General features: G+C 40.4%; 44 protein-coding genes, 1 tRNA gene and 1 pseudogene (2 of these 46 only partly in view). 23 read left to right on the forward strand and 23 right to left on the reverse strand.

The window, feature by feature from the left end:
* Positions 1–2,198, reverse strand: the 5' portion of a protein-coding gene (locus ACKWB9_RS04405) for a PorP/SprF family type IX secretion system membrane protein (protein ID WP_414001781.1). Its footprint begins 67 nt before the window's first position; only the first 2,198 of its 2,265 coding nucleotides appear in the window; it begins with the start codon at positions 2,196–2,198; its stop codon lies beyond the left edge, outside the window.
* A gap of 7 nt (positions 2,199–2,205) precedes the next feature.
* Complete coding sequence (locus ACKWB9_RS04410; protein WP_414001782.1) at positions 2,206–4,452, reverse strand: T9SS type B sorting domain-containing protein; 2,247 nt, start codon at positions 4,450–4,452, stop codon at positions 2,206–2,208.
* 225 nt (positions 4,453–4,677) lie between these two features.
* On the opposite strand from ACKWB9_RS04410, the gene ACKWB9_RS04415 reads away from it, so the two are divergent.
* Positions 4,678–6,363, forward strand: a complete 1,686-nt coding sequence (locus ACKWB9_RS04415) for a glutamine--tRNA ligase/YqeY domain fusion protein (RefSeq protein ID WP_414001783.1) — start codon at positions 4,678–4,680, stop codon at positions 6,361–6,363.
* Positions 6,364–6,658: 295 nt separating this feature from the next.
* Positions 6,659–7,936, forward strand: a complete 1,278-nt coding sequence (locus tag ACKWB9_RS04420; protein ID WP_414001784.1) for a POTRA domain-containing protein — start codon at positions 6,659–6,661, stop codon at positions 7,934–7,936.
* Between the two features lie 100 nt (positions 7,937–8,036).
* Here the strand turns inward: ACKWB9_RS04420 and ACKWB9_RS04425 are convergent, their stop codons facing one another.
* Positions 8,037–8,969, reverse strand: a complete 933-nt coding sequence (locus ACKWB9_RS04425; protein ID WP_414001785.1) for an SPFH domain-containing protein — start codon at positions 8,967–8,969, stop codon at positions 8,037–8,039.
* Between the two features lie 135 nt (positions 8,970–9,104).
* On the opposite strand from ACKWB9_RS04425, the gene ACKWB9_RS04430 reads away from it, so the two are divergent.
* The 3 genes from ACKWB9_RS04430 to ACKWB9_RS04440 all read left to right on the forward strand — a co-directional run bounded on the left by ACKWB9_RS04430 (position 9,105) and on the right by ACKWB9_RS04440 (position 10,122).
* A complete protein-coding gene (locus ACKWB9_RS04430) occupies positions 9,105–9,302 on the forward strand; it encodes a hypothetical protein (RefSeq protein ID WP_414001786.1) in 198 nt (65 codons plus the stop codon).
* A gap of 187 nt (positions 9,303–9,489) precedes the next feature.
* Positions 9,490–9,789, forward strand: a complete 300-nt coding sequence (locus tag ACKWB9_RS04435; RefSeq protein ID WP_414001787.1) for a type II toxin-antitoxin system RelE/ParE family toxin — start codon at positions 9,490–9,492, stop codon at positions 9,787–9,789.
* A gap of 9 nt (positions 9,790–9,798) precedes the next feature.
* Positions 9,799–10,122, forward strand: coding sequence for a helix-turn-helix domain-containing protein (locus tag ACKWB9_RS04440; protein WP_414001788.1), 324 nt, complete (start codon positions 9,799–9,801; stop codon positions 10,120–10,122).
* Between the two features lie 160 nt (positions 10,123–10,282).
* Here ACKWB9_RS04440 and gltX read toward each other — a convergent pair whose 3' ends face one another.
* Complete coding sequence (gltX, locus tag ACKWB9_RS04445) at positions 10,283–11,791, reverse strand: glutamate--tRNA ligase (protein ID WP_414001789.1); 1,509 nt, start codon at positions 11,789–11,791, stop codon at positions 10,283–10,285.
* 184 nt (positions 11,792–11,975) lie between these two features.
* Between gltX and ACKWB9_RS04450 the strand changes: the two genes are divergently transcribed.
* The 5 genes from ACKWB9_RS04450 (at position 11,976) to ACKWB9_RS04470 (ending at position 19,488) form a co-directional block, all read left to right on the forward strand.
* On the forward strand, positions 11,976–15,446 hold the full coding sequence (locus ACKWB9_RS04450) for a hypothetical protein (RefSeq protein ID WP_414001790.1): 3,471 nt from the start codon (positions 11,976–11,978) through the stop codon (positions 15,444–15,446).
* A complete protein-coding gene (gene ybeY, locus ACKWB9_RS04455) occupies positions 15,439–15,858 on the forward strand; it encodes an rRNA maturation RNase YbeY (protein WP_414001791.1) in 420 nt (139 codons plus the stop codon). Before ACKWB9_RS04450 ends, ybeY begins: the two co-directional genes overlap by 8 nt.
* A 2-nt stretch (positions 15,859–15,860) precedes the next feature.
* Positions 15,861–17,729 (forward strand): tRNA uridine-5-carboxymethylaminomethyl(34) synthesis enzyme MnmG, encoded by a 1,869-nt coding sequence (gene mnmG / locus ACKWB9_RS04460; RefSeq protein WP_414001792.1) that lies wholly within the window; start codon positions 15,861–15,863, stop codon positions 17,727–17,729.
* 194 nt (positions 17,730–17,923) lie between these two features.
* Positions 17,924–18,739: a class I SAM-dependent methyltransferase gene (locus tag ACKWB9_RS04465; RefSeq protein WP_414001793.1), complete on the forward strand. Its 816-nt coding sequence runs from the start codon at positions 17,924–17,926 to the stop codon at positions 18,737–18,739.
* 242 nt (positions 18,740–18,981) lie between these two features.
* Positions 18,982–19,488, forward strand: a complete 507-nt coding sequence (locus tag ACKWB9_RS04470; RefSeq protein WP_414001794.1) for an OmpH/Skp family outer membrane protein — start codon at positions 18,982–18,984, stop codon at positions 19,486–19,488.
* Positions 19,489–19,544: 56 nt separating this feature from the next.
* Here ACKWB9_RS04470 and ACKWB9_RS04475 read toward each other — a convergent pair whose 3' ends face one another.
* From ACKWB9_RS04475 to rnr, 3 genes are read right to left on the reverse strand one after another with little or no spacing between them, the layout of a single operon-like run.
* On the reverse strand, positions 19,545–20,213 hold the full coding sequence (locus ACKWB9_RS04475; RefSeq protein ID WP_414001795.1) for a LysE family translocator: 669 nt from the start codon (positions 20,211–20,213) through the stop codon (positions 19,545–19,547).
* A 9-nt stretch (positions 20,214–20,222) separates the two neighbouring features.
* Positions 20,223–20,903 carry a head GIN domain-containing protein gene (locus ACKWB9_RS04480; protein ID WP_414001796.1) on the reverse strand — a complete coding sequence of 227 codons (681 nt, stop codon included), beginning with the start codon at positions 20,901–20,903 and terminating at the stop codon, positions 20,223–20,225.
* Between the two features lie 57 nt (positions 20,904–20,960).
* Positions 20,961–23,150, reverse strand: coding sequence for a ribonuclease R (rnr, locus tag ACKWB9_RS04485; protein ID WP_414001797.1), 2,190 nt, complete (start codon positions 23,148–23,150; stop codon positions 20,961–20,963).
* 652 nt (positions 23,151–23,802) lie between these two features.
* On the opposite strand from rnr, the gene ACKWB9_RS04490 reads away from it, so the two are divergent.
* Together ACKWB9_RS04490 and ACKWB9_RS04495 are read left to right on the forward strand one after the other, a co-directional pair.
* The gene (locus ACKWB9_RS04490) at positions 23,803–24,234 is read left to right on the forward strand and encodes an RpiB/LacA/LacB family sugar-phosphate isomerase (protein ID WP_414001798.1); all 432 of its coding nucleotides are present in this window, start codon (positions 23,803–23,805) and stop codon (positions 24,232–24,234) included.
* Between the two features lie 125 nt (positions 24,235–24,359).
* Positions 24,360–24,803, forward strand: a complete 444-nt coding sequence (locus ACKWB9_RS04495) for a GNAT family N-acetyltransferase (RefSeq protein WP_414001799.1) — start codon at positions 24,360–24,362, stop codon at positions 24,801–24,803.
* 60 nt (positions 24,804–24,863) lie between these two features.
* Here the strand turns inward: ACKWB9_RS04495 and ACKWB9_RS04500 are convergent, their stop codons facing one another.
* From ACKWB9_RS04500 to ACKWB9_RS04510, 3 genes are all read right to left on the reverse strand, one after another.
* Positions 24,864–25,877 (reverse strand): DUF3500 domain-containing protein, encoded by a 1,014-nt coding sequence (locus ACKWB9_RS04500; RefSeq protein ID WP_414001800.1) that lies wholly within the window; start codon positions 25,875–25,877, stop codon positions 24,864–24,866.
* 177 nt (positions 25,878–26,054) lie between these two features.
* Positions 26,055–27,176, reverse strand: coding sequence for a chromate efflux transporter (chrA, locus tag ACKWB9_RS04505; protein WP_414001801.1), 1,122 nt, complete (start codon positions 27,174–27,176; stop codon positions 26,055–26,057).
* A 93-nt stretch (positions 27,177–27,269) separates the two neighbouring features.
* Positions 27,270–27,884: a hypothetical protein gene (locus ACKWB9_RS04510; protein WP_414001802.1), complete on the reverse strand. Its 615-nt coding sequence runs from the start codon at positions 27,882–27,884 to the stop codon at positions 27,270–27,272.
* Positions 27,885–27,921: 37 nt separating this feature from the next.
* Here ACKWB9_RS04510 and ACKWB9_RS04515 point away from each other — a divergent pair, with 37 nt between their 5' ends.
* Positions 27,922–28,548 (forward strand): BglII/BstYI family type II restriction endonuclease, encoded by a 627-nt coding sequence (locus tag ACKWB9_RS04515; RefSeq protein WP_414001803.1) that lies wholly within the window; start codon positions 27,922–27,924, stop codon positions 28,546–28,548.
* Between the two features lie 20 nt (positions 28,549–28,568).
* Here the strand turns inward: ACKWB9_RS04515 and ACKWB9_RS04520 are convergent, their stop codons facing one another.
* Complete coding sequence (locus tag ACKWB9_RS04520; RefSeq protein WP_414001804.1) at positions 28,569–29,846, reverse strand: DNA cytosine methyltransferase; 1,278 nt, start codon at positions 29,844–29,846, stop codon at positions 28,569–28,571.
* A gap of 256 nt (positions 29,847–30,102) precedes the next feature.
* Here ACKWB9_RS04520 and ACKWB9_RS04525 point away from each other — a divergent pair, with 256 nt between their 5' ends.
* Positions 30,103–31,215 carry a C40 family peptidase gene (locus tag ACKWB9_RS04525; RefSeq protein ID WP_414001805.1) on the forward strand — a complete coding sequence of 371 codons (1,113 nt, stop codon included), beginning with the start codon at positions 30,103–30,105 and terminating at the stop codon, positions 31,213–31,215.
* A gap of 56 nt (positions 31,216–31,271) precedes the next feature.
* Positions 31,272–32,147, forward strand: coding sequence for a 3-keto-disaccharide hydrolase (locus tag ACKWB9_RS04530; protein ID WP_414001806.1), 876 nt, complete (start codon positions 31,272–31,274; stop codon positions 32,145–32,147).
* A 331-nt stretch (positions 32,148–32,478) separates the two neighbouring features.
* Here the strand turns inward: ACKWB9_RS04530 and ACKWB9_RS04535 are convergent, their stop codons facing one another.
* The 7 genes from ACKWB9_RS04535 to ACKWB9_RS04565 all read right to left on the reverse strand — a co-directional run bounded on the left by ACKWB9_RS04535 (position 32,479) and on the right by ACKWB9_RS04565 (position 42,197).
* The gene (locus tag ACKWB9_RS04535; protein WP_414001807.1) at positions 32,479–34,107 is read right to left on the reverse strand and encodes a S41 family peptidase; all 1,629 of its coding nucleotides are present in this window, start codon (positions 34,105–34,107) and stop codon (positions 32,479–32,481) included.
* On the reverse strand, positions 34,100–34,474 hold the full coding sequence (rnpA, locus tag ACKWB9_RS04540; protein ID WP_414001808.1) for a ribonuclease P protein component: 375 nt from the start codon (positions 34,472–34,474) through the stop codon (positions 34,100–34,102). Before rnpA ends, ACKWB9_RS04535 begins: the two co-directional genes overlap by 8 nt.
* A 117-nt stretch (positions 34,475–34,591) precedes the next feature.
* A complete protein-coding gene (locus tag ACKWB9_RS04545) occupies positions 34,592–36,457 on the reverse strand; it encodes a M1 family metallopeptidase (RefSeq protein ID WP_414001809.1) in 1,866 nt (621 codons plus the stop codon).
* An 11-nt stretch (positions 36,458–36,468) separates the two neighbouring features.
* Complete coding sequence (locus tag ACKWB9_RS04550) at positions 36,469–38,112, reverse strand: S8 family serine peptidase (protein ID WP_414001810.1); 1,644 nt, start codon at positions 38,110–38,112, stop codon at positions 36,469–36,471.
* 67 nt (positions 38,113–38,179) lie between these two features.
* Positions 38,180–39,040, reverse strand: coding sequence for an MBL fold metallo-hydrolase (locus tag ACKWB9_RS04555; RefSeq protein WP_414001811.1), 861 nt, complete (start codon positions 39,038–39,040; stop codon positions 38,180–38,182).
* Between the two features lie 89 nt (positions 39,041–39,129).
* Positions 39,130–41,337: a SulP family inorganic anion transporter gene (locus ACKWB9_RS04560; protein ID WP_414001812.1), complete on the reverse strand. Its 2,208-nt coding sequence runs from the start codon at positions 41,335–41,337 to the stop codon at positions 39,130–39,132.
* Entirely contained in the window at positions 41,334–42,197 is an 864-nt protein-coding gene (locus ACKWB9_RS04565) for a universal stress protein (RefSeq protein WP_414001813.1), read from the reverse strand. The genes ACKWB9_RS04560 and ACKWB9_RS04565 overlap by 4 nt, the downstream gene beginning before the upstream one ends.
* A gap of 123 nt (positions 42,198–42,320) precedes the next feature.
* On the opposite strand from ACKWB9_RS04565, the gene ACKWB9_RS04570 reads away from it, so the two are divergent.
* Entirely contained in the window at positions 42,321–44,162 is a 1,842-nt protein-coding gene (locus ACKWB9_RS04570; RefSeq protein ID WP_414001814.1) for a cation:proton antiporter, read from the forward strand.
* An 8-nt stretch (positions 44,163–44,170) separates the two neighbouring features.
* Here ACKWB9_RS04570 and ACKWB9_RS04575 read toward each other — a convergent pair whose 3' ends face one another.
* On the reverse strand, positions 44,171–44,404 hold the full coding sequence (locus ACKWB9_RS04575; protein WP_414001815.1) for a GTP-binding protein LepA: 234 nt from the start codon (positions 44,402–44,404) through the stop codon (positions 44,171–44,173).
* Between the two features lie 32 nt (positions 44,405–44,436).
* Positions 44,437–46,233: a translation elongation factor 4 gene (gene lepA / locus ACKWB9_RS04580; RefSeq protein WP_414001816.1), complete on the reverse strand. Its 1,797-nt coding sequence runs from the start codon at positions 46,231–46,233 to the stop codon at positions 44,437–44,439.
* Positions 46,234–46,444: 211 nt separating this feature from the next.
* Between lepA and ACKWB9_RS04585 the strand changes: the two genes are divergently transcribed.
* The 3 genes from ACKWB9_RS04585 to dusB all read left to right on the forward strand — a co-directional run bounded on the left by ACKWB9_RS04585 (position 46,445) and on the right by dusB (position 52,554).
* The gene (locus ACKWB9_RS04585; RefSeq protein ID WP_414001817.1) at positions 46,445–48,856 is read left to right on the forward strand and encodes an outer membrane beta-barrel family protein; all 2,412 of its coding nucleotides are present in this window, start codon (positions 46,445–46,447) and stop codon (positions 48,854–48,856) included.
* 100 nt (positions 48,857–48,956) lie between these two features.
* Positions 48,957–51,362, forward strand: coding sequence for a TonB-dependent receptor domain-containing protein (locus ACKWB9_RS04590; RefSeq protein WP_414001818.1), 2,406 nt, complete (start codon positions 48,957–48,959; stop codon positions 51,360–51,362).
* 196 nt (positions 51,363–51,558) lie between these two features.
* Complete coding sequence (gene dusB / locus ACKWB9_RS04595; protein WP_414001819.1) at positions 51,559–52,554, forward strand: tRNA dihydrouridine synthase DusB; 996 nt, start codon at positions 51,559–51,561, stop codon at positions 52,552–52,554.
* 83 nt (positions 52,555–52,637) lie between these two features.
* Here the strand turns inward: dusB and ACKWB9_RS04600 are convergent, their stop codons facing one another.
* Positions 52,638–53,849, reverse strand: a complete 1,212-nt coding sequence (locus ACKWB9_RS04600) for an ABC transporter permease (RefSeq protein ID WP_414001820.1) — start codon at positions 53,847–53,849, stop codon at positions 52,638–52,640.
* A 3-nt stretch (positions 53,850–53,852) separates the two neighbouring features.
* Positions 53,853–54,245, reverse strand: coding sequence for a 30S ribosome-binding factor RbfA (gene rbfA / locus ACKWB9_RS04605; protein WP_414001821.1), 393 nt, complete (start codon positions 54,243–54,245; stop codon positions 53,853–53,855).
* A 66-nt stretch (positions 54,246–54,311) separates the two neighbouring features.
* Between rbfA and mce the strand changes: the two genes are divergently transcribed.
* The 3 genes and pseudogenes from mce to ACKWB9_RS04620 all read left to right on the forward strand — a co-directional run.
* On the forward strand, positions 54,312–54,725 hold the full coding sequence (gene mce, locus ACKWB9_RS04610) for a methylmalonyl-CoA epimerase (RefSeq protein WP_414001822.1): 414 nt from the start codon (positions 54,312–54,314) through the stop codon (positions 54,723–54,725).
* 105 nt (positions 54,726–54,830) lie between these two features.
* A tRNA-Ile gene (locus tag ACKWB9_RS04615) sits at positions 54,831–54,904 on the forward strand.
* Between the two features lie 290 nt (positions 54,905–55,194).
* Positions 55,195–55,245 (forward strand): annotated as a pseudogene (locus ACKWB9_RS04620) (hypothetical protein); the annotation flags it as partial.
* 3 nt (positions 55,246–55,248) lie between these two features.
* Here ACKWB9_RS04620 and ACKWB9_RS04625 read toward each other — a convergent pair.
* A complete protein-coding gene (locus ACKWB9_RS04625) occupies positions 55,249–55,704 on the reverse strand; it encodes an IS110 family transposase (protein WP_414001823.1) in 456 nt (151 codons plus the stop codon).
* A 760-nt stretch (positions 55,705–56,464) separates the two neighbouring features.
* Here ACKWB9_RS04625 and ACKWB9_RS04630 point away from each other — a divergent pair.
* Positions 56,465–57,671, forward strand: the 5' portion of a protein-coding gene (locus ACKWB9_RS04630; protein ID WP_414001824.1) for a DUF5018 domain-containing protein. Its footprint extends 308 nt past the window's final position; only the first 1,207 of its 1,515 coding nucleotides appear in the window; the start codon lies at positions 56,465–56,467; its stop codon lies off the right edge, out of view.

A 57,671-nucleotide genomic window follows, 5' to 3' on the forward strand; every position in this document is an offset into this window, starting at 1 on the left:
GAATAATATGATATTAACGCATTGTTCCATGATTCATGGCGTTTTAAATAAACATACCTATAGTTATTTTCTGGATTAATAAAATAACTGGCATTGAGTCCAAATGAGTTTAAAAGCTTTACAAACCGGTTTGCATTCCTAGGGTTGGCAAACACATTGGCTATAATATAATATCCAGATCCAATACCATTGATCTTATACGTTTTGGGGTCCGTTTCATTTGCAGCCACTTTGTCCCGTACTACAACGTTGGTCCTAAGCGCATCCGTATTGTATTTGGAGGATTTTTCCTTGAGCTTGTTTACGTTTGTGGCATAGGCCTCGTTCGTATATCTATTCTCAACGTTCATGATCCACATGGCCCCATCATAGGTTCCATTAAGTTTATTGTCATGTGCGGCAACAGCCTCTTGCCACGTATTAAAACGTTGCAGATACACATATTTTAAACCATTATTGGGATTGTCTATATAATCGGCACCAATGCCTTTATCGTTCAGGTCATTCAAAAACTTATTCAGGTATTGGCCCCCTTTGTATACGTTCGCAACAACGTAGTAACCATCCGTAACGCCAGGCAAATCCTTGAATTTTCTGCTTTTTACCTTATCCTGAACCTGCCTTTGTTGCGTTCCCGATGTTGTGCGTCTGACCGTACTGTTAACGGCAACCGCATCTTTTTCCTTTGTTACCGATGCTATTGTAGAGGCCACAGCCCTTTTTTCTTCCTTGATAACCCCTTTGTCTCGTCCGTGGGCCGTATCTGTAACATTGTTTGCCAGGGCATCCTTAGCCGTTTCATTGGATTTTAATATCGGTTTATTGTTCACTTCGTTATCGGTAACGTTCGATTTTCTATCCATCTTTATTTTAGGCTCAATAACGGCTATAGCATCTTTTGATATTTCTTCCCGGTTCGTGTTTTGAGGTTTAAACCTATCATTATTACCGTTATTTTTTGCAGAAGCGATACCCGTTAATGTATCGTTCCCTCTAAAGATGCCTTCGGCCCTGCGTTCCAAATCGGGCCTATTGCCCTTGGTTTCATTACGGACCATGCGCATGACCATCTCGAAACGGCGTTCCAAATCTTTTTGTCTGTTGGACTCCAAAGAATCCTGACGGAACATGAGTTCTTCAATAATGGCATCGTTTTCGGCCAGTTTGCGTTTTAATTCGGCTACCTCTTCATTGGTCGCAATATCATTCTCCGGCAACAAGGCGTTTTCCACAAAGTCATTGGTATCATCCTCGAACAATACCCGGTCTTCCGTAAGATTGGGCGTAAACGAATAGGCAAAGGATATTTCATGGGTTGGCCCAAAGTTGTTAAAATTATTGGACAGTCCTTTTTCCATCGTGTATCCCAAGGAAATTCTTCTGTTCAGGTTAAAACCGACTCCTGCGGCGGCCCCGTAAAAACTATCATAACCCCCTTGTATCCATCCCAGTTTTGGTAAGTCCAAGATTAAACTACCCCCCAAGGTAATTTCCTCCTCACCTACCTTTCTAACCCGGGCCAATGGCATAAGCCTGCCTTCTTCCAAAATACCCGTTTTGTTTTTAAACTGATGGGTATATTGCAGGTGGCCGGAAAAGGTCTTGTCACCAAACTCCGTAATGGATTCACTGGTCTTTAAGTTATAATCAAATAAATCTTCTGCAAACAGACCAAAATCAAATTGGCCATACGATAGATTGAAGCCCGGTTGAAACAATAGTAGGTTCTGGTCTTGGAGTCCGGCTAAGAACGGATCGTCCTCCACCGTAGTGGCCCTGCCCTGATCAAAGCCACTGTTGTAATAGGAAACATTGGCCCCAAATGTAAAATTACTTTTGTCGCTCAGTTTAATACCGTAGGCATAATTGGCAAGTACCCCAAAATTACTCAGAGGTCCCAAACGTTGTGCGTATAAACTAAGGCCCAATCCCGTACGGTCACTGATACGTCCACTATAGCTCAAGAAGTATTTTTGGTCATTATCGTCAAACTGTACCGATTGGTTTCTATGCAATAGATTCACATAAGACTTATCTTCCCTGACCGTTGAAAAGGTAGGGTTAATAAGAAAACGGTTGTATCTCAAAAGGTTTTGTGCCGGTACATCATAGGATATAATAGGATTCTCCTCCTGCGCACTTACCTTAAGTCCTACAAGCATGAACAACAACAAGTAAAAAACACTCTTCTTTAGCATGGTAATCTTAACGTATTACGGTAATCGTACCCTGTTTGAGTACTTCACTGGCATCCCTTATCTTATAGTAGAATACCATATTCTGTTTGGTAAAGGCGGTTGACGATTGTGGCCAGTTATTTTTATAATCAAATTCGTTTAACACTTCTTCGCCCTGATCATTATATATAATAACGTTTACATCTGCCTTGTTGGAATAGGAATTTGGAATAATCCATTGGTCATTGATGCCATCCCCATTAACAGTAATTACATTAGGCACCTTAAAAGTATCCATATAGGTAACGACTATCTGCCGAACAATTTCACAATTATCGATATTCGCAATTAGGGTATAGGTGCCTTCTTCCGTAAAGGATACATTGTCCGTTGTGCTCATTTCCACATTAGATGGGTCCAACCATCTGTAGGCCGTACCTCCCCGTGCGGTAACCGTACGTGAAGTACCCTCGGGAACGACTATATCACCGGTAGGATCCAACGTTATCAGGTTTTCGTCCAAAGGAGAAACGGTCACTTCATTGGAAATCAACGAACAGCCATCCCGGTCTAAAACCAATCGGTATGTTCCTGCGTCGCTTACCTCCAAAGACCGGTCGGTCGTACTAACCGGGCTACCATCTCTTTGCCATTCAAAACTTTCACCCGACAAGTCTATCAAAGATGAAATAGTAACCATATCGCCAGCACTACAATAGACCGTGCTTGTACTATTTATGGCCAGGGTCTCACTTGTTAGCAACTGTACGGGCAAGATATTTGAAGTTTCATTATAGCTGTCAATATTGGCAATAAGCCGATAATCGCCGTTTTCTGCATTAGAAGCCAAACTTATGGCCTTGGCCGTTTCTCCAGATACATCGGTACCGTCTTTTTGCCACTGGTAAGAGAAAGCATCGATCAAATCTGCGGTCACCTCCGTTTTAGTACCGTCGGATGCCACTGCATTAATTGCACTTACTTCTATAACGATACTTGTAGACACACAAGCTGTATAGGTATCCTGATAATCGGCTATAATTTCAAATGATGCCGGAGAAACCGCAATGGTGGTTTCAGAGTTCTTTTGGGTAACGGCACAACTGCCTCCCGTTTGCGATACTTCCGCATAATAATCCCCATCCTGTGAAATGGTCAATGTATTATTTGTCTCACCAGAAATTTCCACCCCATTTCTAAACCATTTGTAGGTAGGTGTATTTGCCGTTGTGCTTACGGAAAGTGTCTGTGTCTGTGATGGAAGGACAACTACATTGGCAGCGTTGTCCCGAGTTACCGTATAGGCATCCGCATTGGTAATGGTCAAAACCTCAGATCGTTCGGTACAAATACTATTTCCTGAAATTTCTACGGCATAATCACCTTCAAATCCAACAGAACCGGCATCTACCGTATAGGAACTGCCAACGGCACCCGTAATGGCATTACCGTCCTTATACCATCTGTAATTCCAACTCGGATCGGTAAGGTTAATGGACAGCGTTTCCGTATCCGTGCTGCATAGTGCTGTTTTAGAAGGGGTATTAATGGCAATCCCTGTTCCGGAAGCACCAATGGTAACATCAACAATATTGGAATCTGTATTCCCCGAACCTGTACAAATGGGGCCATAATCTACAAAGGCATTGTACATACCACTCTGGGTAACACTGAGCGTATGTCCGGTTTCTCCCGCGAGGGGCGTTCCGCTCCTGAACCAAATATACTGATAGGTTTCCGGGTTGGCTATATTGTCCACCCTTAAGGTAGTAGGGCCCGTACTGCAAACATTGCCCGGAGGCACACCATCGCCTGCCTCACTAATATTTAAACTGGAAGTAACATCCATATAATACATATTGTATGCTTCGGATTCCGCCCCTATTTTAACGGGATCCGTACTGCGTACCCGCATTTTATAACCTTGCCCCCTGGTCGTTGTCGGTATGGCAAAATCAATATCAAAATCGGTATTCGAATTTTGGTCGGTAATCGTTGCCAAGGTCGATGGGCTGTCAAAATTTCCACTGGCATCCGACAGTTCCAAAATAAACTCATTGGCCTCATTGGCCGTACCTGCCCATGTAATGTTCACAAAATATTCATTAAAGCCTCCGTTTCCGGCACAAATGGCCGTCCATGGGGAATTTCCGGCCAGATTGGGATTGTCCGCCGGTTCGGGAGCATTGATCACAATGGCCTGTGCGGATAGCTGTAGGCAGCCAAACAGCATTAGCCATATACTAAACATGTAATTTTTGTAATTAGTTTTCATAAGCTACGTAGATTTGGGGGCCACTACTTTGGGTATGAATGTTATGTCATTTTCACTTAAACCTAATATTCAACGACAAATATGTTATTTATAACGATCATTACGAAGTTATTGTTGTAGGCAAGATCAATTCTGTTGTGAAATGCAATTAATGTAAGGTGTGCTTAATTTAAACCTAGGGATTACCGCATTTTTGCTACTTTTGTAAGCTCAAAAAAATGTACCATGAGCGAGACGGTCAAGTCTTTGAATTTTATTGAACAGATCATAGAGGAAGACCTTGAAAACGGGTACTCCAAAGCAGTGCTAAGATTTCGCTTTCCTCCTGAGCCCAATGGTTATTTGCACATTGGGCATGCGAGTTCTATTTGTCTTAATTTTGGCCTTGGATTACGCTACAATGCACCTGTAAACCTAAGGTTTGACGATACCAATCCGGCCAAGGAAGAACAAGAGTTTGTAGATGCCATTAAAAAGGACGTGGCCTGGCTTGGTTACAAGTGGGATACCGAACGGTATGCTTCTGATTATTTCCAGCAACTCTATGATTGGGCCATAACATTAATCAAAGAAGGTAAGGCCTATGTAGACAGTCAGTCTTCCGAGGATATGGCCGAACAAAAGGGAACACCTACGGAAGCGGGAACGGAAAGTCCCTATAGAAATCGATCATTAGAAGAGAATTTGACCTTGTTCGAAGGCATGAAAAATGGCGATTTTCAAGAGGGGCAACATGTGCTTCGGGCTAAAATAGACATGACCTCTTCCAACATGTTGATGCGTGATCCCATCATGTACCGTATTCTCCATAGGACCCATCACAGAACAAATACCGATTGGTGTATTTATCCAATGTACGATTGGACCCATGGGGAAAGCGATTATATTGAACAAGTTTCCCATTCCCTCTGTACCCTGGAGTTTTTACCACATAGAGAACTTTATGATTGGTTTTTGGATCAGGTACATGATCCAAATATGGTTAGACCGAAACAACGGGAATTTGCCCGAAGGAACCTTAGCCATACGGTGGTCAGTAAACGCAAATTACTGCAACTTGTGGCCCAAAATGCAGTGAAGGGATGGGATGATCCCAGAATGCCTACAATTTCCGGGTTACGCAGAAGGGGCTATACCCCCGAATCCATTCGGAACTTTGCGGATACTATCGGTATCGCCAAACGAGAAAACCTTATCGATGTTTCTTTATTAGAATTCAATATTAGAGAGCATCTAAATAGGGTAGCGCCTAGGGTAATGGGCGTTTTGGATCCCCTAAAACTGATCATTACCAATTACCCTGAGGGTCAAGAAGAGTGGTTGGATGCGGAAAACAATCCCGGGGATGAGGCCGCAGGTTCCCGAAAAGTACCTTTTTCAAAAGAACTGTATATAGAGAAATCCGATTTTAGGGAGGAAGCGAATAAAAAATTCTTCCGGCTAAAATTAGGTGGAGAAGTACGGCTCAAGAACGGTTATATTATTAAAGCCGAGAGCTGCACAAAAGATACCGAAGGGAATGTTGTTGAAGTACAATGCACCTATGACCCTAAAAGTAAAAGTGGTAGTGGAACAGTGGAAAGCCTCAGAAAGGTAAAGGGTACCCTACACTGGGTTTCCATAGCACATGCCTTGGAAGCGGAAATTCGCCTTTATGATCGTCTATTCACACACGAAAGTCCCGATTCCCAAAAAGACAGGGATTTTATGGAATTCATAAATCCCGATTCTTTAGAAGTCATCAGAGGGTTTGTAGAGCCAAGCTTGAAAACGGCCAAAGTAGAAGAACGATTCCAATTTCAGCGGATGGGGTATTTTTGCGTGGATCCCGATTCCACTTCAACCCATCTCGTCTTTAATCGCACGGTAGGGCTTAGGGATTCCTGGGCGAAAGTTCAGCAGAAAAAATAACTTGTCGTCCGAGAATGGTGGGCAAATATTAAGATCAAAGCGGTTACCATATATGGATTTCGATTCCTGTTGCTAAGCTACTGTAGGCCTTTGCGTACGTCAGGAGAGCAAATAAAGCATTCCTTGCAATGCGTTTATCTGTATAATATCGCAGTTGAGATGTAAAGGGTGTTCTGGCATCTTTATTCATTGATTTTTACGACCTTATACAAGTAATCTCCTGAAAAGCACCATATTTTTTTTGCTTTTTAGTATGGAAAACGAAACAATTACGTCTTAGGAGAAAACCATCGACGTGAAAAAAATTATACCTATTCTATTTCTCACCCTGGGTATGGGTCTTCAGGCTCAAGAGGTATCTATTTCCCAAATTGATTTTGAAGGGTTAAAACGCAGTAAGGAATCCTTTTTAAGACGGTTGATCAAAACCAAGGAAAAATCGGTTTACGACACCTTAAAAATCAAAGATGACGTGGATCGTTTAAAACGCCTTCCCGGTATTGCCAATGCTTCGTACTCCTCACATATAGTAGGGGATAATGCCATAGTTACCTACACGCTTGAAGAAAACTTCACCCTGATTCCCGGCCTTCGCATAGCAACGGCGAACGACGGAAGTTTTGCATATCGTATTTCGGCTTTTGAGTTCAATCTTTTTGGAAACAACCAACTTTTCGGTGGTTTTTATGAAAAGAATGTTTTTAGTTCTTATGGGGTCTTTTGGGAACATCCGTTCCTATTTAGCGATAAATTGGGCATTGGGCTAAGTTATCAGGATGTAACGACCTTAGAGCCCGTTTTCTTTGATAGCGGAGAAGAAGATTATCGGTTTAATTCCAAAAATTTAGAGGCCAATCTCCTGTTTTCCTTTGATTTTAACAATGAAGCGGAATTAGGTGCCATACTGGTACAGGAAAATTACCGTTTTGAGGGAGAAAGCCTCATTCCCAATAGGCCAAACAATCTTGAGGCGGACAAATTAATTTACAGAGCGGCCTATCGTCATGTAGATTTGGACATAGATTATCAATATGTAGATGGCATCCAAAATGAATTTACAGGACAATATATTCAGTTTTTGGACGGAAATATTGCCGGAGAGGCATTTTTGGATAATTTTTTATCGCTTCGTAATGATTTCATCTATTATAAAAAGTTGGGAGACAAGGGCAATTGGGCCAATCGCCTGCGTTTGGCCGCCGCTATTGGTAACGAGGATTCCCCTTTTGCTCCTTTTACCCTGGACAACCAATTGAATATACGTGGTGTGGGCAATACCGTAGATCGGGGAACGGCGGCCATTGTATTCAATACCGAATACCGGCATACTTTGCATGAGAAGGGCTGGTTCGTAATACAGGGAAACGCCTTTATTGATGCCGGTTCATGGCGAAGGCCCGGAAATGATTTTTCACAATTGTTCGACGGTTCTTCTGCGCAGCTTTATCCGGGATTGGGAATCCGGTTTATCCATAAACGTATATTCAATGCCGTTTTTAGGCTGGATTATGGTTTTGGTATCGGTACCAATGCTACCAACGGAATTGTTTTTGGCATAGGGCAATATTTTTAGTACAACTTGAAACCAACGATTGTCCTTGCGGGCAACTCCATTATAAAAGCCCTGAACATAGCTATGTTCAGGGCTTTCCTTAATTATACTAAAAGGTATTTTATTCTTTCTTTTTAGATGGGGTCGTTTTTTTCATCTGCTCCCCGATCATATTGCTTGCCGTAAAGGACGCTACCATATTGTTCAGCATATCACTGCCCGCTTGTGGTGAATTTGGCAACAGAATGAGATTGGTATTGGTTTCCTCGCCAATACTCTGTAGCGTATCATAATGTTGTGTGACCACTATAAGGGCAGAAGCTTCCTGTGAATTGATGCCCACTTTGTTCAGCACCTCAACGGATTCCTCAAGACCCCTAGCAATTTCACGGCGCTGATCGGCAATACCCTGCCCCTGCAAGCGTTTGCTTTCTGCTTCGGCCTTGGCCTTTTCAACAATAAGGATACGGGCGGCATCCCCCTCGAACTGTGCGGCGATCTTTTCACGTTCGGATGCATTGATACGGTTCATGGCCTCCTTTACTTGTGCATCCGGATCAATATCGGTAACCAGGGTCTTGATGATATCATACCCATAGTCCAACATGGCGTCTTGCAGTTCTGATTTTACCGCTATGGCAATGTCGTCCTTTTTAACAAAGACATCGTCCAGTTTCATTTTAGGGACTTCCGCACGCACGACATCGAACACATAGGACGTAATCTGATCGTGTGGATACTCCAGTTTATAAAAAGCCTCATAGACCTTGTTCTTGATGACAACATATTGTACCGAAACCTTTAGCTTTACAAATACATCATCTAAGGTCTTGGTTTCGACGATTACATCCAATTGTTGGATTTTTAATCCTACCCTGGCCGCAATACGCTGCACAAAAGGAACTTTAAATTGAATACCTGCATTGCGTACGCTGGTAAATTTTCCAAAAGTCTCAATAATAACCGCCGTTTGTTGTTTGACCATAAATACACCGGATAAAATAGTGATGAGTGCAAAAAAACCAACAACGATCCAAATAAAGTAATCCCCCATAATAGTATGATTTAAGTTAAAGAAGTAATTTACGAAAACACTGTATGATATCAGTAGTTATTATTGGGGAATTGTTACAGAAATTCTAAAATACGCTGCGGGCTTATTCCTCTTTTATTACCTTGTAGGGCCGATATGACTTTTTTTTTGAAAACGGGTGCCGATAAGAACAATTTTGAAATTGATTTTCTAGATTACATTGCGCTTCGTGTAAAGGATTTGGGCATCTCGATTCTGGGGCGATTTCCCCATCTTTCTTTTGGCCAAAAGCGCTATAAAATCCTAGGGTTGGGCTTTACGGTTATGGCTATTTTACTTATAATGATGTTTTGATGGGAAATGGGTTGGGACTTAAAATATAAAGTTTTGGTTCTGTACAAACTTGAAAATGTGTCACTTTCTACCACCCTAATTATGCCTTATATGAATCATTGTCCACAATATAATCAAATCATTAAAAGTTTCCATATAATTCAACTTTATTGTTGTCTTTGCTAAAGTAAAACGACAATTGAACTGAATGAAACCGAAATTTGAGGTAGTATTTCTTGAACAAGCTATTGATTTTATATCCAAATTGGATGCGAAAGCTAAACTCGAAAATGATCCAAAATTATTTAAAAAGCTAACGGATGACATTTGGGAATTTAGAACTCTTTATCAAGGAATTCAATATAGGCTCTTTGCATTTTGGGACAAAACGGACAAAAGCGAAACGCTTGTGTTATCAACACATGGAATGGTTAAAAAAGTAAGTAAAGTACCAAAATCCGAAATTGATAAAGCATTGAACATCAGAACAGAATATTTTAACCAATAAATCCAGGGTATGGCAACAAAAATGAAAATGATGACACTTGACCAAATGAAAGACAAGGACATTGGAAAAGTTGGAACTATCGAACGAGATAAGTACGAATTTGATCTGCGGATGGAAATCTTAGGAGATATGATTAAATCTGTCAGAAAAGAGCGGAATTTAACACAAGAACAGCTCGGAGAATTAATCGGGGTTCAAAAATCACAAATATCGAAATTAGAACGAAATACTAAAAATGTAACTATCGAAACGATTTTAAAAGTTTTTAGAGCATTAAAAGCCAACGTTAGATTTAGTGTCGAAATGAACGAATGGGAATTTAAAGTAGCATAAAAACATAGCTAACAAATGCTTAAATATAATGGATTGGTTTTCTTTGCAAAGAGCGCATAGAGCATGACAATTGATTTTCGTTACTACCATTAAAGAGCTTCTTATATAGAATGATGGACAAAATATCCGATGGCAATGGCATAATAAAAACTATTCTTCCCTAACCCAACTTGGCAATAGCGGTCTTAATGCGTTCCATACTTTCCATTTGCCCTATAAGCCCCATAATATCAAAAATATGTGGGCCTTTCATACCCCCTACCAGTACCAAACGCAAGGGTGGCATCACTTTTCCAAAGGAAAGGCCCTGATCGGTAATCCAGGATTTTACTATGGTCTCTATTTTTTCGGACGAAAAATCAGAGATACTTTCCAAAACCGTTAGTAATTGTTGCATGATTTCCGAGGTGTCTCCTTTCCACTGTTTCTTGGCCGCCTTTTCATTATAATTGTCCGGGGACACAAAGAAATAACTGCCCAATTCCCAAAAATCGGACACAAAAATAGCACGTTCCTTGATCAAGGCAATTACTTTGGTCACATAGTCCGTATTCCAAGTTTTGTCAAGCAGTTTTTTTTCGATTAGAGCCAAACTGAACAACTCCGCCAATTCCCCATCATTTTTCCCTTGCATGTATTGTTGATTATACCATTTGGTCTTTTCAGGGTCAAAACGGGCTCCCGATTTATTAACACGTTCCAAACTAAAGGTTTGTATCAGTTCTTCCATACGGAACACTTCCTGTTCGGTACCCGGGTTCCACCCCAACATGGCCAAGAAATTGGTCACAGCCTCGGGAAAATAGCCCGCTTCCCTGTAGCCTTGGGATTCGTTCCAAGAAATCGGAAATACGGGAAATCCTCCTTTTTCCCCATCACGCTTGCTCAATTTTCCCTTGCCCACGGGTTTCATGATCAGGGGTAAGTGTGCAAACTGTGGTGCTTCCCATCCAAAGGCATCGTATAACTGCCAATGCAGAGCCAGGGAAGGCAACCACTCCTCTCCTCTAATTACATGACTGATTTCCATTAAGTGATCGTCTACAATATTCGCCAAATGATAGGTAGGCATCCCATCACTCTTATACAACACCTTATCATCCAAGGTGTTCGTGTCAATTTCCATATCGCCGCGAACAATATCCTTTAAATATAGTTTCTCATCGGCCGGGGTCAAAAAACGGATTACAAAATCTTCGCCATCGGCAATTCGTTTTTCCGTTTCTTCCGGCTTTAGGGAAAGGGAATTGTCCAATTTTAAACGATTGTGCCAATTATAGATAAAGGTTTTCCCCCTGGCCTCATGGTCTTTTCGGTGAAAATCCAGCTTTTCCGATGTGTCAAAGGCATAATAGGCCTTCCCTTTTTTGACCAGTTCATCTGCATATTGTCTATACAGGTGCTTTCGTTCACTCTGGCGGTACGGCCCAAACCTTCCTTCTTTCCCCGGACCCTCATCAAAAGGCATTCCACACCAATCCAAAGCTTCTACAATATATTCCTCGGCTCCTTCCACGTACCTATTTTGATCTGTATCCTCTATCCGAAGAATAAAATCCCCTCCATGTTTCCTGGCGAATATATAATTGAACAAGGCCGTCCTGACCCCACCAATATGTAAGGGGCCTGTTGGGCTCGGCGCAAAACGAACACGTACTTTTTTACTCATGGCGCAAAGGTATAAAAAGCACTGTTGGCTTAAAAGAATACGTTGCGGGTATCCGGGATAATTTCAGGTACTGGCATATCAAACCCATAAAAGCCTCAAAAAGTAAGCACATTGCTCCTTTTAACAATTTTTTCTAATCGAAAAATCCAATTACTCCTATCTTGGTACTAAATATAGCTGAATCTTGCACATTTACGATTACATACTCCATAAGCTCAATCTATTTATCCGGAAACACTATACCCAAAAACTGGTTAAAGGAGTTCTTCTGTTTCTGGCCTTGGGCCTGTTATTTTTTCTGATCGTTATGGCCGTGGAATATATGCTTTGGCTCAATAGCACAGGAAGGTTGGTGCTGCTCATGGTCTTTGTGGCCGTAGAGCTCTTTTTATTGTCCACTTATATTCTGAAACCATTATTTTATCTTTTTAAACTTAAAAATGGTATCGGTCCCAAGGATGCGGCACAAATAATCGGCAGGCATTTCCCCAATGTGGGGGATAAACTGTACAATCTTTTGGATTTGGCGGAAAACAAGGAAGAATCCGAATTGTTGTTGGCAAGCATAGCACAACGTTCACAGCAATTAAGGCCCGTTCCTTTTACCAATGCCATAAATTACAAGGATGCATTGGGTAATGCCAAATACATGATTATACCAATCGTTATAGTCGGGTTGTTGTGGGTATCGGGAAATTGGAACACTTTTTTTGGATCGTATGAACGGGTAGTCAATTACAATTTGGCCTATGAACCTCCCGCTCCTTTTCAATTTAAGTTGTTGTCCGGTGATTTAAATGCAATAGAAAGCAAGCCCTTTGAAATTAGGGTGGCGACCCAAGGGGAAATAAAGCCCGAAAATGTTTATATGATTATGGGCGGAAGGGAAATTTTACTTCAATATAAAAACGGTATCTATCAATACACCTTATCCCCTCCCTTGGTCACAGCCAATTTTAGCTTTATCGCAAATGATGTACAGTCTCGTCAATACAAGCTCAATGCCCTTAAGGCACCATCTATCATTGATTTTAGTCTTGAGCTGAATTATCCCTCTTACCTCAAAAAAAGGAGGGAAACCCTTAAAGGTACGGGCAATGCCATTCTCCCCGAAGGCACTAAAGTCAGTTGGAACATTCTGGGCCAAAACACGGCGGATATCCGTCTTATTACAAAAGATACGGCGGTCCTGTTTACCAAGGATGCCGATTCCTTTGCCCTTAGTAAGCACATTTACCAAGATTTGCGTTATCAACTAAGTACATCCAATGCCAATGTTCAAGATTATGAAAAACTGGATTATGGCTTTAAGATAATCAAGGATGGTCACCCCAAGATCAAGGTAGTTCAAGTCTTGGATTCATTGAATCCCAATATTTCTTATTATTCCGGGGAAGCTTCGGATGATTATGGCCTATCTCAAATAGATTTGATCTATTATGAACTGGGGAAGGAAAAAGAAAAAAAGTCCATCAAGATAGATGTCCCAAAAAACGGATTTGCCCAATTTTATTATACCTATCCTTCCGGTTTGGATCTGGAAACCGGTAAAAACTATGCATTTTATTTTTTAGTGACGGACAATGATGCCATTCATCATGGCAAGACGGCAAAAAGCCAGGTGTTCAATCAGGTGCTTTTAGATGACGGACAATTAAAAAACAGGGATTTAGAATCTCAACAGTCGCTCATCAATAATCTGGACAGGTCATTGGAAAAGGCCAAAGAACAACGAGAAGTTTTGGAGGAAATCAGCCAACAACAAAAGGAAAAAAACAGTCTCAATTTCAATGATCAAAAACAAATCAAGGATTTCCTGAAAAAACAGGAGCGGCAGGAAGAACTGATGCAAAAATTCAGCAAGGAACTTAAGGAGAATTTAAATAAGAGCGATACCGATGATAAACTAAACCGGTTGCTCCAAGAACGTTTGGAACGTCAAGAACTGGAGGCCAAAAAGAACCAAAAATTGTTGGAGGAACTCAACAAAATTGCGGATAAGATCAATAAGGAGGAACTGAGCAAACGCTTAGAGGAACTGGGCAAAAAACAACAGAACGGCAAACGCAGCCTGGAACAGTTGCTGGAGCTGACCAAAAGATATTATGTTACCGAAAAAGCGGCACAATTGGCAAGAGACCTGGAAAAGCTTTCGGAACGACAGGAGGTATTGTCCGATTTAAAAATCGGCAAGGATTTTTCGGAAAAAGAACAAAAGAAAATGAACGAAAGTTTCGAGAAACTTTCAGAAGAATTGGAGGAGCTTAGAAAAGAGAATTCCCATTTGAAAAAACCCATTAATCTAAAAATCGATGAAGATAAAAAGTCCGGTGTAAAAGAAGACCAAGAGCATGCTTTGGAGGAAATTAGAAAACACCATGGTACGGAGCAATCCTCCCAAAAGGGGGGAAAGATGGAAAACTCCGGGTCCAAAGCGGCAAGAAGCCAAAAATCCGCAGCTCAAAAGATGAAGGAAATGAGCAAGGAACTAAGCCAATCATCGGCCGGGGGCGGGGGAGGTTCCTCAATAGCGGAGGACGCTGAAATGCTCCGTCAGATTTTGGATAATCTGGTTATTTTTTCCTTTAAGCAGGAAAGTCTTTTTGACAAACTCAGCAATCGAGAGGAAGAGGATGTTATACAGTATTCTACCACGGTCCGCGACCAAAAGGAACTGAAAAACCTATTTGAGCATGTAGATGATAGTCTTTTTGCACTTTCTTTACGGCAAGCGGAACTTTCCGAATTTGTAAACGAACAGATTACCGAGGTATATTATAACATTGATAAATCTTTAGAAAGCATAGCGGACGGAAAGACATACCAAGGTGTTTCCTATCAAAAGTACGTGCTTACGGCTTCCAATAACCTGGCGGATTTTCTGGCCGAAGTTATGGACAACATGCAACAAAGCATGCAAATGGGGAAAGGCCAAGGGAAAGGAGAAGGTTTTCAATTGCCGGACATCATTAGAGGGCAAGGTGAAGTCAATGAAAAAATGGGGGAATCCGGGAAGTCGGGGAGCAAAGGAAACTCTGGAAAAAAACAGGGAGATGGTCAGGAAGGCCAAAAGGGGGGAGAGGAGTCCAAAGGAAAACAAGGAGAAAACGGGAAAAGTGGAAAAGAAGGGCCGGGAAATGGAAAAGAACAGGGACAAGGTGGTGATGGCAAGAACGGGAAAGGCAATAGTGGAGGTTCAGGAAACGATGGAAAAGGGCAGGGGCAGATGAGCGAAAGCGAACTTCAAGAAATCTATGAAATTTACCAGCAACAGCAACGTATTCGTCAGGAATTGGAAAAACAATTGAAAGATATGATCAATGCGGACGATAGAAAATTAGGAGAGCGACTAGTGCGACAAATGGAAGATTTTGAAAACGATTTATTGGAAAATGGCATTACGCAACGCACGATCAATAAGGCAAATACCATTCAGTATGAACTACTGAAATTAGAAAATGCAACACTGAAACAGGGTGAAAAACCAGAGCGGGAAAGTACTACAAACACCAGAAACTTCACCAATCCCATAACCACTAAACCCTCATTATTAGATAATTATCACAATGAGGTTGAAATTTTAAACAGACATGCCTTACCTTTGCGCCAAAATTTTCAAAACAAAGTAAAGGAATACTTCAAAGAAAATGATTAATTTCAACTATGTGTCTGATTTTCAGTTAAATAAAGAAAAAATATTTCGTTTTTGGATAGAAAAATGCTGTGATAGTGAAGGGTATTCCGTAGGTGAATTAAACTATATCTTTTGTAATGACAACTATCTTTTGGAAATAAACAAGAGGTATCTCGATCATGAAGATTTCACGGACATTATTACTTTTGATTATGTTCATGGTAAAATAGTTTCTGGTGATATTTATATTTCTGAAGAACGTGTTCGGGAAAATGCCAAAATTTTCAAGGTTGATTTTGAAAACGAAATACAACGTGTAATGGCGCATGGTATTTTGCATTTAATGGGTTTTAAAGATAAGACCGAGGAAGATGTAGCGGTAATGCGTCTTAAAGAAGAAGAAAAAATAAAACTGTTCCACGTGGAACCTTAGTTATGTTTGGAGAAGAATATGATGTAATCGTTGTAGGCGGAGGTCACGCCGGAGCAGAAGCCGCGGCAGCGGCCGCAAATATGGGTTCAAAAACCTTATTGGTAACCATGAACCTTCAGACCATTGGGCAAATGTCTTGTAATCCGGCAATGGGTGGTATCGCCAAAGGGCAAATCGTAAGGGAAATTGATGCCTTAGGTGGCTATAGCGGTATTATTACGGACAAATCTGCCATACAGTTTAAAATGCTCAACAAATCCAAAGGTCCGGCGATGTGGAGTCCAAGATCACAAAACGATCGCATGCGTTTTGCGGAAGAATGGCGCTTGGCTCTTGAACGCACTACGAATGTTGATTTTTATCAGGAGATGGTTTCTGGGTTATTGGTGGACGGAAACAAAATTACCGGCGTACGTACTTCTTTAGGAATAGAAATAAAAGCAAAAGCGGTCGTCCTTACCAATGGAACATTTCTTAATGGTTTGATCCATATTGGAGAAAAGCAGTTTGGTGGTGGACGGGCAGGGGAAAAGGCAGCGACCGGCATTACCGAGCAGCTAACCGATTTAGGTTTTGATAGCGGACGTATGAAAACAGGAACTCCACCAAGGGTAGATGGTAGATCTCTAGACTACTCCAAAATGATCGTACAACCCGGTGATGAACACCCTGAAAAATTTTCTTATTCCGATACGAAAGTGTTGACCAGACAACGTGATTGTTATATGACCCACACCAGCACCTTGGTTCATGATCTCTTACGAGAGGGTTTTGATCGTTCACCAATGTTCAACGGAAGAATAAAAAGTATCGGCCCCAGGTATTGTCCTTCCATAGAAGATAAAATCAATAGATTCACGGATAAAGACAGCCATCAAATGTTTATTGAACCAGAAGGTTGGGACACCGTTGAAGTATATGTTAACGGTTTTTCTACATCCCTTCCAGAAGATGTCCAATTTAAGGCTTTGCGTTCGGTAGTTGGATTTGAAAACGTGAAATTCTTTAGGCCCGGTTATGCCATAGAATATGATTATTTCCCTCCTACTCAATTAAAGCATACTTTGGAAACCAAATTAGTGGATAATCTTTATTTCGCCGGACAAATTAATGGTACCACCGGATATGAAGAAGCGGCTTCACAAGGTTTGATGGCCGCAATAAATGCGCATTTAAAAATAAATGAGAAAGAACCTTTTATTTTAAAAAGGGATGAGGCTTATATTGGGGTTCTTATTGATGATCTAATCACCAAAGGAACGGAAGAACCCTATCGCATGTTTACCTCGAGAGCCGAATATAGAACGTTATTGCGACAGGATAATGCCGATTTGAGATTGACTCCTAAAGCACATGCTATTGGCCTCGCCGATGAAAACCGCATGCGCAGCATGGAAAAAAAACTACAAAAGTCCAATGCTTTCGTCAATTTCTTTAAAAAAACCAGTGTACTTCCCAAAGACATCAATCCCATATTGAAAAGTGTAGATTCTTCTATAATCAAACAATCCGACAAAATGTTCAAAGTGTTTTCCAGACCAAAAGTGACCATGGATCATATGCTACAATTGGATGTTGTTTCTTCTTACGTGAACGAACATAAACTGAATAGGGAAGTCTTGGAGCAGACCGAAGTTCAAGTAAAATATTCAGGTTACATCGCTAAAGAAAAAGCAAATGCCGATAAGCTTCACCGGCTAGAAGCTGTAAAAATTCCTAATAATTTTGATTACTCCAAACTAAAATCACTTTCTTTTGAGGCTCGAGAAAAACTTAATGCCATACGTCCTGTAACTATTTCACAAGCTTCTAGAATAAGTGGGGTAACTCCAAGTGATGTTAGTGTGTTGCTCGTTTATCTAGGTCGATAACATAAATTGTTCCACGTGGAACAATTTACATGTTTCTCTCCTCTTTATTTCGCACAATTAAATCCGATGTTATTTTAAATCGACAAATTTCAGATATACTCAAACTTGTTTTGCTTTTACCGACACTTATTTTAAATTATATTCGTGGTAAAATCTCCTAAACTTTTCCATTTATCACCATAATGAAATCTTATTTGAAAACCAAAGATTATTTAGTGACCAATGAAATCTTTGAACTTTTATACGATGATGAATTGGACATGCTCGTCACACAACCGCAACCCAAAAATTTAGAACCCTATTACCAAAGTTCAGCATACATTTCCCATTCCGATTCCCATACAACCATTATTGACAAGATTTACCAAATCGTAAAAAAATATAGTTTATCTAGCAAACTTAGATTCATTCACAAATTTCAACCCCAAAACAAACAATTACTGGATATTGGTGCAGGAACAGGCAGCTTTCTTTATCATTGTAAAAGTAAAGATTGGGATACTTTAGGTGTAGAACCCAATTCCCATGCCCGCAATCTCGCCCGTTCAAAAGGCCTTTATATGGTTACCGATCTATCTGAAATAAAGGATAAAAAATTCGATGTCATTACTTTATGGCACGTATTGGAACATCTTCCCAATCTAGAGGTTCAAATAAAATTATTGACCTCGTTACTTGCCAAAAATGGCATCTTGGTTATAGCCGTGCCCAACTTTAAATCTTTTGATGCCAACTTTTATAAATCTTACTGGGCAGCCTATGATACCCCCAGGCATCTTTGGCATTTTTCAAAAAAATCAATTTCCCTTTTGTTTCAAAAAGAAAAAATGGAAATTATAAAAACCAAAGGAATGTATTTTGATTCTTTTTATGTATCCCTGTTATCCGAAAAAAACAAAGCAGGTAAATCACATTTTATTAAATCATTTTTTATTGGTTTCCTATCAAATTTAAAAGCAATCTTTACTAAAGAACATTCTTCTATTATTTATGTCCTTAAAAGAAGATAATTCTCATTTTAAGCCGATTTGAAAGCGTTATTCCCCCAAAGTATATTACATCTTCGCTCAATTGTAAAAACAGCTTAGAACCTACTTAAAAGCTTATTTTATTATAAGTTTTATCTATTAATATTTACTCATCAATAATAATAATTTATATAGCTGATTGCTTATAAAATTATAAATCTCAAATTTCTAAAGCTTCGTTTAAAAACCTTTGTTACTTTTGCCCAACTTTTAATTTTTGACCAATGAAAAAAATAGCCATAGCATTTGTACTTCTTATTTCCTATTCTTGTCAACAAGAAAAAATTGGATATGTAGATAACATAAAACTCCTCGACGAGTATCAAGAAAAAATTGAAGTGGAAGCCAAGTATAATACGAAAGTGGAAGCCTTAACCAAGAAAAGAGATAGTATTTCACAGGCATTCCAGCTTGAAGCGCAAGCTTTTCAGGCTAAGGCACAAAGTATGTCCCAGAAAAAAGCACAGGAAGAATATACGTTATTTCAGCAACGAGGTCAATTTATAGGGCAACAACTACAACAAGAAGAGCAACAGCTACAAACTGCCAGCCAAACCGAAATGGATAGTCTGGTCTCCAAGGTAAAAAAAGAAATCCAAGCTTATGGAAAAACCAATGGGTTTACTTATATTCTGGGAGGAGGAGAAGGCGGCAGTGTTTTATATGGAACCGAAGTAAACGACTTAACGGACGAAATTGTCAAAATTTTAAACGACAAGTATAAAAACTAACTGAAACAATAAACATAGTTTCTAATTCAACCGGCCAATGGCCGGTTTTTTTAAACTCATTTCCGAATTCTTTCTATACCTTTTTCAATATTAAATTTATCCTTGGGGAGAAATCCCTTGGTTATCAACACCAGCCCACACACCAACAAAATCAGCCCTAAAGATTTCTTAATCCATCGAATACGGGTATTGGTCAATTTTTTCTTTAATTGTTTGGCCAAAAGAATCTTAAAAAGATCAGTTATAAAATATACGGAGAGCATAACACTAAAGAATACTACTATTCTATTGGATTCATTATCCAAACTTGGGCCTACGATAATGAGTACCCCCAACCAAAACATCAGCACTCCAATATTAATAAAGTTCAGTAAAAAACCCTTTACAACGAGGCCCAAATAACCACTCTTGGTTACTTTAATCGGTGTATTTAATTTTTGTCCGCCATTCTTTTTTAAAAAGGTCGTAAGACCATATATCAATAAAATAGCACCGCCAAAAACATAGAGTCCCGGTTGATTACTTAGATTCTCCAGCAGTTGAAAACTACTAAAATAGGCAGCAAAAATAAAAATAATGTCCGCTATGATTACTCCAATATCAAAAGCTAACGCCGCTCTAAATCCTTTAATGGCACTTGTTTCCAACAAGACAAAAAAAACAGGGCCTATCATAAAACTCAATAAAAAACCCAAGGGTATGGCGGCCTCTATATCTTCTAGCATTATATCCTCTTACATTCTTTTGATTATCCCTCCAAAAACAGTTTTTTCTTCAAGTTTTTCAGGATTACCATAAACTTGTACTTCACCACCTGCCTTAACTGCAGCCTTAACATATTTACTTGCATAAATCTCCGCTCTGGAACCCGCATTTACATTTATAGTAGAAAATTTTGTTTTAAAATTCTTTCCTTCATATCTGCCTCCCGTATTGATCTGTACATCTTGCACATCAGAAAAACCCTTGGTCTTTACAACACCACCTGTAACAGACTTAATAAGCATCTGTTCAACTTCTGCCGCAATGATAAGTTCCCCACCTTCCTGTGCTTTTAATTCCAGAACATCTTGTTCTATAATCTCGTCAGATTTAATCCTCGCATCTTCATTTACATCTATAACAACTAATCTATCCTTATAATAAACATCCACAAATGTTTTATATCCACTAAATATCTTACCGATTTGCATACGTATTTTTAGTACGCCATCTTTGTTTACAATGGCAACTTTACTTGTATTCTCCCCGGTAATAATTGCTTTGTTTTCGGATGATTTTATCAAGTTAACAGAAAGGCCATCATAAACTTTAAGCTCGGAAAAACTATTGAGTTCCTTGATCATTTCAGTCTCTTGAGAACTCAGTCCATTTAAACCACCACAAAGAAAAAACAGCCATATTATATGTTTCATTTTGTTGGTCTTAAATTATTTATCATCAGTTTAAAATCAAACTTCATTCCAAAACAATTATTCTTTCTTTCCAATAAGGGAAAAGTCCAAATGCCTTTTGATCAAATCCGTATTCTTGACCCTTACGTAAACTTCATCACCCAATTGATATTTTTTCTTCGTACGTTCCCCTATAACGGCATATTCTCTTTCATCAAAGATATAATAATCTCCTTTTATGTCCCTAATACGTACCATTCCCTCACATTTATTCTCTATGATTTCCACATAGATTCCCCATTCAGTGGCCCCACTGATCACCCCTAAAAATTCCTGGTCTTGATGATCTTGCATAAATTTAATCTGCATGTATTTTATAGAATCTCTTTCCGCATTGGCGGCCAAAGCTTCCATATTCGAAGAATGCTTACATTTTTCCTCATAAACCTCTGTTTTTTCCGATTTTCCCTTATCCAAATATTTTTGTAATAAACGATGCACCATAACATCCGGATATCTTCTAATAGGTGATGTAAAATGGGTATAATGATCAAACGCCAAACCATAATGACCAATATTATCTACCGTGTAAACGGCCTTGCTCATACTTCGTATGGCCAGCGTATCCACTAAATTCTGTTCCTTTTTACCTTTTACGTCAGACAGTAACTGATTCAATGAAGTACTTATCGCCTTTTTATCCTTAAAATTTAGTTTATGTCCAAACCTTGATATAATTCCGTTAAGCGCTACAAGCTTATCTTCATCCGGATCATCATGTACCCTATAAACAAAAGTCCTTTTAGGCTTCTGCTTACCTATAAACTCAGCTACTTTTCTATTGGCCAATAACATGAATTCCTCAATTAGCTTATTCGCATCTTTGGATTCCTTAAAATAAACACTGATCGGTTCATTTTTTTCATTCAATTGGAACCGCACTTCTACTTTATCAAAAGAGATAGCACCTTGGTCCATTCTTTTAGACCGCATTGTTTTCGCCAATGCGTCCATTCTCAAAGTAGCACTTACAATATCCTTCGAAACCGTATATGCCTTGCCACGAATAGAGACATTCTCAGGGATATTTCCATTTTTATGGGATATGATATATTGTGCTTCTTCATAAGCAAAACGCTCATTGGAATTGATTACAGTTCGGCCAAACCATTCATTTTTTAATTGTGCCTTATCATCCAATTCAAAGATGGCCGAAAAGGTGTATTTTTCTTCATTGGGTCGTAATGAACAGGCATTATTGGACAATACTTCTGGCAACATAGGGACCACTCTATCCACCAAATAAACGGATGTGGCCCTTTCATAGGCTTCGTCATCCAAAATTGTATTTTCCTTCAAATAATGGGATACATCCGCAATATGTATCCCTATTTCATAATTTCCATTTTCCAGAACGGCAAAAGACAATGCATCATCAAAATCCTTGGCATCTTTGGGATCTATGGTAAAGGTGAGAACATTTCTCATATCCCTTCTTTTGGATATTTCCTCCTCTTTAATTTCCGTATCCAAGGCATCCGCAAAATGCTGTACTTCATAAGGAAATTCATAAGGCAGGCCATACTCCGCCAAAATTGAATGGATTTCCGTATGGTGTTCCCCTGGTTTGCCCAGTATCTTTAAAATTCTACCATAAGGCGAATCCACATCGTTCGGCCATTCCGAAACCTCTACAATAACCTTATCTCCATCTTCGGCATCACCTATTTTATCCTGGGGGATAAAAATATCGGTGTACATTCTAAAATCGCTAGGTCTTACAAAAGCAAATGTCTTTTGCATATCCACCACACCAACAAAAGTAGTTTTGTGCCGTTCGATAATTTTAGTAATATCACCCTCTAATTTTTTACCTCTTCTCCGTGGATAAATATAGATTTCTACCTTATCCTTATGGAACGCCCTATTTAATTTATTGAACGGTACAAATACGTCATCATCCAGTCCCTCTACAACAATATAAGCGTTCCCTTTACCCGTAATGTCAACCGTTCCTTGATGATATGTTCTGGTATCCTGTAATGCTCTATAATGGCCCCTATCAACTTCAAGAATCCGTTTTTTCTCTTTGAGCTGCACCAATCTCTTAATCAATACATTTCTATCGTTTGCATCTCTTATTCCAATCTTAGCAGCAATTTGTTTATAGTTGAAGCTTTTTTTGGGTTCTTTTTCCAATACCGTAAAAATGCCTTTGGTAATTTCGTTTTTTCTATGGTTCCTCGTCTTCTTATTTCTCTTGGACATCAACAACTTTATTTGTGAGGGAAATTACGAATTATAATCTAGTACTTGTCTTCACAACTATTTTTTCATTGAGGTTACCCTAAGGCCGTTATGAACATTAATACTATAATTATATTTTTCTTTTTGAAATTAAAATAAATAAATGATGATTATGATAGTATGTTGATAGTGCGTATAACTTATTCTTAATTTTCTTGACTTTCCTTTTTACAAGAAGTTATTGACAGGATATTAGTAATAAATATTATTGATAATCAGAAAATTGAAAAACTTATCCTTGGTGGTTAACAACCACTTTCAACATAATTTATTAATAAGTTTTTACGCGATCGGTGTTAATTGGAAAGCAAATTCCATGGAAAAGAAACTCACTTGTTTTAAAAGATATATTAGGGTATTTCAGAATTTCGGTTACTATTGAAAATGAATGACAAAAAACAATTTTTCTATTGATTTTTTACCAACAATTTTTCAAATGAAAATAATCGTTTTATCGGGATTAATTAACAACTTTAAAATAAGGATAATGTATTAAATGTTGTGAAAATGGACTTTTTTGTAGCGTACTGACAGGATATCGTACCTTTGTAAACAAAATGCGGTTTCCCCATCTTAATAGTTGTGCTTAATTAAATTATAAAAACGACATTTTATGAAAATAGCTATTGGTAATGATCATGCAGGAACGGAGTATAAATTGGCCATTATAGGATTATTAAAATCCATGGATTTTGAAATATTCAATTATGGAACGGACGGAACGGATAGTGTTGATTATCCAGATTTTGTACATCCCGTGGCCGAAGATGTTGCCAGTGAAAAAGCGGATATGGGAATCATTGTCTGTGGGAGTGGGAACGGTGCATCAATGACGGCCAATAAGCATCAAAAAATTAGGGCGGCACTGTGTTGGACCAAGGAAATTACAGAATTGGCCAGAGCACATAATGATGCCAATATCCTAAGTCTTCCTGCAAGATATATAGCACTCCCACAGGCTTTGGAAATGGTATCTACTTTTTTAAATACACAATTTTCCGGAGGAAGACATGAAAGACGTATTGAGAAAATACCTTGTAAGTAACCTAAATCAATCCCTGGATCAAATACGTCTTTATATATCGCTATTCCCGACTAAATAAAACACTTGATATTTCTATTTTGCGAATATTATTATAACAATAATAAGTAGATATTAATAGACGACCCATGTTGGACATAATTGTAAAACGTTTTCCAGAATTAACCACTGGGGAACTTTATACTGTATTACGTTTAAGAACGGAAGTTTTTGTGGTAGAGCAAAATTGTATTTATCAAGATTTGGACGGAAAAGATGAAATAGCGTTACATGTTATAGGAAAAAGCAAAGGAATTATTGTGGCCTATGCCAGAATTTTTGGTCCTGAAGATTATTTTGAGCAAGCAAGTATAGGAAGGGTAGTGGTGGACAGAAATGAGCGTAAATATGGTTATGGTAAGGATATCATGAATGCAGCTATAAACACGATTTATAAGAAGTTCCACAAAACGGGTATTAAATTATCCGCACAATGTTATTTGCAACAATTTTATGAAAGCTTAGGTTTTTTGCCCCGCGGTGATTCTTACTTGGAAGATGGTATTCCCCATATTGCGATGTTCAAAAATTAGAACAATAAGCCAGGAAATTTTCTGTTTTAAGTAATACTTTTAGCTTTTTCGCAGTATAGTTTAGTTTTTATGATGATGGGAATTACTATAGTGTTCCCTGATTAGATTACGACCAAAATCGCCATTAAAATCCCTCCATACGGTGTGGATATGATTCGCATTGTTTTGTGTATTATCAAATTCTATTAAAAATGATTTTCCTTGAATTCTGTAATAATGACCTTTCCCGGGCGAAATAGCTCCCGCCCATCCAAACCTCAATACATCTGTCTCTTCCTTTTTTATGCGTTCCATTTTTCTTTTGGCCTGCTTATAGGGTATGGTAGAAAGGTATTCATCCACTATTTCCAAGAAGATGGCCTGTTGTGAAGGATTCATTTCTTTAAACGTTATTCCGGTCGGATCCAAGGGTTCAACGGTCGCTGAATTGAATGTAACTATTTCGGGCAGGGCCTTCTGTTGAAATATAGCAATAGTCTTTTGCTCATCGGACAATGACCGAATCAATTTAAAACCTAAATTTTCTTCTTTATCAAGGGTCTGTTCGCCTTTTCTTTTCCCAGATAAAATTGTAGCGGGATTGGCACCTAAAAACCTGGGAGCGATCAAGGCCTTTCCATGGTGTACCGTAAAGTTTAGTGAAAGATGATGACCCTCAAAAGACCAGGCCCAAAGACTATCTTTTTCCGGATTTCCATAAACCGCCACGGAGTATTTTTCTGGATCCCTCATTAAAGTATCCCCGGTAATTTCCAACAGTACACGCTCTAAATCCATTATTTTCCTTGTCTTATGATAGCCTGTTTCAGAAAGAAAGGAACGGAGGAGTTTGTTCAATAGTTCTTTTTGAGTGGGATTAAGTTCGGACAACTGAATACCCGCTCTGGAAAACATTGATCCAGGGATAAAATGCCATGTCGTTTTGGAACCATCGTCAAATGGAAATAGCGTTTTGTCTCTTTGATCTTGATTCAATGAGTTTAAAAAATTGATAATGGGTGCTTTTTGATAGAAGCTAAAGGATAAAAAAATCGCAATAGCAATTACAAATGTGATTAGAATAATTTTCTTCATAACGAAATTTTAATCCGCAAATTCCCCGACCTTGCTTTGGAGAGGCCTGAACCACCAAGCATAACATTCGTTAAAGTAACGTGTTGGCCGATTGCCAAGAAAAGATAATGAATTTGGATAACTATGTTTAAGAAATGCGACGATTAAAATAGAAACCGTACCATAGTTATGGCATACTCAGATCAAAATCAATAAATAGCCCATAACCGCTCCGCCCAACACTATAAATGCACTGTTCAATTTTTTGAAAACAAAAACGATAACCAAACTCGCCGTGGCAATTACCGTTGTTCTCCAATCCGTTAGGGTGTCCTTTCCCATTTCCAAACAAACTGCAATGATCAATGCTACCGCGGCTACATTTACCGTGTCCAGGATCATGCCCATGACTTTTGATTTTCTCATTTTAGGCAGCAATGGGTTTAATAGCAGGACAAAAAGAAAAGAAGGAAGAAAAATACCAAGGGTAGCTGCAATCGCTCCCGTTATTCCGTTCATTTGCCAACCGATAAACGTAGCCGTTGACAAAATGGGCCCTGGTGTTATCTGCCCTATGGCAACGGCATCGATCAATGCCTGTCTTGTCAACCATCCGTTGGCCACCAGTTCCGTATCCAAAAAAGCGAACAGTACATAACCGCTCCCATAAAGAATGGCACCTACTTTTAAAAAGGTGAAAAATATTTTGAACGCCCCGATTTTCAGAAAATTACCTGCCTGAAAAAATAAAAAAGGAACAAGACCATTAATGTTGGTGCTGTTTTTTTTGAAGAGATAGAGGATCAAACCCAAAAATCCACTACCAAAAAGCACGATAATTTCGTTTATTCCGAACAGGCAGGCCAGTAAGGCCAAAACACCTAAAATGGCAAGTTCCATATTCTTGACCGCTTTTTTGCCAAGTCTATAAGCCGCAGCTATGATTATGGCAATTACAGCAGGCTTAATGCCATAAACGAAAGGTTCGACTTTTGGCAACTGTCCGTATTGTTGATAAAGCCAGGCAAAGATAGAAGTAATAATGACCGCCGGGAAAATAAAGCAAAAACCGGCCACAAAAAGGCCTTTCCAACCTGCCCGCTCATATCCGCAATGCATGGTCATTTCAGTAGAATTTGGGCCCGGGATCAAATTGGTGGCGCCAACAAGGTCCAGGAAGTGTTCTTGTGTCATCCACTTTCGTTTTTTTACGACCTCGTCCTCCATCATTGCGATATGTGCCGCAGGACCACCAAACGCTATACTGCCCAATTTAAAGAACAATAGGGCAATATCTTTTAGTTTGTTTTTTTGATACATTTTAATTGGGGGTTCAGATGTATGGTCATAGAACGATTCATTTTAAGGTGGAAAATGAACAGATCAAAGAAACAAAATTTTATTTTAGAAAGACTAAACCAAACGTTTGGCAATGCCTATAGCAACTAAAAAGTCAAGCTTAAGGATGAGATTGACTGGTTTTTCCGCCTTGTTTTGAGTGGAAAAATAAAGGTAACCTTCCGTTTGTGGGTTTAGTTCGTCCAAGGTTATTTTTCCATGAAAATTTGGGTCGGATGACGAATAGCTTTCCAGAGTTGTCAAATCAATATTTTTTATCTTGAGAAAAGAAATGAGTTTTTTTCGGTTCACCAGGGTTATTTTACAAGAGGTATATTTATGATCGTCATCTTGTTGGATATTGGTGATCAGGGCGTAAAAATCCGTTTTCTTACCAGTGTCAAAAAGCCAACCTTTTTTGGGGATTCCCGTTTTTTGATAACTGATTTCAAAGGCAAATGTGGGCAAATCCCTATTGGGATAATCCAATTGTGCTTTTTCATCTATAGAAAAGATATTGCCATTGCTTTTATTTTTAAAAATGAGATCTATTCCCTGCATCTGCCGCTCTACATCGTTAACCCGCTCAAAATCATTATACCTTAAATATTTTTTATAGTATGCATCCAATAGCACGGCCAGCCTTTGTTCATTTTTTAAGTCGGATTTGAACGTATCTTTGAGAGACATCTTTTAACTGTTATAACAAGATAGTAAGACCAAGTTAATGAACTATACGATACACTCATTTAGACATGCCGAGGTAATTTTAAACGAACCTGAATTTAAAGGGTTGTTTAATGAGATGATTGGATCGATATCCGGGATTTCCGATCAGGATTTGATTCAAAAACACCAAAACTACGGTGCTGAAAACATTGAAAGAACCCCCAAAAGCCTGTCAAAGGCAATAAATGAATTGTTACGGGAAAGATTTACCGAATATGGTTGGCGCAGTGAATCTTCAATATTTCAAAATTCCGATTATACCGGCGATACTTGGCGTTTGGATTTCGCAAAAGACACGATATCCATAGAGGTTGCCTTTAATCACTCCACGGTAATTGCTTGGAACCTTTTGAAACCGGTGCTTGCAAGTGAACTGAACCATGTGGAGAAGGCTATTCAAACAAAAATTGGGGTTTTGATTACGGCCACTAACGCCATGAAACAATCGGGAGGATTCGACAATGCCGTTGGAACATATGAGAAATTCCTTGATTATCTGCCTCCTTTAAGAAATATGCTGACAACTCCATTATTGATAATAGGTCTGGAACCTCCCGATAGCTTTCATATTGTTCATGAGCAATATGCCCAAAGAAAGAAAATAGGAAAGGTTATCATGAATTAGGGCAAATGGCAAATTTAGCTCTAGGATTGGGCCAAAACGGGTTCCGTTTTAGTTGTAATGTTCCTATACAATTCGGCGCCGATCTTTTCTATTATTTCAACAACAAGGGCATTGCCCATAAAAAAAGCCCTTTTTGTATCTGAAATGGCTTCATGTTGCGTATGATTGTCCGGAAAGGTGTTTAGTCGCTCAAGCTCCATTGGTGTCAATCTTCTTAATCGTCCGTCCTGTTCAACAACATGTTTAAATCGTGATGGTGATTTGCCCCCTTCCCCTGTAATAATGGTCCTTGAGGCATTGTCCAGGGCATCGGGAAAAATCATACTGCCCTCGGTATAGGTATAATAATAATTCAGGGCCTTATTATAACGGGGCTCGTTTTTAGAACCCTTAAGATACTTCCACCCCTTGGGTTTGTTTATTTCCGTATCAGGGATAAAAAATTCTTCGGGAACATCTTTGGAATCGATTAAAACATCGCCTAAAGTTTTGAACGGACCCATATAATCGGGATAGGATTTTGTGGTAAAAAACTCCCCGTTGATCATTAGCCCACAATTTTGAAAAGGACTTAGTTTTTTATCGAGATTGAATGTATTGGAAATAGTCACCAAATCTTTTTCCAAAATTCCGGTTACCATATCTTCGGTCAACTCTTTGATTGGAAATGCTTTGGCAAAAACCCCATCGGAATCCAACCAATCCTCTTTTGCTACTGTTGATTCCAGTCTTTGGTATAGGGCGGTATCTTGGTGGTAGGCCATAAAAAAGACTCGCCGCCGCCTTTGCGGCATCCCGTATTCCGCCGCATTGATAACGCGCCATTCCACGGCATATCCCAAATTGTTCAAAGAAGAAAGCATAACGGCAAAATCACGCCCGCGTTGTTTGGAAGGTGATTTTAATAACCGATCTACGTTTTCTAGCAAAAGGTATTTGGGCTTGTTTTTTTTACGCCGTAAAATAGCCTCGATACTCCACCACAATACCCCTTTTTTTCCGATCAGCCCTTTGGAGTTTTTTAAAGTGGTGGCTACGGAATAATCTTGGCAGGGAAACCCGCCGACCAGCAAATCGTGATCTGGAATCCGGTCAAAGTTATTTTCAATGACATCCTCAATATTTTCTCCACAATGATTAGAATCGGGCCAGCGGTTTTTATAGACCATATTGGCATGTTGAGCCTTTGTACTAGGCTCCCATTGGTTGCTCCACACCACGTCATAACCACCTGCTTGCTCTAGGCCCAGCCTAAAACCACCTACACCGGCAAAAAGCTCAACAACTTTAATCGTCATTTTTAAATAATTGGTTCGCTAAGAATTTGTTTTAAAAATATTGGTTTTTATTTAATCTACTGCGGATTTCCCGTGTAAAGCATACAGTATTTGTCAACAGGATATTCTATGGATATTTTAAAAAGTAATGAGATCTGAAAAATTGTATTATGTACTTTTACGGAAAACCAAGCACACGAATATGCGATATATTTATTGTTCCGTATTTATAGGGATATTGTTTTTTTTGGGATGCGATACCGATACTTCCAAAACTATGGAAAGTACGATCTGGCCCCATATAGATTCAGTTAAAACCGCTTTTGCTCCGGATAAGCGGGTTGCCCTGTTTGCCATTGAGGCTAAAAAAGAAGATGAAAGATGGATACTGAAGGGCGAAAGTAACAAACCCGATGCGGTATTGGCCTTACGTAAAAAATTACAGGCCAAGGAAATAGATTTTTTGGACAGCATAAAACTATTGCCGCCGGCAGAACTTATGGGCAGGGTCAATGGTCTTATCAACGTATCCGTGGCCAACCTAAGGAGCGACCCCAGGCATTCTGCGGAATTGGCCACGCAGGCCATATTGGGTACAGCCGTAAAAGTTTTGAAGCAAGAAGGGGATTGGTTCTATATCCAGACCCCCGATCAATACCTGGCGTGGATAGATGCAGGGGGAATCGTTTTTCTGGATGATCAAAATTTCAACCAATGGCAGCGGAGCAATAAGATAATCTATACCAATACCTACGGGCATGCCTTTTTAAGACCCGACGGTGAAGGGCGGGTATCCGATCTGGTAGCGGGAAGTGTACTGGAAACCCTGGAACAAGGAGACCAGTATTATAAAGTGCAGTTTCCGGACGGAAGGCAAGGCTATGTATCCAAAAACGAATCCGAAGAGTATGGTCATTGGTTGGATAATCTAGACCCTGCGGCAGAAGCTTTGGTGGCAACTTCCGGCACGCTAATGGGAGTTCCCTATCTGTGGGGCGGCACCTCAACAAAAGGAGTGGACTGCAGCGGCTTTACCAAGACCATTTATTTTCTCAATGGCATGGTCATTCCAAGGGATGCGTCCCAGCAGGTACATATAGGCATCCCCATAGATTCTGTAGGGAATTTTGAAAATTTGGAAAAGGGGGATTTGCTTTTCTTTGGCCGGAAGGCCACGGATACCACGGCCGAAAAAGTGGTGCATGTAGGTATGTGGATCGGTAACGATCAGTTTATCCATTCTTCGGAAAGGGTGCGGATAAGTAGCATGGACGAAAATGCGGGGAACTTTGATGCGTTTAATAAAAACCGATATTTACGTACTCAAAGAGTACACCATCAAGATAAGGGAGTGATGAACCTGAAAGACTCCATGTGGTTCAAAAACTGATGATTTCATAATTTAAACTCCCTATCCATTTATCTTTTAAAAACCCAATAATAAGCATGATAAAACACATATTTTTTAAATCCGTAATTCCCTGTTTTTCTATACTATTGTTGATAAGCTGTGGTTCAACCAAACATCATAAAACGGAAGATGGATGGACAACCCTGTTCAATGGAAATAATTTGGACGGATGGACGACCAAAATCCATCATTATGAAGTAAATGACAACTATGCGGATACGTTTAGGGCGGAAAACGGCATTTTAAAAGTACGCTATGACAACTATGAGGGCGATTACAATGATCGTTTCGGTCACTTGTATTATGATATACCGTATGCTTATTTTCACCTTTCCATGGAGTATCGTTTTGTAGGGGAAGTACATCCTGGCGCACCAAGTTTTGTGGAAAAGAACAGTGGGGTTATGTTTCATTCCCAAGACCCCCGTACCATGCCCAAGGAACAGAACTGGCCTATCTCCGTAGAGATGCAATTTCTGGGTGGTTTGGCCGATGGCAAGGAAAGGCCTACCGGAAATATGTGTTCACCCGGAACCGATGTGGTCTATAAGGACAAATTAGATCCCAGACATTGTATCTCTTCCAGCTCCAAGACCTATTATGGGAATCAATGGATAAAGGCGGAACTACTTGTTTATGGAGACTCTCTGGTCGTTCATAAGATCAATGGGCAAAAGGTTTTGGAATATACCCGTCCACAAATGGGCGGTGGTACGGTAAAAGGACACGATCCCGCGATCAAAAAAGACGGCATGCCCCTTAAAAAGGGGTTTATCGCTTTGCAAAGCGAAGGGCAGCCTATTGATTTTAGAAATATTAAGATCAAGAACCTAAAAGGCTGTATGGATCCCAAAGCCAAAAATTACGGACCGTATTTTATAGCCTCGGATGCCGGTTCCTGCCGTTATTAAGGTCTGGCATACCAAAAAACTTATCAAAGAGATGCTTTATTAGCTAGTTAAAGGTTAAAATCCTACTCTTGATAGCTATCGGGATTCATTGCGGTTACTTTGATTTCCATAAATTTTAAAAGGTATCCTGTCAATTTCGACGGAGCGAGGAACGAGTGACGAGAAATCTCGATAATTATGGGATTCCTCTTCGTGCCTTGTTCGGAATGACAAATCATGCTTAAAGGGAATTTTATTCTTGGTTAAAACCATGGATTCCTAATGCATACCGGCATTTATAGGGAAGGCCTGCAAAAACGTCTATTGCCAACTTCCTTTGCACTGTCGCTACTTATTTTAGGACACCTTTGTATTTTGAATTATTTCCCAATAATTCCGTTGCCGCTAAAATAGCGTCATCATGAGTAAGGTAATATTCGTATAATCCCCTTCTGTAGAAATACCGTTTTACGATCTCGTCCTCCAAGTTTTTTTGGATTTCGTTTTGATACTTGTCCAACGCATTTATCTTGCCTTTTTCAATATGGGAAAGCAAAGTTTTATAGCTTTCTCTTACTTCATCTCCCAAGAAATCATTGTCCTCTCCGGACAGGGCTTTTTTTACGGCCTCTTCCGCCTTGGTTTCAAAAGAAAAATTGCTTTGTCTTACATGCTTTTTAAAGTCGTTGAAATCCGCATGGGTAAATTTAAAATCGGAGATATCGGACAGTTCGTTTTCATAATGATATTGCGTTGCATAATCAAAAATGATATTGTTCCGTAATAGTGCTAAAGTAAGATCATTTGTTTTTAAGGAGGCCACTTCCATATCTGGCAGAACACCACCGCCATCCTGTACTTTTCTTCCGTTGCGCGTAGTAAAGTCTTTGAATTTGGTATTTCTGACCGCATTTCCGTTGTTATCCCTATTCCAGTAATCCAATGCCTGGATACACCTTCCGGAACTGGTATAATATCTAGAGATCGTTACTTTTAACTGTGTTCCGTACGTAAGTTTTAAGGGCCGTTGTACCAATCCCTTCCCAAAGCTTCTGGCCCCCATGATAACCGCCCTGTCCAGATCCTGGAGACTGCCCGAAACAATTTCACTGGCAGAGGCACTGCTTCCGTTGACCAATACCACCAAGGGAATCTCCGTGTCTATGGGCTGGTTGCTTGTCCTATAGGTCCTGTTGAATTTTTTTACCTTGGATTTTGTAGTTACGATAAGTTCTCCCTTGGGAACGAATAGATTGGTTACGTTAATGGCCTCGGACAGTAAGCCCCCGGGATTTCCCCTAAGGTCCAATATAATTTTTTCCGCACCTTTTCCCTTTAGGTCCAATAAGGCGGCTTTTGTTTGGTCCGAAGCTTTAGCATTGAATTTGGCCAAAACAATATAACCCGTTTTGTCAGCTATCATATCATAAAAGGGTACGGCATCTACCTCAATAGCTTCCCGGGTAATAGTGGTCGTATTAATTTTGCCTTGCCTTTTATAAGTGATAGCTACCATGGTTCCATTGGCCCCTTTTAAAAGCTCACTGGCATTATCATCAAAATCCGTTACCTTAATGTCCCCGATCTGGATAATTTCATCACCGGCCTTAAGGCCCGCTTTATCCGCCGGATATCCCTCATGGGGCTCAACGATCAATAATTTATCTTTATATGAACGCACAAGTGCACCGATTCCCGAATATTCCCCCGCATTGTTGATGCGGTATGCTTCTACGTCTTGTTCGTTTAAAAACTTCGTGTAGGGATCCAGACCCTCCAGCATGTTTTTGATGGCCGTATCCATCAATTCGGCAGGGTTGGTCTCATCCACATAATTCATGTTCAGTTCCTTGAACAAGGTGGTGAAAATCTCTATCTGTTTTGCAATTTCGAAGAAATCACTCTTAAAACCACTTCCAACAATAAGAAAGACAACTGCTATAACAGGAACAAGAATTCTTTTTTTGACTATTTTATTCATGGGGAAGGGTATTAAATTTCTCCAAAAGCAATTTCATTTTGGGTTCTAAACCTTTAAAAGAAGGTATTTCTTTTCCAAGGTATAAAAATAGAAACGCAAACTTGCCCTTAGTATTGTTAAAAACTACCGCTTTATTAAGCCGATAGGCCTCTCTTAAGAGTCGTTTTATCCGATTTCTTTGTACGGCACTTTTAAAGTTCTTTTTGGCTACGGCTACTCCACATTGTACTTTCACTTCCTCAGGAAGCATAGTGGGCAAATAAATAAGTTTAATGGGGTATATGGAAACACTCTTACCTTCCGAAAAGAGCTTTTCTATGAGCTTTTTGCTTTTGAGCTTTTCTTTTTTTGGGTAGGAGAAGGCCATTTTTTAAGGACGTGTTTATTTTAGGTTGTTATACGGGGTTTCATGGAGAATTCCCGGAGTCGCACAAAAAAGACACCGCTTTCCATAAATTATTTACAACTTGACCCTCCCTTGAGGCTAAAGGGTTTTTTGCCAAATATTGTTTTCACCGTTTACATCTGCCATCAATTGGGATGGATCTATCATTATGGCCTTGATACTGGACAATGGCCTATTTATTTCAAGATCGTAAGTGGGATATGCCCAGGGCCAATCCGGTAAAACGGTACGTTCTATTTGCTTATAAGGATTATCCTTTTCGCCTCGCATCATTCGTAAAGGGGCATAAAAGGTCTCCTGTGTACCGTCTTCATAGACTATCAATAGGTCTATGGGCATAGGCATAAGACCAATGCGCTCTAAAGTTACCTTGGTCCCGTCATTATTTGCAATTACGCTCTTTATGCCATAATCTATGGTATTGGTTGTCTGTGTCCAATCCGTCAGGTACCAATCCAATTCCATTCCAGAGACTTTTTCCGCGGTTCTTTTAATATCATTGGGTACGGGATGCTTAAATTTAAAATCCTCGTAATAGGTACGAATGGTCTCCATGAGCTTATCTTGCCCTATGACATACCCCAATTGTGATAAGAATATGGAACCTTTGCTGTAGGCGGAAATTCCATAGGCATAGTTCAGGGGATAACGATCGGCATGGGTACCTTGTGGCTGTTCCTTACCCGAAAGGGCTAAATTATAATATCCCTTATAGGAGCCTTCAAAAGGATTCTCATTGTTCTGTTCCATAATCTTGTTCATACAAAGGCTGGATATGAAGGATGTAAAACCTTCATCCATCCACTCGTGTTTGGATTCATTGGTGGCCAATACATGCTGAAACCAGGAATGTGCCATTTCATGTACCATAACTCCTACCAAACTTCCAAATTTCCGTTCACCGGTTATCAAAGTGCCCATGGCATATTCCATGCCGCCATCTCCCCCCTGGATAACGGAGTATTGTTCATACGGATAAGAACCGATATTGTTGTTGAAAAACACCATGGCCTCGGCCGTTTTTGGCTGTAAACTTTCCCAGTTCGCTATAATTTCAGGGTTGTTTTTATAGAGAAAATGGAGTATAGGCCCGTTTTCCACCTGTAGGGTATCATGCAGGTATTCGGGGTCTGCGGCCCACATGAAATCATGGACCATAGGGGCTTTAAAATGCCATGTCAAGGTCTTGCCTCTTGGCCTTTTGACCTTAGTACCCACAGTTTCATAACCATGACCTATTTCATTTGCATTCTGTAGATATCCCGTACCGCCTACAATATAATCCTTGTCAAGGGTAAGCTTTACATCAAAATTACCCCAGACCCCGTGAAATTCACGAGCTATATAGGGATCGGCATGCCAACCTTCAAAATCATATTCCGCTAATTTGGGATACCATTGGCTCATGGACAGGGCTACCCCTTCCTTGTTATTTCTTCCAGAGCGCCTAACTTGTATGGGGACCTGGCCCGTAAAGGCCATTTTTAAGGTGGTTTTCCCACCAGAGGGTATCGGTTTTGCCAAATCTACCACCAAAACGGTGCCTTCTTCGGTGAAGCTTACCTTTTGTCCATCCTGTGTCAAGGAACCTATATGCAAATAGCCCATTTCGCTTTCGGAGAGTGTGGCTATTCTACTCTTTTTATCTTCGGTGATCATTCTGCCGTCCGGATCGGCGATGTGCTGTAACCGGACATCCATTTCGCTACCGGGCTGAAAAGCGTTAAAGTACAAATGATAGTAGACCCTGTTCAATTCATCCGGGGAATTGTTGGTATACACTAGTTTTTGTGAACCGGAATATTGATAATTTTCCACATCCATATTCACTTCCATGGTATAATCCACATGTTGTTGCCAATACCCTGAAGTATTCTGGGCCAAAACGGAGGAAATGCATATTTGTATAAATAAAAATGTGCAGATCAGTTCAACTCTTTTCATAGGTTCTTAAATTATAATTGCAGTTGGCCTTTACTGACTTTTTCGGCCATGATCAAAGCGTTATACGCATTCGCTATCTTGCCCGAGGTAGAAATCTCGTCTAAAGAAGCGTTTTTTGATGGGTTTCCGCCCAAAATCACTTTTGTTTTAACGGGCAGACCGGATTTCAATATGATTTTCTTTACCTGTGATGCCGATAGATCAGGATATTGAGAAAAGAGCAAAGCGGCCAAACCCGCCACGGCCGGGGCGGCCATGGAAGTTCCCGGGGAATACTCATATGTGTTATTCGGATAGGTAGAATAAATATCGGTTCCGGGCGCAAAGATATCCACGTTAATAGTGCCATAATTAGAATAAGAGGCCACGAGTTCGGATCCGTAATTTGGATCTAAAGCCCCTACGGTAATTACATTGTCCGACATTTCCGGGCCATTATTCTCCTGATCGTTGGGAAAATTGGGGTTGGTGGGATCGTCTAAATCGGCACCTTCGTTTCCGGCCGCATGTACGAACAGCACATCTTTTTTTGCTGCATACATAATGGCATCGTATACCCACTGGGCTTTAGGTGAAAAAGATTTCCCAAAACTTCCATTGATCACTTTTGCCCCATTATCAACGGCATAACGAATACCACGAGCTATGTCCTTATCGTATTCGTCCCCATTGGGGACCGCCCTTATACTCATAATGGCTACATTGTTGGCTACGCCGTTCGCTCCTTTTCCGTTGTTGCGTTCTGCCCCTATGATTCCGGCAACATGGGTACCGTGACTCTCATCATCTACCCTGTTCTTTGGATTTCCGTTTCCATAATCGGTATCGTTCCAATCGTAGGCATCATCGCCAACGACCTTTCTGCCGTCAAAGTCCTTGTTGAGGTTATAGTTCAACTGTTCTGTAAAATAGTTGAGGCCATCCCCCAATTCTTTCAACACCTCGGGAATGGTTTCCTTTATACTTAGCATTTGGGTAAGGATAGCAATATTCCTTTGCATATTTTGATCTGTAGATTTTACTGCGGCAAGATCTTCTTTGGTATAACTTTCCTTGCCCAAATGCTTTTTCATTTCCGCATCGGCACCTTTTACGGCTTGCAGGATCTGTTCATATTGTTGTTTGTTCTGTTGGGCTTTTGTGTATTCGCCGTCCAGTTTTGCCTTTGCCTTCGCCAAAATGGCCGGGTCTCCAATATTCAGGCGAAGCATACGTACATATTCCAATTGTTCATTATAGGATTCTCCCAGAAAATTGTACCCATGAATGTCGTCTACAAACCCATTGTTATCATCATCCTTACCATTTCCGGGTTTTTCATCGCTATTGACCCATAGTACACCATCCAGATCTTCATGATTTAGATCGATACCCGAATCTAAAACGGCTACAACGACTTTTTTTCCTTTTTTATCTTTGATGATTTCCTTGTAGGCCTTATCTACGCTCATGCCGGGTATCGTATCCGATACCAGGTCCAAATGCCCCCAATTTTTCTTTTGGGACTCCGTAAGCTCAGCCACTTTTACGGGAATGGCATCAATATTCTCAACAGGGGTAAGGACAAGACCACCGGCCGGCCCGGCACTACCGCACCCTAAAATAAATGCTGCGCATGCAAGACTAAAAACCGATGTATAAATGGGACGTTTCATATGTATTTATTAAAGTTAATGTAAGTGTTTATTTTTATTAAAATGATTTAAATAACAAAGCATGATTTTAATTAAAGACCTCATCAAAGGTGAAAACCCGGTCTAATCGGACTCCTTTTTCCGTGTATTTTAAAGTGCACAATTGATTGTGCGCATCGTGTTCAAAAAACAAATAATAATCATTTTCCACTGCCTCGTTTAAAAACAGCTCTTTTTCTTCCAAAGTTAACAAAGGCCTGGTATCATATCCTATAACATAGGCTAAGGGTATATGACCTACGGTCGGGATCAGATCGGCGACATATACAATGGTCTTGCCTTTATAATGCAACTGGGGCAACATCTGTTTCTCGGTATGGCCATCTGTAAAACGAATGTCAAAACCCAATTCGGATACATTCAATATTGACCTGTCTTTTCTGTCTATAAACTTTAATTGTCCGCTTTCTTCCATGGGGAGCAGGTTTTCTTTGAGAAAAGAAGCTTTTTCACGGGCGTTAGGTTCCGTAGCCCATTTCCAATGGTTTTCATTGGTCCAAAAAATGGCATTTTTAAAGGAGGGTTCATAACCCGTCCTGTCCTTGTTCCACTGAATGCTTCCCCCACAATGGTCAAAATGGAGATGTGTCATAAAAATATCGGTAATATCGTCTTTATGGAACCCCAATGTTTTTAGGGAACTGTCCAAAGTAAAATCTCCCCAACGATGGTAATAGCTAAAAAATTTTTCGGATTGTTTATTGCCCAGCCCAGTATCTACAAGGATGAGCCTGTTTCCGTCTTCTATCAGGAGGCTTCTTGCAGCAATGTCTATACGGTTGTTGGAATCCGCCGGATTGGTCCTTTGCCAAAGGGTTTTAGGGACTACCCCGAACATTGCGCCGCCATCCAATTTAAAATTACCAGTCTCTACCGGATATAAAGTCATCTAAGTCAAGATAAAGACGTGCAAAGTAAGAAAACCGTGACGCAAATGACCGTTCCTTTGCTGTTTTTTAACAGTTTGCTCCTCCTTTTTTAGACCAGGAGGCGGGTCAACTGTTTGCCGAAGTAGATCATGGCCTTTATTTCCTGAACACTGAGCAACCTTTCTTTTTTTAATATGAAGAGAGAGGAACCGTTGGATTCCACATGATAATATGGATTGCTTTCCAAGAAAAGAATAAGCTCATCCGTAAACAGCTGTTGTATTTTTTGCGGATGTTCCCCACTTAGAAAAAACCGTTTATTAAAATCGGGGTGATTTTCTATATGGATTTCCCTGAACCCTGCCAGATTATAAATAAAATGCAATAGCCCCTCTTTGTCCAAAGTAAAAACGGGGATGGGCCGTTCAAGGTTAATATGTAGCACCGTTGCCTTTACTACTTCTCGGGCAATAAACGCCCCTTCCGTAAATTCCACATCAAAAAGGCTCAGCCGTTTTTCCCCTCCGCAAAGGGTGTTATAGACATAAGGTATCTGTCTGGTCCTGAAAAAGATAAAATCCTTTAGAAATTTGGTCTTTTTATTCTTGTTAGGGGTGTATGACCATTTAAACTCCTTGGCCATTGCCTTTAATAGCGTCTGCCTTTTCGTGAAGTATTTTTCAACCGGCCTTATTTTGGATAAGGGCAGAATTTTTCTGATGGCAAATGGATGTTTGGAATCGGCCTCATGTTTGTCCAGGCCGATAACCTCTATGCTCCCATTTTTGTTGTTGAAGTTTTCCGTATAATTTTCCACTCCTTCCATTACCGTGTGGTCCACAAAATTGCACAAGGAAAAATCCAGCACAACGTGTTCGTTTTCCGGAATTACGTCCAATTTGTTTTTTAGTTTATAAAAATTGAGAAAGCTGCAAAAGTACTTCACGCTTATATAGTAATTGCCGCCATCTTTTTCCTGGAACATTAAAATATTGGGCTTGGCGAGGTGGCTTATAAAAAGTGAAATGCTTCTGTTCAAAAGAACATGGATAACAAAGGTGGTCAATATCCCTATACTTATTCCCGTAATAAGGTTGGTGAAGAGCGTAGTTAAAAGGGTAGCCAAAAAAATAAGAATCTGTTCTTTTCCGATGCGGGCTATTTTGCCAATAGTTTTCGGTGTGGCCAACTTATATCCCGTATAGACCAGGATAGCGGCCAGGGCGGCCAGGGGAATCTTGCGCAACTGGCCTTGAAACACGAGGACAAAAGCGATCAAGAACACGGCGTGGAAAAAATTGGCGGACCTGTTGGTCGCACCGTTATTTACATTGACCGAACTTCTGGCAATGACCGTTACCACATTTAAGCCGCCTAAAAGACCGCTCAGACCGGTTGCGAACCCAAGGGCCTTCAAGTCTTTGTTTACATTGGACCGTCTGTTTTCGGGATCCAATTTATCGACTGCCTTAATACTCAGTAATGATTCTATACTGGCTATCAACGTAATCGCAAATACGGTTATGATAAAATTGGTTTCCAAAATCTTGGAGAAATCGGGAAAGGCCAGATTGGACAATACACCTTTGGGAATGGAAACCAAAAATTGGGTTTGCAGGGGGTAGGGCAAATTCAACCAAACGAAGATATAGCTAAGCCCAACGGATAAAATTAAAATCCACATCGGGGCAGGAATCAACTGAAAGTATTTATTCCTGATCTTGGAATAAAAGACCATGATAAAAAGTGCCGTTACCCCTATACCCGCGGCCACCAGTTCTTCTATATCCGCTATTTGAAAGAGTTCTGTGATTCCACTGGGAATCTGTACCAAAAGTGAAATAATGGAACCGTGCTCATTATTGTGGCCGATCATAATATGAAATTGCTTGGCCAGGATACCAAGACCAATGGCGGCCAACATTCCTTCTATAGCGGAGGCCGGAAAAAAATCGGCCAATCGGCCCATTTTTAGAAAACCGAGCAGAATCATTAGAATACCCGAGCATACGATAGCGGCTAGCGTAATAAGATATCCTTGGTATAAATCCCCACCTCCCAGACTGGTTATGGCTCCCAATAGTACGATTACCAATCCATTTCCAGGGCCCGTAATGGTCACATTGGAACCCCCTAGGAGCGCAACCACAATTCCACCTACCACGGCGGCTATTATTCCCGAAATAGGGGGCGCTTCACTGGCAAGGGCAAGGCCCAGACCCAAAGGCAATGCAATTAAGGAGACTACAAATCCCGAAAAAATATTTTTGGGAAGGGATTTTATAAAACTTTTTTTGTAATCGGTCTTGGCGTTCAATTTCTTTTTCTAACAATTAATAGATCCGTTGGCAGATCGGATAGGATATACTCAATATCATGAGGAAATATACGATCTAACAAGCCTGTTTTTAATGGGGCGTTCATGACCAACAGGTCTGCCCGTACAACCTTTGCATAATGGCCTATGGAATATCCGCGCCTGCCAAAAATACTTTGGGTCTTTACCAAGAGCTTTCCCCTGAGCTGCTCGGGAAAGGAGGCCATAATTTTTTTCACCCTGGAATCTTCGCGGAGTTTTAAACGCTCTTTGATTATGGTCGCTTTTTTTAAGGAACGATCGTCCTCTACGGATACATGCACTTCTTTCTGCCTGATTTCTTCGACTATGGTCAATTGTTGTGCTCCCAGCGCATTGGACAAATGCAAGGCCCTTTCGATGGCCAAAGGAGTGTCCGGCGCGTCCAAACCGTTGACCACGACCTGTTTACAGGGGATACGTTCGGCAGAAGGTTTGATCAACAAAAGGACGGAGCAAGGTACTTTACGGGTCAGTTTTCGTGCTATGGACCCCACGTAGAACTGGAACATATTCTCATGTTGTAACGCTCCTAATATCAACAGATCGATCTGTAAAGAACCGCAGGCTTCCCGGATCACGGTTTCGGGCTTTCCGGATTCCCAATGTATTTCTATGGGAACATCGGGGTATTCGATACGGGAAAGGATCTGGTTTATTTTAGATAGTTTTTCTTCCGTTTTTTCACCTACATGAAGCAAGATTAGTTTGGAATCCAAAAAATGGGCAAAACGGGTCACCTCAAGAATATTCACGCCAAGGGAGGGGGAGAAGGCAAACCCGAACAAAAGGGTTTTAAATGGGTTGGATATTGGTTGCATTCAAATAAGTTCGGTGCCAAGATAATACTTTTCTTGTTTTACGTTGAGGGTTTTAAAAGCGATATGAACATTTTGTTGTTCACCCGTAATGTTTAATTGTTATTTTTAACCAAAATAAGATCAATGCTCGAATTATCGGGAATCATCATTCTTGGAATCATTGCCCAATGGGTGGCATGGCGCTTAAAGTTACCGGCCATTCTGCCACTTATTCTTATCGGGCTATTGGTAGGCCCCCTTGCTACACTTTATACCGAGGACGGTACAAAGTTGATAGAACCTGTTTGGGATGGTGAAAAAGGGCTGTTTCCCGGAGAGGGGCTATATTATTTTGTTTCCTTGGCCATAAGTATTATTCTTTTTGAGGGAGGGCTTACATTAAAACGTTCCGAAATACGGAACGTAGGCCCCGTAATCACCAAATTGATTACCCTGGGCAGTCTGGTTACTTTTTTTGCAGGGGCCCTTGCAGCACATTTTATTTTTGAGCTCAGTTGGCAGGTTTCCTTTTTGTTCTCCGCTTTGATCATTGTTACTGGACCCACGGTGATTACCCCAATTTTAAGGAATATACCGTTAAAAAAGGATGTTTCCGCAATTCTAAAATGGGAAGGAATCTTAATAGATCCCATTGGGGCTTTGGCCGCGGTATTGGTATATGAGTTTATAAGCGTAGGAGAAGGGCAGGCCTATACTGTAACGGCACTTATTGAATTTGCAAAAATATTGCTCTTTGGATCCACTTTCGGATTCACTTTTGCGCATGCGTTGGCTTTTGCCATTAAAAAGAATTTTATACCCCATTATCTGTTGAATGTAGTATCCTTGTCCGTGGTATTGTTGGTTTTTGTGGAATCCGATGTCTTTGCCCACGAGTCCGGGCTTTTGGCCGTTGTGGTTATGGGAATGGTCTTGGGCAATATGGATTTGCCCAACATTAAGGAACTCCTTTATTTTAAGGAATCCCTTAGTGTGCTTTTGATATCGATTCTTTTTATTCTTTTGGCCGCTAACATCAACATTGCCGACCTAGAGCTTATTTATAATTGGAAAACGGCCCTGTTATTTGCAACGATTGTTTTTTTAATTCGGCCGTTGGGGGTCTTTTTAAGTGCCGCAGGGTCTAATTTAAAACTTAATGAAAGACTGTTCATTAGCTGGGTAGGACCCAGAGGTATCGTTGCTGCGGGGATAGCGTCACTCTTCGGTTCCAAACTATTGATCAAGGGAGAGGCCGGTGCGGAATATATTACGCCCTTGGTCTTTATGATCGTATTGGGGACGGTATTGTTGAATGCGACTACGGCCAGGCTTTTTGCCAAAATGGCGGGTGTGTTCCTTAAAAAATCCGAAGGGATCCTTATTGTAGGGGCTTCCAGGGTTTCTAGGCTTATTGCCGATTATCTGCATAAAAATAATCGGCATGTTGTATTGATAGATAATAACGAGACCAATGTGAACAAAGCAAAGAAGTTGGGATTGGAGGCGTTCTCGGCAAACATCTATTCAGATGTTCTTACGGATCATATTGAATTGAACGATGTGGGCTTCTTAATGGCGTTAACGGGAAATTCGGACATCAACAAATATGCTATCGCTAAATTTCAAAAGCAATTTGGGGAGAATGGTTCATTTCGTTTGGTGGATTCCGATGAGATGAACGATCCGGAAAACAATCCCAAAGAAGGCCTTTTTTCACATACCGATGATTTTATAAAGTTGACGGAAGCATCCAGAAAATACCCTTCAATAAATGAAATTGTTTTAAAGGATGCCCAACATTATGAAAGCCTTATCGAAATTACCAGGACGGATGCCAACATTGTTCCCTTGTTCCTAAAGTATCCTGATGACGAGATTCAGATTATTTCGGCCTTCAATAAGACCTTCACCAATATACCGGAGGGATACAAATTGGTTTATTTGGGCAAAACATTTCCCATAGAAGACGACGACCTGGATTAAAGGTCCCGTTATCCCGAAAAAGGTTTGGTTTTCCGTACGGTTACTGCAATATCTTCTGGAAGGACCTCGTAATTGTCCCCTGCGACCAAACTGAAAAAATGAATTGCGGATTCCCGAACAATTTTCTCCTCTAAAAGCCTGGTGTCTATTTCCCCGCTTTCTTGTCGCCATGTAAAAATAGCGTGTTGTTCCAATTGGATGATACGGTGTTTAGCTGAAAACTGAGCAATGTAAGTTGTCATCTTTAGAGGGGGATTTAGAGGACAAAAATAAATTAATCATTAAGTTTTAATACGGCCATAAAGGCTTGTTGGGGTATTTCAACATTACCTACCTGCCGCATTCGTTTCTTTCCTTTTTTCTGTTTTTCCAATAGCTTTCGCTTTCGGGAAATATCCCCGCCGTAACATTTGGCGGTGACATCTTTACGCAGTGCTTTAATGGTTTCCCGGGAAATGATCTTGGAACCGATAGCGGCCTGTATGGGAATGTCAAATTGCTGTCTGGGGATCAACTCTTTGAGCTTTTCGCACATTTTCTTTCCTATAGTGGTAGCGTTGTCAAAATGTATCAAGGCAGATAATGCATCTACCGGTTGTGCGTTCAATAAAATATCTACCCGCACTAATTTTGAAGCACGCATGCCAATTGGGGCATAATCAAAAGAGGCATATCCTTTGGATACCGTTTTTAAGCGATCGTAAAAATCAAATACAATTTCGGCCAAGGGCATATCAAAATTCAACTCTACGCGCTCCGTGGTAAGGTAGGTCTGATTGGTAATCTGCCCCCTTTTTTCAATACAGAGCGACATTACATTACCAACAAAATCCGATTTTGTAATAATGGTCGCCTTTATGTACGGCTCTTCCACACGATCAATGGTCGATGGGTCGGGAAGATCGCTCGGATTGTTTACGATCAGGGGATTATCCGGATCTTTACGCGTATAGGCATAGTAGCTTACGTTGGGAACGGTAGTGATGACCGTCATGTCAAATTCACGTTCCAAACGTTCCTGGATAATCTCCATATGCAACATTCCCAGAAAGCCGCAGCGAAAACCGAATCCGAGTGCCGCACTGCTCTCGGCGGTAAACACTAAAGAAGCATCGTTTAACTGTAGTTTTTCCATGGAGGAGCGCAACTCCTCAAAATCCTCGGTATCTACGGGATAAATTCCGGCAAAGACCATAGGTTTTACATCCTCGAAACCGGAGATGGCATTTTGGGTCGGGTTTTCGGCATCGGTGACCGTATCTCCCACTTTAACCTCACGGGCATCTTTAATACCGGTGATCAAATAACCCACATCACCTGCACTTATGGTTTTCTGTGGATGTTGTTTAAGTTTTAAAGTACCTATTTCATCTGCAAAATAACTTTTGTCGGTAGCAACAAATTTAATCTTTTGCCCTTTTTTAATGGAGCCGTTCACTACTCGAAAATAAGTTTCCACACCTCTAAAAGGATTATATACCGAGTCAAAGACCAAGGCTTGTAAAGGTTCATCGGGATTTCCTTCCGGTGCCGGAATACGTTCTATAATGGCCTCCAATATGGCTTCAATACCAATACCGGTCTTGGCACTTGCCGGGATTACCTCATCTGGCTTGCATCCCAAAAGGTCTACAATGTCATCCGTCACTTCTTCGGGATTGGCACTGGGCAGATCTACTTTGTTCAGCACAGGAATAATCTCCAAGTCGTTCTCCAGGGCCAGATACAGATTGGAAATGGTCTGTGCCTGTATACTTTGTGCGGCATCTACTATAAGCAGTGCGCCCTCACATGCTGCAATAGATCTGGAGACCTCGTAGGAAAAATCCACATGCCCGGGTGTGTCTATAAGGTTTAGTGTATATTGTTCGCCTTTATAATTGTATTCCATTTGGATGGCATGGCTCTTAATGGTAATGCCGCGCTCCCGCTCCAGGTCCATGTTGTCCAGTAACTGCTCTTTTTTCTCCCTTTCGGTAACAGCGCCCGTAAAATCCAAAAGCCGATCGGCCAAAGTACTTTTACCATGGTCTATATGGGCAATGATGCAAAAATTCCGAATATTTTTCATAGCAACAGGGACAAATGATGTTCCACAAACGACACTCCTATATAAAGAGCGTAAAAAGCAATTGCAAATATAGACTAATTTATAGCGTAATTTAAAGTAGGCCGGACTAAAATAAGGCACGGGCAAACTGCTATGAAAAACACATGGACTAAGGGAATTAACCATAAAACAGTATTATTTTGTTAGATTTGAAGCCTAACCCAAACATGAAGTGAAACCGGTACTTTTTTTTATAATGCTTGCTTTTGGTATGCTTCAAAATGTATGCGGACAGTCTTTTGAACTTTCGGGAGTGGTTAGGGACGGGAATAATGAGGGCGTTCCCTTTGCTTCGGTATTTCTTTTGGACATTGAGGATTCTACTTTGGTCAAAGGAACTTCGGCGGACGAAAAAGGGTTGTTTTTAATTAAGGATATTGCCCCGGACCTCTATTTTTTACGGGCAAGTTATGTGGGCCGTAGCTCAAAGGTCCTTGCTTTGGATATTTCTGGCGATATTAAAATAGGAGCGGTGATAATCTCACAAGGTCCTCAACAGCTGAACGAAGTAACGGTCGTGGCCAATAAGCCGCAGGTAGAGCGTAAAGTAGACCGCTTGGTATTTAATGTAGAGCGGACCGTACTCTCCCAGGGAAGCTCGTGGGATATTTTAAAACAGACCCCTGGGGTTATTGCCATGCAAGATGAACTGCAAATTAGAAACCGGGCGGCAACGGTGTACATTAATGATCGCAAAGTGCAATTGTCCAATGAAGAAATCCGGAGTCTTTTGGAGAATTATCAAGGAGCGAATATAAAATCCGTGGAAGTCATCAATAACCCTCCTGCAAAATATGATGCGGAAGGGGGTGCCGTACTCAATATTATAACGAGCAGGAATATTTCCTTGGGCTATAAGGGAAATATAAATGCGAACATTACACAGGGTATTTTCCCAAAGTTCAATTTTGGCACTTCACATTTTTATAAAACGAAGAAACTTAACATTAATGCGAGTTACGCCTTTGCACCAAAAAAAGAATTTAAGGATTTACGGAGCACGATCAATTTTATTGATGATACAGGAGTTTTTTCAAGGTGGAATACCAATTATGACCAAACGGGAAGATCCAGGAACCATAGTGGAAATGTAGTATTGGACTATGAATTTGATGATCGTAATGAACTTAACCTGACCTCCAACATCCAATTCTCCCCTTATAGAAGGGAAAGCAATTTTCAGGATACCGAGATATTGGGCAGAACGGGAGTTCGTGATTCGACATTTACTACGGCCAGTTTTTTTGACCAAACAAAGAACAATATTTCCGGGGATTTAACCTTTAAACATCATTTTAAGGAAAGCGGCAAATTAAGCCTTAACGGTCACTATACCTATTTTGATCTAACAAGGGCCCAGAACGCTCAATCCGATTATTTCCGACCTGATGGAGCCTTTATTAGGGACTTTAGCTTTTTTACGGATGCTACTCAGGATATTGAAATTATTACGACACAGTTGGATTATACCGATTTATTGGGAACGGTGGGCCTGGAAACGGGAGTTAAAGGTTCTTTCATCAATGCTGTAAGCCGACTGGATTATTTTACATTGAACGACAACATTCAAACTTTAGTACCCCAGCTTTCAGACAATTATATCTATGATGAAAATGTATATGCCGGTTATTTTAGCCTGAACGGGGATTGGGAGAAATGGAGCATCAAGGCCGGGTTAAGAGGGGAATATACGCAGAGTTCGGGAACGTCGATCAATCTGGCCACTATCAATGATCTGGAGTATTTTGAGCTGTTCCCCACATTTTATCTATTGCATACCGTTAATGAGGGCCATAGCTTTGCTTTTGACTATTCACGGAAACTTAAAAGACCCAGATATGAGGATTTAAATCCGTTCAGGACCTTTATTAATGAAAATAATTTTGTTGAGGGCAATCCCAACCTGCTTCCTGCCTTCAGCAATAATTTTAATTTGAACTATACGCTGAAACAAGAGTTCTTTTTTGACCTTTATTATCGGGATAATGGCAATTACATAAGCACGCTTTCTTTTCAGGACAATGAAAACCGGATTTTAAGGGATATTACCCAGAATGTTTTGGAAAGCACCTCTTATGGGCTTGATTTCAATTATGGAAAATCCATAAGCAACAATTGGTACCTCTATAGTTATATCTCCATATTCCATGAGGACGAAACTTTTTTGGCTTTGGAAAGCAATAATGTTCAAGTAACCAATAATGTGGATGGCGTGTATCTGGACCTGACCAATTATTTGACATTGTCCAAAGATGGCAGTTTTAAGGGCGAACTAGGGTTTACCTACCTGTCCGGGTTTTTACAAGGCTCCTATAAACAGGCGGAAACCACCAATCTGACTATAGGGTTCCGCAAGTCCTTTTGGGATAGAAGGGCCCTTTTCAGTATTTCCGCGAACGATATATTGGGCAAGGCAAATGGCCGGGTCACATCTAGGTATTTGAATCAGGACAATAGCTACCTGATTGTTCCCGAAACACAATATGTCCGGTTTGGCTTCACTTATAATTTTGGAAACTTTAGGCTTGCAGACAATAAAAGGGAAATTGACAAAACCGAAAGAAATCGCCTAAACCCGGAATGACCTGTGGGGCCGTTTGACCTTCCATGGGCATAAAGTATTTATCTTTCGTAAGATATTTCCGAATAACTTCGTTATATTTAGGGCTTTCCAAAGCTAATTCATGAAGAGGGATTTTTGGTCATTTATAAGTATCGTGTTTTTGTTTTCCCTCGTAAGTGCACAGGATTTTAGTATAACCGGCAGCGTTTTGGACAGTGATCAAAAGCCATTGATATTTGCCAATGTTCTTTTGCGTAATTCGGATTCCGTCTTGATAAAGGGGGCGGCTACGGATGATAACGGTCATTTTGTACTGCACAACATTGAAAAGGGAAATTACCTGTTGTCCGCAAGTTATATTGAAAATACTTCCGAAATAAAAGCTATTCAAATTAATGCCGATGTAGACATAGGGTCCTTGATCATTATCCCAAAAGCCCAAGAATTGGAGGAAGTTACGGTAACCTATCAGAAACCTACGTTGGAACAAAAAGTAGATCGCCTGGTCTTTACCATTAAAAATACCGCATTGTCCGATAGCGATATATGGAATGTTCTAAAACGCACTCCCGGAATAGTTGTGGTTAAGGATCAACTTACGATCAAAGGGAGTTCCAATATTGGTGTCATGATCAATGGAAGATTGGTGAACATTCCGCAAAGCGATATCATTAATCTTTTATCGGGCAGTTCCGCCAGCAGCGTGGAGGCGATCGAAGTAATTACCAATCCGCCCGCCAAATATAGCGCGGAAGGAGGGCTATTGGTCAATATTAAAATGAAGAACAATCTAATAGCGGGCTATCGCGGTTCTGTTTATAACAGGTATGTGCAAGGTGTTCTTCCAAAACATACATTGGGAACGGACCATTTTTTTAAGGGAAAAAATACCGACTTTTCCCTGGCCTATAATTTTAGGAACAGCAAGAACATAAGCCGTTATACGGATATTACAAACTTCTTTGAGAACGGAACCATAAATGAAAAGTGGACGGCGGAGCAAAAGGCCTTGACCAGAAGGGAAAGGCATAATGTAAGAGCATTTTTTGATTACACACCGAATGAAAGAAATACCATTAGCCTATCTACCATCAATGCGTTTATACCATCCGTAAACCGATTTTACGATTCCGAAACCCGTATTACCGACTTGAACGGAAATTTAAATTCCAGCTTTGAAACAGTTAACGATTCCGACTATCATTTGAACAATATATCCCTTTATCTGGACTGGGTCCACAAATTGAAAAAAAAGGGAGCGAAAATTGCCTTTAATACTCATTTTACGTACTATGATTATGAACGCACACAGGATTTAAGGACCGATTTCTTTGATACAAACGGCAGTTTGACCGGCGAGAATGATTTCATGACCTTTTCAGGGCAAAAAACGGGACTTTTTAGCATTCAGTTAGATTATACGACCCCTATTGGTGAATCTTCGAAATTGGAGACGGGCCTAAGATATGCCGCCATCAATTCCGAGAATAAGATTACTCAGGAGGGTTTTGATAGAAATCAGCCCGAGATAGACCCAACGGAGGCGGGTATTTTTTTATATGATGAGGACATCTCCGCCGCCTATATTAGTTTGAACGGCAATTGGGACAACTGGAAGTTAAAACTGGGGCTTAGGGCAGAATACACGGAAACTATAGGGGATTTGGACACGGCACCCAATGTTACAAAAAATTCCTATCTGGAGTTCTTCCCTTCTTTTTCGTTAAGACATCAATTGGGAAAGAAACATAGCATAGGCCTAAACTATTATCGGAGGATTACGAGACCACGGTATAATCGTTTAAATCCTTTTCAATATTTTCAAACGAACAACTCCGTAGTAGAGGGCAATCCTGATCTGTTGCCCTCTACCAATAACTATGTTTCCTTAGGATACACCTATGATAAAAGTTATACGGTCGAGATTTTCTATGGCGGGCGAAAAAATCAATACCTGCAGCAGGTGTTTCAGGATAATACATCTAACTTTTTACGTTTTATAAGTACAAATCTGGGGCTTAATACCAGTTACGGAGCCGATTTTATATGGAACAAACGCCTGGCCGACTATTGGGATACTTTTTTACTATTGAGCTATTTCTATGAGAAAAACGGGTTTACCGATCTGGATACCGGAACCCGGCTTTCCAATGATGTTTGGACCGGACATATACGAGGCACCAATAGTTTTACACTATTAAGGGATAAATCTCTTTTTGCGGACCTGACCTTTACTTATTTTTCCCCGACCGTAAACGGGAACTCCAGGCAAGAATCCTATAATGAATTGGGATTGGCCTTAAGAAAGACGTTGTGGAACAAAAAAGCAAGCATATCCTTGGCTTTTGAAGATATTTTTAACCAAGGGACTCTCTTTAATACCCGGCGTTATCTTAATCAGGATAATACCTCGTCCTTTAGGCCGGAGAATCGGTTAGTGGTTTTAAGTTTTCGGCATACGTTCGGGAATACGAAAATTAAAAACAACAAAAAACAACGAAAAGTGGAAGAGCGTAAGCGTATTTGAGATTTGTTTAAGTAGTTTTTCGCTTGCCCGAAAAGGCTCCTTAATACCTTGGTTTCCCTTTTTTTCTTTACATAGTCCGATTGTATAATTCAAAAAAGGCATCGATTTAGAACGACAAAACCCTATTAAAAGACAAGGTACTCCAAAATGGGGCCTTCCTATTTAACAACTTATGGATTAGTCGTAAATTTGTCCCATGCCCAAAATTGGAGATATACAACTACCTGATTTTCCGCTTTTGCTCGCTCCTATGGAGGATGTGAGCGACCCTCCTTTTCGTGCCCTGTGCAAGGAACAAGGTGCGGATGTGGTGTATACGGAATTTATCTCTTCCGAGGGCCTTATAAGGGATGCGGCAAAGAGTGTCATGAAGTTGGATATCTATGAGAAGGAAAGACCGGTGGGCATACAGATTTTTGGGGCAAATTTGGACAGCATGCTTCGATCCGTGGAAATTGTTGAAAAATCCAAACCGGATATCATAGACATCAATTTTGGCTGTCCGGTAAAAAAAGTAGTTTCAAAAGGTGCCGGGGCGGGGATACTTAAGGATATAGATTTAATGGTTTCCTTAACGGATGCCATGGTAAAACATACCCAATTGCCCGTTACGGTAAAGACTAGATTGGGTTGGGACGAGGATTCCATTAAAATTGTCGAAGTTGCGGAGCGCTTACAGGATGTTGGCTGTAAGGCCATAGCCATACACGGTAGGACCCGGGCCCAGATGTATAAAGGGCATGCCAATTGGGTGCCTATAGCCAAGGTGAAGAACAACCCCAGGATGCATATCCCCGTTTTTGGCAATGGCGATGTGGACAGCCCGGAGGCCGCCCTGAAAATGCGGGACGAATATGGATTGGACGGTGCCATGATCGGTCGTGCGAGTATTGGATACCCATGGTTTTTCAGGGAAGTAAAGCACTATTTTAAAACCCGGGACCGTTTGGAACCACCCACCATGACAGAACGTGTTGAGGCCGCAAGAAGACATTTACGGATGGCCATTGATTGGAAAGGTGAAAAGTTGGGCGTGTTCGAGACACGAAGACATTATACCAATTATTTTAAAGGAATCCCCAACTTTAAGGAGTATCGCATGAAAATGGTAACAAGCGATGAGTCCGTAGATGTATTTGCTGCTTTTGATGAGGTTTTGGAGAAATTTGCCGATTACGAGTTTATAACGTGATAAACCGTTTGCACGAATCAAGGAACTCCCGTCTTTAGGAATACGCTTACAAACGTAATTTATCAAAATACGATTACTTATTATTAAGCAGTTATCAACTTTTTATTGATCCTGCTACTTGCAATTTTTGATGCAATTGCCCCAAGCACCAATATAGTGGCCAATACTACGACAACATTTGAGATTTTATATTCTACGGGATAAGCCAGGGAGGGAGTTATTTTGAGCCACCCGAAAGCCATTTGGGACCAAATTAAAAGCGAGCTGATGAGAAGTCCGATACTTCCGCCCAACCCAGTGACCAAAAGGCCCTGCACAAAATAAATACGACGTAATTCCCTTATGGTCGTTCCAAAGCTATATAGTGTTTTTGAATTTTGTTGTTTGTCCAATATCATCATAATAATGGCACCCACCACGTTGAACAGTGCAATGATCAACACCAAAGTAAAAATAAGATAGGTGGCCACGTTTTCAGTATTCAACATTTTGTACAAAGAGCTATAGAGTTCCTGCCTGTTTTTAAGTTGAACCGAGGAACCTAGGATAGCGGTAATTTTATTTCGTAGATCCATTGGATTCCACCCCTCTTCTATTTTAAAATTGATACCGGAAATTTGAGTTTCATTCTTCTCCAATAACGCCTGTACCAAGGGCAAGGAGGCAAAAACATACGTATCGTCTAAATCCGCTTCTACGGAGTACACACCGCTAATCACCATGGGCAGGCGGTTGTAAAGTGAGCTTGAATTCAGGCCTTGCGAGGAAATGGAACCTTTGCCCGGTTTAAAGGCATAGATTTGGATGGGACTTCTAAAATCATTGGGCGTAACCCCCAGGATATTGGCTATCCCAATACCCGAAACCACCTGCTGTTCATTTATGGTCCAATCACCAAAATAGATCGTACTATCCACTTGGGTTACCTTTCTATAATTGGAATCGATGCCCTTAATAAAGGCGATATGGTTCTTGCCCTTGTGTTCCAAGGCTACTTTTTCCTCTATTTCTTTGGAATAATAGGCCAGGCCGTTTAGGCTGTGCAACCTTTCTTCTTGTTTTGGTGTTATTGAAAAATATTTCCCTACGACCGGCAATGCCTTAAGCTCCGGGTCAAAGGAATTGGTAAAGGAGAGACTGAATGTTTTTAACCCCGCAAAGCCGGACAGTACGATAAAAAGTGCGGCCGATCCTATAACGATGACCAAAAAAGTAATGAAATTAATAATGTTTACAGCGTTCTGGGAGCTTTTGGAACGCACATATCTTTTGGCGATATATAGGGGAAAGTTCAAAAATCAGGATTTTTTTCTTCTTTCTAGGAGCGCTCTGTTTTCTATTGGGTTTTCATCGCCTTTTAAGGATTTTTCTATCCCATCGATATAATCCAGGGAATCGTCCAAATAGAAAAGCAATTCGGGAACCCTTCGCAATTGGTTCCTTGTTCGTTGGGCCAACTCATGTTTGATCAACGGTTGGTTAGACTTTATGCCTTCCAAAAGTTCTGATGCCCCGTCCGTAGGGAAGATACTCACATATACCTTGGCTATGGACAGGTCCGTAGTTACCGAAACTTTGGAAACTGAAATCAAAGTACCCTTTAGCCCACCATCGATCGCCGCTTTTTGTAGAATGTCCACAATATCCTTTTGGATTACCCCTCCAATTTTACGTTGTCTTTGCGTTTCCATAGGGCAAAAGTACGTAGAATAATATATCTTCGAAGGAATAAAGGGCAATATGGAAAGAAACAGACCATGAGGAAAATTGAACATTTGGGCATAGCGGTTAAAAACCTTGAAACATCCAATGAATTATTTGAAAAATTGTTGGGCTCAGCACCCTATAAAGAAGAGGAAGTGGTTTCCGAAGGGGTAAAGACCTCTTTTTTTAAGAACGGCCCCAACAAAATTGAACTGTTGGAATCTATAACTACGGACGGCCCTATTGCCAAGTTCTTGGAGAAAAAGGGCGAGGGTGTACACCATGTCGCTTTTGAAGTGGAGGATATTGTTAAAGAGATCGCAAGGCTAAAATCCGAAGGATTTGCCATTTTAAACGAAACCCCAAAAAAAGGGGCGGATAATAAATGGGTGGCGTTCGTACACCCAAAAACATCCAATGGAGTGCTTGTGGAACTCTGTCAGGAAATTACTTCCCAAGACTTGTAAAAAGGGATAAACTATAGGTTTATGGACTAAATATTTTGCGTAACTAGGGTTTAAATTGCTTGCTACGTAGAAAAATAAATGGTAATATTGCATCCGCAATTTGCAGGTCCTATAGCTCAGCTGGTTAGAGCACCTGACTCATAATCAGGGGGTCCATGGTTCGAGCCCATGTGGGACCACTTGGAAATCACAAAACTTCCCTAATAGCCTGAAAATGAACTGTTTTCAGGCTTTTTCATTTTTATTGGTTTCATATAAAACCATATGAAATCAACCGTTCTGGTGAGTGATTCGGTGAGTACTTTTTTATTCGCAAAAATGCTGCCCAAACTATGTTAAAGAATTGATATTCAATTTTTTGCTCGGATTTGCAATTAATATTAATAATCCAAAAAGCACAGTTATGGAGGCAAAAAATACATTTTCCATCCTTTTTTACCCAAAAACCAGTGATTCCGACAAGAACGGAATGTCCCCTCTTTTCCTTCGAATCACGGTAGATTCCAAGAGGGCCGAGTTCAGTTTAAAAAGAAAAGTGGATTCCAAGGACTGGTGCCCAAATTTGGGCAAGATCAAAGATGCGGTCAAGTTCCGCATCCGCCTTGATGATGGATGCCATTTCCCCGTCAATGGCATCGATCTGTCTGGGGAGTTCCCTGACCATCCTTTCTTGGATCTTGAACAATAATTTGAAGTCCTTCTGGGCAAGTACCCTTTTCTGTTCCTTGAGACTGGTCTTGTAGCCCGCTCTTTGCTTTATGAGCCGTTCGCAGAGGGAGAGCAGTTTCTTCAGTTTCCTTATCCGTTTCGACGGGGCCTTGGACAAAGTGATCTCGTCCCTCAGCCTGTGGGCATAGAGTGCTATCTTGGCCGCATCTATCCAGTCATCCTTTCCCCGGGTAATGCCCAGTGACCTCTTGATTTCAAGTCCCGGCACCATGGCATAGGGAACCTGCTCCTTGGAAAGGTGTTCCGACAATCATTCGGAGTAAAGCCCTGTGTACTCAAGGACGAACAAGATATGTTCGTTGGGGAATTCACTGTTGCCATAGGCTCATTGGACCAGGAGGGAAAATCCATTTTTTGAATTCTCGAAAGTGGCCCTGTGCTTGTTGGAGTGGATGTGGGCATCAAGGGTCGCCTTGCTCACATCGATGCCGATGGTCTCTTTGATTTCCATAACTTTATAGTGTTTTAATGGTTACGTTGACTAAAACCTTTAGCAGGTAGATCCTAAAATTCTATTTGGTCCTTGTAACCGGGTTAAGAGGGAATGGGGATTAATACTTACCATGGGCCGTCAGCCCAATTTGGGACAAGTTCACCCCATTCCCTTTTTATAAAGACCAAAGTTATCCACAAAAATGGGAGTTGTGGGTCTCCCCCGGACCTCCTCTTTTCAACATCATCAAACATGATTATTTTATTGGTTTTTATATGGAAGCTAATCTAAAGATTTGGGACGCTTGCAGTGCGAAACCAGGTTTCGCTCGCCCTATTAAACAATGGGAAAGTGCCTGTTGACCATAAATATTGTTTTATTTTATTATGCCAAAGCATCATGTTATTAAGCGAAACCGGATGAATAATACTCTTTAATAAATCAATTAGACCAAAAAAGAAAACATAAGAGCCAATAGATTGCATAGTATTGTTGTAATATTGTTTCTTTGATACTTCAGATTGCAGCCTATATAAAAATGGTATTTTACCTACAAACTTATTTTTATTGCCAACTCATGAAAAAAATTGCCTATTTCTTAGTCCTGATTACGATGATTGCCTGTTCTTCCTCTTCTTCGGAGGAACCGCTTCAAACGGGTAATTCGATTACATCGTTTCAAATGGAAATTAACGGGGAAGTTGTTTCTGGTCAAATAAACCAAACGAATAACACAATTACACTAAATGTAACGGACGCCAATTTATCATCTGTGACCCCAGGATTATCAATTTCAGTAGGAGCTGCAATAAATCCAGCTGCAAGTACCCCTAGGAACTTTAATCAAGAAGTGCAATATACAGTAACCGCTGAAGATGGAACTAGAAGAATATATACCGTTGTAGTCAACAATAGAATTTTGAGCACAGAAAATTCTATAACCTTATTTGAATTACCAATAAATGGAGAAACAATAAGTGGAAATATCAATCAAGATGACAATACAATAACATTTGATTTAGTAGGGGCCGATGTATCTTCATTAATCCCGACGATAACAATTTCGGACAGTGCCTCCATAAGCCCGGGTACTAGTTCTGCACAAAACTTCGATGACAATGTTTCATATACTGTGACTGCGGAAAATGGTGATGAAAGAACATATCAGGTTGTTGTAAATAACAGACCACTTAATGCTGAAAATGAAATATTGAGCTTTGTTGTTGGAATAAACGGAGAGTCTATAGAAGCTCGCCTGGATTCAGATTTAAAGGAAATTGCTTTTGAAACAGGCTCATTCAATATTTCCAGATTGATTCCTGAGATTACCGTCTCAGAATATGCCACGATTTCTCCGGCTTCCGGTGAGGCTGTTGATTTTACAGTTCCAGTTACCTATACGGTTACAGCGGAGAATGGAGAAACTAAACAGTATATTGTTAAAATCAATCAAGCTTATAGTATAAAACCATTCGGATCTTGGGGGTTTAATAATCAAGCAAATGCGTTATTGGTATATCCTCGTGCCAAAATTGGCGTGTCGATTGCCTTTTTGAATCCTTCATTACCTGGTGCTCAAGTATATCTTAACGACGGCATCAACAAAATAGCTTTATCTAATTTATCAGTTGAAATGTATGAGAATCAAAGAGTTATATACTATCAAATGACTACGGTAATACCAGATAATACATTAACAAGTAAAACCTATAAACTGACTTATGAGTTTGATGACTTGATTGTGGAATCAGATATTTTTGTTGATGTTTTAGCTGAGGGAGCAC

Source organism: Maribacter spongiae, from assembly GCF_047345125.1.
Taxonomy (GTDB): Bacteria; Bacteroidota; Bacteroidia; order Flavobacteriales; family Flavobacteriaceae; genus Maribacter.

Excerpts from the sequence above, each read along its gene's own strand:
- ACKWB9_RS04565 (WP_414001813.1), bottom strand. The coding sequence starts at position 42,197 with ATGCAACCAATATCCAACCCATTTAAAACCCTTTTGTTCGGGTTTGCC.
- mnmG (WP_414001792.1), top strand. The coding sequence starts at position 15,861 with ATGTTTGGAGAAGAATATGATGTAATCGTTGTAGGCGGAGGTCACGCC.
- ACKWB9_RS04530 (WP_414001806.1), top strand. The coding sequence starts at position 31,272 with ATGATAAAACACATATTTTTTAAATCCGTAATTCCCTGTTTTTCTATA.
- ACKWB9_RS04555 (WP_414001811.1), bottom strand. The coding sequence starts at position 39,040 with ATGACTTTATATCCGGTAGAGACTGGTAATTTTAAATTGGATGGCGGC.
- ybeY (WP_414001791.1), top strand. The coding sequence starts at position 15,439 with ATGATTAATTTCAACTATGTGTCTGATTTTCAGTTAAATAAAGAAAAA.
- chrA (WP_414001801.1), bottom strand. The coding sequence starts at position 27,176 with ATGTATCAAAAAAACAAACTAAAAGATATTGCCCTATTGTTCTTTAAA.
- ACKWB9_RS04490 (WP_414001798.1), top strand. The coding sequence starts at position 23,803 with ATGAAAATAGCTATTGGTAATGATCATGCAGGAACGGAGTATAAATTG.
- ACKWB9_RS04515 (WP_414001803.1), top strand. The coding sequence starts at position 27,922 with ATGAACTATACGATACACTCATTTAGACATGCCGAGGTAATTTTAAAC.
- ACKWB9_RS04520 (WP_414001804.1), bottom strand. The coding sequence starts at position 29,846 with ATGACGATTAAAGTTGTTGAGCTTTTTGCCGGTGTAGGTGGTTTTAGG.
- ACKWB9_RS04510 (WP_414001802.1), bottom strand. The coding sequence starts at position 27,884 with ATGTCTCTCAAAGATACGTTCAAATCCGACTTAAAAAATGAACAAAGG.
- ACKWB9_RS04470 (WP_414001794.1), top strand. The coding sequence starts at position 18,982 with ATGAAAAAAATAGCCATAGCATTTGTACTTCTTATTTCCTATTCTTGT.
- ACKWB9_RS04440 (WP_414001788.1), top strand. The coding sequence starts at position 9,799 with ATGGCAACAAAAATGAAAATGATGACACTTGACCAAATGAAAGACAAG.
- ACKWB9_RS04435 (WP_414001787.1), top strand. The coding sequence starts at position 9,490 with ATGAAACCGAAATTTGAGGTAGTATTTCTTGAACAAGCTATTGATTTT.
- dusB (WP_414001819.1), top strand. The coding sequence starts at position 51,559 with ATGCCCAAAATTGGAGATATACAACTACCTGATTTTCCGCTTTTGCTC.
- ACKWB9_RS04590 (WP_414001818.1), top strand. The coding sequence starts at position 48,957 with ATGAAGAGGGATTTTTGGTCATTTATAAGTATCGTGTTTTTGTTTTCC.
- ACKWB9_RS04550 (WP_414001810.1), bottom strand. The coding sequence starts at position 38,112 with ATGAAACGTCCCATTTATACATCGGTTTTTAGTCTTGCATGCGCAGCA.
- rbfA (WP_414001821.1), bottom strand. The coding sequence starts at position 54,245 with ATGGAAACGCAAAGACAACGTAAAATTGGAGGGGTAATCCAAAAGGAT.
- ACKWB9_RS04430 (WP_414001786.1), top strand. The coding sequence starts at position 9,105 with ATGACTTTTTTTTTGAAAACGGGTGCCGATAAGAACAATTTTGAAATT.
- ACKWB9_RS04425 (WP_414001785.1), bottom strand. The coding sequence starts at position 8,969 with ATGGGGGATTACTTTATTTGGATCGTTGTTGGTTTTTTTGCACTCATC.
- ACKWB9_RS04410 (WP_414001782.1), bottom strand. The coding sequence starts at position 4,452 with ATGAAAACTAATTACAAAAATTACATGTTTAGTATATGGCTAATGCTG.
- ACKWB9_RS04480 (WP_414001796.1), bottom strand. The coding sequence starts at position 20,903 with ATGAAACATATAATATGGCTGTTTTTTCTTTGTGGTGGTTTAAATGGA.
- ACKWB9_RS04575 (WP_414001815.1), bottom strand. The coding sequence starts at position 44,404 with ATGACAACTTACATTGCTCAGTTTTCAGCTAAACACCGTATCATCCAA.
- rnr (WP_414001797.1), bottom strand. The coding sequence starts at position 23,150 with ATGTCCAAGAGAAATAAGAAGACGAGGAACCATAGAAAAAACGAAATT.
- ACKWB9_RS04475 (WP_414001795.1), bottom strand. The coding sequence starts at position 20,213 with ATGCTAGAAGATATAGAGGCCGCCATACCCTTGGGTTTTTTATTGAGT.
- gltX (WP_414001789.1), bottom strand. The coding sequence starts at position 11,791 with ATGAGTAAAAAAGTACGTGTTCGTTTTGCGCCGAGCCCAACAGGCCCC.
- lepA (WP_414001816.1), bottom strand. The coding sequence starts at position 46,233 with ATGAAAAATATTCGGAATTTTTGCATCATTGCCCATATAGACCATGGT.
- ACKWB9_RS04495 (WP_414001799.1), top strand. The coding sequence starts at position 24,360 with ATGTTGGACATAATTGTAAAACGTTTTCCAGAATTAACCACTGGGGAA.
- ACKWB9_RS04500 (WP_414001800.1), bottom strand. The coding sequence starts at position 25,877 with ATGAAGAAAATTATTCTAATCACATTTGTAATTGCTATTGCGATTTTT.
- ACKWB9_RS04535 (WP_414001807.1), bottom strand. The coding sequence starts at position 34,107 with ATGAATAAAATAGTCAAAAAAAGAATTCTTGTTCCTGTTATAGCAGTT.
- ACKWB9_RS04545 (WP_414001809.1), bottom strand. The coding sequence starts at position 36,457 with ATGAAAAGAGTTGAACTGATCTGCACATTTTTATTTATACAAATATGC.
- ACKWB9_RS04570 (WP_414001814.1), top strand. The coding sequence starts at position 42,321 with ATGCTCGAATTATCGGGAATCATCATTCTTGGAATCATTGCCCAATGG.
- ACKWB9_RS04525 (WP_414001805.1), top strand. The coding sequence starts at position 30,103 with ATGGAAAGTACGATCTGGCCCCATATAGATTCAGTTAAAACCGCTTTT.
- ACKWB9_RS04415 (WP_414001783.1), top strand. The coding sequence starts at position 4,678 with ATGAGCGAGACGGTCAAGTCTTTGAATTTTATTGAACAGATCATAGAG.
- mce (WP_414001822.1), top strand. The coding sequence starts at position 54,312 with ATGAGGAAAATTGAACATTTGGGCATAGCGGTTAAAAACCTTGAAACA.
- rnpA (WP_414001808.1), bottom strand. The coding sequence starts at position 34,474 with ATGGCCTTCTCCTACCCAAAAAAAGAAAAGCTCAAAAGCAAAAAGCTC.